The organism is Cognatishimia maritima, from assembly GCF_900129685.1.
Taxonomy (GTDB): Bacteria; Pseudomonadota; Alphaproteobacteria; order Rhodobacterales; family Rhodobacteraceae; genus Cognatishimia; species Cognatishimia maritima.
Window position 1 is genome coordinate 200,492 of the sequence record NZ_FQWM01000002.1, and the last position, 55,563, is coordinate 256,054.

Annotated in this window: 60 protein-coding genes and 1 riboswitch (2 of these 61 only partly in view); of the genes, 26 read left to right on the forward strand and 34 right to left on the reverse strand. The window is 57.5% G+C overall.

Annotated features, from left to right (window positions below):
- Nucleotides 1-1,049 carry the 3' portion of a Gfo/Idh/MocA family protein gene (locus BUA39_RS06360; RefSeq protein WP_072792047.1) on the forward strand. Its footprint begins 91 nt before the window's first position, so only the last 1,049 of its 1,140 coding nucleotides appear in the window; its start codon lies off the left edge, out of view; its stop codon occupies nt 1,047-1,049.
- A gap of 60 nt (nt 1,050-1,109) precedes the next feature.
- On the opposite strand, the gene galU is transcribed toward BUA39_RS06360, so the two are convergent.
- From galU to BUA39_RS06380, 4 genes are all read right to left on the reverse strand, one after another.
- Nucleotides 1,110-2,003, reverse strand: a complete 894-nt coding sequence (gene galU / locus BUA39_RS06365) for a UTP--glucose-1-phosphate uridylyltransferase GalU (protein WP_072792048.1) — start codon at nt 2,001-2,003, stop codon at nt 1,110-1,112.
- A gap of 155 nt (nt 2,004-2,158) precedes the next feature.
- Nucleotides 2,159-3,085 carry a glycosyltransferase family 2 protein gene (locus tag BUA39_RS06370; RefSeq protein WP_072792050.1) on the reverse strand — a complete coding sequence of 309 codons (927 nt, stop codon included), beginning with the start codon at nt 3,083-3,085 and terminating at the stop codon, nt 2,159-2,161.
- On the reverse strand, nt 3,082-3,774 hold the full coding sequence (locus BUA39_RS06375; protein WP_084604775.1) for a sugar transferase: 693 nt from the start codon (nt 3,772-3,774) through the stop codon (nt 3,082-3,084). Before BUA39_RS06375 ends, BUA39_RS06370 begins: the two co-directional genes overlap by 4 nt.
- Before the next feature lie 157 nt (nt 3,775-3,931).
- Entirely contained in the window at nt 3,932-6,070 is a 2,139-nt protein-coding gene (locus BUA39_RS06380; RefSeq protein WP_072792051.1) for a GumC family protein, read from the reverse strand.
- Nucleotides 6,071-6,223: 153 nt separating this feature from the next.
- Here BUA39_RS06380 and BUA39_RS06385 point away from each other — a divergent pair, with 153 nt between their 5' ends.
- Nucleotides 6,224-7,696 carry an oligosaccharide flippase family protein gene (locus BUA39_RS06385; RefSeq protein ID WP_165610490.1) on the forward strand — a complete coding sequence of 491 codons (1,473 nt, stop codon included), beginning with the start codon at nt 6,224-6,226 and terminating at the stop codon, nt 7,694-7,696.
- On the opposite strand, the gene BUA39_RS06390 is transcribed toward BUA39_RS06385, so the two are convergent.
- Nucleotides 7,670-8,653, reverse strand: a complete 984-nt coding sequence (locus BUA39_RS06390; RefSeq protein WP_072792054.1) for an acyltransferase family protein — start codon at nt 8,651-8,653, stop codon at nt 7,670-7,672. The two genes, BUA39_RS06385 and BUA39_RS06390, sit on opposite strands and share 27 nt — an antisense overlap.
- On the reverse strand, nt 8,650-10,122 hold the full coding sequence (locus BUA39_RS06395) for a hypothetical protein (protein ID WP_072792056.1): 1,473 nt from the start codon (nt 10,120-10,122) through the stop codon (nt 8,650-8,652). The genes BUA39_RS06390 and BUA39_RS06395 overlap by 4 nt, the downstream gene beginning before the upstream one ends.
- 154 nt (nt 10,123-10,276) lie before the next feature.
- Here BUA39_RS06395 and BUA39_RS06400 point away from each other — a divergent pair, with 154 nt between their 5' ends.
- Nucleotides 10,277-11,377 (forward strand): glycosyltransferase family 4 protein, encoded by a 1,101-nt coding sequence (locus BUA39_RS06400; protein ID WP_072792057.1) that lies wholly within the window; start codon nt 10,277-10,279, stop codon nt 11,375-11,377.
- Here the strand turns inward: BUA39_RS06400 and BUA39_RS06405 are convergent.
- The 7 genes from BUA39_RS06405 to BUA39_RS06435 form a co-directional block, all read right to left on the reverse strand.
- Nucleotides 11,310-13,889: a putative Ig domain-containing protein gene (locus BUA39_RS06405; protein WP_072792058.1), complete on the reverse strand. Its 2,580-nt coding sequence runs from the start codon at nt 13,887-13,889 to the stop codon at nt 11,310-11,312. The genes BUA39_RS06400 and BUA39_RS06405 overlap by 68 nt on opposite strands.
- A gap of 101 nt (nt 13,890-13,990) precedes the next feature.
- Entirely contained in the window at nt 13,991-15,118 is a 1,128-nt protein-coding gene (locus BUA39_RS06410) for a glycosyltransferase (RefSeq protein WP_072792060.1), read from the reverse strand.
- Nucleotides 15,115-16,371, reverse strand: coding sequence for a polysaccharide biosynthesis/export family protein (locus BUA39_RS06415; RefSeq protein WP_072792062.1), 1,257 nt, complete (start codon nt 16,369-16,371; stop codon nt 15,115-15,117). Before BUA39_RS06415 ends, BUA39_RS06410 begins: the two co-directional genes overlap by 4 nt.
- Before the next feature lie 83 nt (nt 16,372-16,454).
- Complete coding sequence (locus tag BUA39_RS06420; protein WP_072792063.1) at nt 16,455-17,222, reverse strand: sulfotransferase family protein; 768 nt, start codon at nt 17,220-17,222, stop codon at nt 16,455-16,457.
- 72 nt (nt 17,223-17,294) lie between these two features.
- Nucleotides 17,295-17,972, reverse strand: a complete 678-nt coding sequence (locus tag BUA39_RS06425; RefSeq protein ID WP_072792065.1) for a GntR family transcriptional regulator — start codon at nt 17,970-17,972, stop codon at nt 17,295-17,297.
- Entirely contained in the window at nt 17,969-19,000 is a 1,032-nt protein-coding gene (locus BUA39_RS06430) for a Gfo/Idh/MocA family protein (protein WP_072792066.1), read from the reverse strand. Before BUA39_RS06430 ends, BUA39_RS06425 begins: the two co-directional genes overlap by 4 nt.
- Nucleotides 18,997-20,088: an isocitrate/isopropylmalate dehydrogenase family protein gene (locus tag BUA39_RS06435; RefSeq protein ID WP_072792068.1), complete on the reverse strand. Its 1,092-nt coding sequence runs from the start codon at nt 20,086-20,088 to the stop codon at nt 18,997-18,999. The genes BUA39_RS06430 and BUA39_RS06435 overlap by 4 nt, the downstream gene beginning before the upstream one ends.
- A gap of 130 nt (nt 20,089-20,218) precedes the next feature.
- Between BUA39_RS06435 and BUA39_RS06440 the strand changes: the two genes are divergently transcribed.
- The 11 genes from BUA39_RS06440 (at nt 20,219) to BUA39_RS06490 (ending at nt 29,028) form a co-directional block, all read left to right on the forward strand.
- Nucleotides 20,219-21,226: a Bug family tripartite tricarboxylate transporter substrate binding protein gene (locus BUA39_RS06440; RefSeq protein ID WP_072792069.1), complete on the forward strand. Its 1,008-nt coding sequence runs from the start codon at nt 20,219-20,221 to the stop codon at nt 21,224-21,226.
- Nucleotides 21,227-21,284: 58 nt separating this feature from the next.
- Nucleotides 21,285-22,037: a hypothetical protein gene (locus tag BUA39_RS06445; RefSeq protein ID WP_072792701.1), complete on the forward strand. Its 753-nt coding sequence runs from the start codon at nt 21,285-21,287 to the stop codon at nt 22,035-22,037.
- Nucleotides 22,037-23,548, forward strand: coding sequence for a tripartite tricarboxylate transporter permease (locus tag BUA39_RS06450; RefSeq protein WP_072792071.1), 1,512 nt, complete (start codon nt 22,037-22,039; stop codon nt 23,546-23,548). The genes BUA39_RS06445 and BUA39_RS06450 overlap by 1 nt, the downstream gene beginning before the upstream one ends.
- Entirely contained in the window at nt 23,548-23,835 is a 288-nt protein-coding gene (locus tag BUA39_RS06455; protein ID WP_072792072.1) for a putative quinol monooxygenase, read from the forward strand. Before BUA39_RS06450 ends, BUA39_RS06455 begins: the two co-directional genes overlap by 1 nt.
- Entirely contained in the window at nt 23,832-24,638 is an 807-nt protein-coding gene (locus tag BUA39_RS06460) for an N-acyl homoserine lactonase family protein (RefSeq protein WP_072792074.1), read from the forward strand. Before BUA39_RS06455 ends, BUA39_RS06460 begins: the two co-directional genes overlap by 4 nt.
- A 135-nt stretch (nt 24,639-24,773) precedes the next feature.
- Nucleotides 24,774-25,067 (forward strand): hypothetical protein, encoded by a 294-nt coding sequence (locus BUA39_RS06465; protein ID WP_072792075.1) that lies wholly within the window; start codon nt 24,774-24,776, stop codon nt 25,065-25,067.
- Nucleotides 25,068-25,093: 26 nt separating this feature from the next.
- On the forward strand, nt 25,094-25,645 hold the full coding sequence (locus tag BUA39_RS06470) for a hypothetical protein (protein WP_242648547.1): 552 nt from the start codon (nt 25,094-25,096) through the stop codon (nt 25,643-25,645).
- Nucleotides 25,646-25,854: 209 nt separating this feature from the next.
- Nucleotides 25,855-27,540 (forward strand): acyl-CoA dehydrogenase family protein, encoded by a 1,686-nt coding sequence (locus BUA39_RS06475; RefSeq protein ID WP_072792077.1) that lies wholly within the window; start codon nt 25,855-25,857, stop codon nt 27,538-27,540.
- Between the two features lie 125 nt (nt 27,541-27,665).
- On the forward strand, nt 27,666-27,968 hold the full coding sequence (locus tag BUA39_RS06480) for a hypothetical protein (protein WP_072792078.1): 303 nt from the start codon (nt 27,666-27,668) through the stop codon (nt 27,966-27,968).
- 107 nt (nt 27,969-28,075) lie between these two features.
- A complete protein-coding gene (locus tag BUA39_RS06485; protein ID WP_072792080.1) occupies nt 28,076-28,636 on the forward strand; it encodes a TetR/AcrR family transcriptional regulator in 561 nt (186 codons plus the stop codon).
- Nucleotides 28,633-29,028, forward strand: coding sequence for an META domain-containing protein (locus BUA39_RS06490; protein ID WP_072792082.1), 396 nt, complete (start codon nt 28,633-28,635; stop codon nt 29,026-29,028). Before BUA39_RS06485 ends, BUA39_RS06490 begins: the two co-directional genes overlap by 4 nt.
- On the opposite strand, the gene recO is transcribed toward BUA39_RS06490, so the two are convergent.
- From recO to folK, 11 genes are all read right to left on the reverse strand, one after another.
- Nucleotides 29,006-29,734 carry a DNA repair protein RecO gene (gene recO / locus BUA39_RS06495; RefSeq protein WP_072792084.1) on the reverse strand — a complete coding sequence of 243 codons (729 nt, stop codon included), beginning with the start codon at nt 29,732-29,734 and terminating at the stop codon, nt 29,006-29,008. The genes BUA39_RS06490 and recO overlap by 23 nt on opposite strands.
- 66 nt (nt 29,735-29,800) lie before the next feature.
- Entirely contained in the window at nt 29,801-30,133 is a 333-nt protein-coding gene (locus tag BUA39_RS06500) for a DUF1491 family protein (protein WP_072792086.1), read from the reverse strand.
- Nucleotides 30,130-31,035, reverse strand: a complete 906-nt coding sequence (era, locus tag BUA39_RS06505; RefSeq protein ID WP_072792087.1) for a GTPase Era — start codon at nt 31,033-31,035, stop codon at nt 30,130-30,132. The genes BUA39_RS06500 and era overlap by 4 nt, the downstream gene beginning before the upstream one ends.
- The gene (gene rnc / locus BUA39_RS06510; RefSeq protein ID WP_072792089.1) at nt 31,032-31,715 is read right to left on the reverse strand and encodes a ribonuclease III; all 684 of its coding nucleotides are present in this window, start codon (nt 31,713-31,715) and stop codon (nt 31,032-31,034) included. Before rnc ends, era begins: the two co-directional genes overlap by 4 nt.
- Nucleotides 31,712-32,539 (reverse strand): signal peptidase I, encoded by an 828-nt coding sequence (gene lepB / locus BUA39_RS06515; protein ID WP_072792091.1) that lies wholly within the window; start codon nt 32,537-32,539, stop codon nt 31,712-31,714. The genes rnc and lepB overlap by 4 nt, the downstream gene beginning before the upstream one ends.
- A 52-nt stretch (nt 32,540-32,591) precedes the next feature.
- Entirely contained in the window at nt 32,592-33,014 is a 423-nt protein-coding gene (gene acpS / locus BUA39_RS06520) for a holo-ACP synthase (protein ID WP_072792093.1), read from the reverse strand.
- Nucleotides 33,011-33,766 (reverse strand): pyridoxine 5'-phosphate synthase, encoded by a 756-nt coding sequence (locus BUA39_RS06525; protein ID WP_072792094.1) that lies wholly within the window; start codon nt 33,764-33,766, stop codon nt 33,011-33,013. The genes acpS and BUA39_RS06525 overlap by 4 nt, the downstream gene beginning before the upstream one ends.
- Before the next feature lie 76 nt (nt 33,767-33,842).
- A complete protein-coding gene (locus tag BUA39_RS06530; protein ID WP_072792096.1) occupies nt 33,843-34,523 on the reverse strand; it encodes a DUF2062 domain-containing protein in 681 nt (226 codons plus the stop codon).
- Nucleotides 34,524-34,535: 12 nt separating this feature from the next.
- The gene (locus tag BUA39_RS06535; RefSeq protein WP_072792098.1) at nt 34,536-36,674 is read right to left on the reverse strand and encodes a RelA/SpoT family protein; all 2,139 of its coding nucleotides are present in this window, start codon (nt 36,672-36,674) and stop codon (nt 34,536-34,538) included.
- A 27-nt stretch (nt 36,675-36,701) separates the two neighbouring features.
- The gene (gene rpoZ, locus BUA39_RS06540; protein ID WP_072792100.1) at nt 36,702-37,058 is read right to left on the reverse strand and encodes a DNA-directed RNA polymerase subunit omega; all 357 of its coding nucleotides are present in this window, start codon (nt 37,056-37,058) and stop codon (nt 36,702-36,704) included.
- Between the two features lie 74 nt (nt 37,059-37,132).
- Nucleotides 37,133-37,702, reverse strand: coding sequence for a 2-amino-4-hydroxy-6-hydroxymethyldihydropteridine diphosphokinase (gene folK, locus BUA39_RS06545; protein ID WP_072792101.1), 570 nt, complete (start codon nt 37,700-37,702; stop codon nt 37,133-37,135).
- Between the two features lie 161 nt (nt 37,703-37,863).
- Here folK and BUA39_RS06550 point away from each other — a divergent pair, with 161 nt between their 5' ends.
- Nucleotides 37,864-38,436 carry a LabA-like NYN domain-containing protein gene (locus BUA39_RS06550; protein WP_072792103.1) on the forward strand — a complete coding sequence of 191 codons (573 nt, stop codon included), beginning with the start codon at nt 37,864-37,866 and terminating at the stop codon, nt 38,434-38,436.
- A 27-nt stretch (nt 38,437-38,463) separates the two neighbouring features.
- Here BUA39_RS06550 and BUA39_RS06555 read toward each other — a convergent pair whose 3' ends face one another.
- Complete coding sequence (locus BUA39_RS06555) at nt 38,464-38,886, reverse strand: c-type cytochrome (protein ID WP_072792705.1); 423 nt, start codon at nt 38,884-38,886, stop codon at nt 38,464-38,466.
- A 123-nt stretch (nt 38,887-39,009) separates the two neighbouring features.
- Between BUA39_RS06555 and ispH the strand changes: the two genes are divergently transcribed.
- Nucleotides 39,010-39,969 carry a 4-hydroxy-3-methylbut-2-enyl diphosphate reductase gene (gene ispH, locus BUA39_RS06560; RefSeq protein WP_072792105.1) on the forward strand — a complete coding sequence of 320 codons (960 nt, stop codon included), beginning with the start codon at nt 39,010-39,012 and terminating at the stop codon, nt 39,967-39,969.
- On the opposite strand, the gene BUA39_RS06565 is transcribed toward ispH, so the two are convergent.
- The gene (locus BUA39_RS06565) at nt 39,970-40,227 is read right to left on the reverse strand and encodes a hypothetical protein (RefSeq protein WP_110721825.1); all 258 of its coding nucleotides are present in this window, start codon (nt 40,225-40,227) and stop codon (nt 39,970-39,972) included.
- A gap of 100 nt (nt 40,228-40,327) precedes the next feature.
- Here BUA39_RS06565 and rnhA point away from each other — a divergent pair, with 100 nt between their 5' ends.
- On the forward strand, nt 40,328-40,804 hold the full coding sequence (gene rnhA, locus BUA39_RS06570) for a ribonuclease HI (protein ID WP_072792106.1): 477 nt from the start codon (nt 40,328-40,330) through the stop codon (nt 40,802-40,804).
- Entirely contained in the window at nt 40,801-41,424 is a 624-nt protein-coding gene (locus BUA39_RS06575; protein WP_072792108.1) for a trimeric intracellular cation channel family protein, read from the forward strand. The genes rnhA and BUA39_RS06575 overlap by 4 nt, the downstream gene beginning before the upstream one ends.
- Before the next feature lie 33 nt (nt 41,425-41,457).
- Here the strand turns inward: BUA39_RS06575 and fmt are convergent, their stop codons facing one another.
- The 3 genes from fmt to def (BUA39_RS06590) are packed head-to-tail and all read right to left on the reverse strand — an operon-like array spanning nt 41,458 to nt 43,366.
- Complete coding sequence (gene fmt, locus BUA39_RS06580; protein WP_072792110.1) at nt 41,458-42,366, reverse strand: methionyl-tRNA formyltransferase; 909 nt, start codon at nt 42,364-42,366, stop codon at nt 41,458-41,460.
- A complete protein-coding gene (gene def / locus BUA39_RS06585) occupies nt 42,363-42,857 on the reverse strand; it encodes a peptide deformylase (protein WP_072792111.1) in 495 nt (164 codons plus the stop codon). The genes fmt and def (BUA39_RS06585) overlap by 4 nt, the downstream gene beginning before the upstream one ends.
- Nucleotides 42,854-43,366 carry a peptide deformylase gene (def, locus tag BUA39_RS06590; RefSeq protein ID WP_072792113.1) on the reverse strand — a complete coding sequence of 171 codons (513 nt, stop codon included), beginning with the start codon at nt 43,364-43,366 and terminating at the stop codon, nt 42,854-42,856. The genes def (BUA39_RS06585) and def (BUA39_RS06590) overlap by 4 nt, the downstream gene beginning before the upstream one ends.
- Before the next feature lie 97 nt (nt 43,367-43,463).
- Between def (BUA39_RS06590) and BUA39_RS06595 the strand changes: the two genes are divergently transcribed.
- Nucleotides 43,464-44,636 (forward strand): MalY/PatB family protein, encoded by a 1,173-nt coding sequence (locus BUA39_RS06595; RefSeq protein WP_072792114.1) that lies wholly within the window; start codon nt 43,464-43,466, stop codon nt 44,634-44,636.
- A 10-nt stretch (nt 44,637-44,646) separates the two neighbouring features.
- Here BUA39_RS06595 and BUA39_RS06600 read toward each other — a convergent pair whose 3' ends face one another.
- The gene (locus BUA39_RS06600; protein WP_072792116.1) at nt 44,647-44,997 is read right to left on the reverse strand and encodes a hypothetical protein; all 351 of its coding nucleotides are present in this window, start codon (nt 44,995-44,997) and stop codon (nt 44,647-44,649) included.
- Between the two features lie 169 nt (nt 44,998-45,166).
- On the opposite strand from BUA39_RS06600, the gene BUA39_RS06605 reads away from it, so the two are divergent.
- The 4 genes from BUA39_RS06605 (at nt 45,167) to BUA39_RS06620 (ending at nt 49,343) form a co-directional block, all read left to right on the forward strand.
- On the forward strand, nt 45,167-46,144 hold the full coding sequence (locus BUA39_RS06605) for a glutathione S-transferase family protein (RefSeq protein ID WP_072792118.1): 978 nt from the start codon (nt 45,167-45,169) through the stop codon (nt 46,142-46,144).
- A 122-nt stretch (nt 46,145-46,266) separates the two neighbouring features.
- Entirely contained in the window at nt 46,267-47,202 is a 936-nt protein-coding gene (locus BUA39_RS06610) for a threonine-phosphate decarboxylase (RefSeq protein ID WP_072792119.1), read from the forward strand.
- A 1-nt stretch (nt 47,203) separates the two neighbouring features.
- The gene (gene cbiB, locus BUA39_RS06615) at nt 47,204-48,109 is read left to right on the forward strand and encodes an adenosylcobinamide-phosphate synthase CbiB (RefSeq protein WP_072792121.1); all 906 of its coding nucleotides are present in this window, start codon (nt 47,204-47,206) and stop codon (nt 48,107-48,109) included.
- Nucleotides 48,110-48,173: 64 nt separating this feature from the next.
- Nucleotides 48,174-49,343 (forward strand): lytic murein transglycosylase, encoded by a 1,170-nt coding sequence (locus BUA39_RS06620; protein WP_072792122.1) that lies wholly within the window; start codon nt 48,174-48,176, stop codon nt 49,341-49,343.
- A 22-nt stretch (nt 49,344-49,365) separates the two neighbouring features.
- On the opposite strand, the gene BUA39_RS06625 is transcribed toward BUA39_RS06620, so the two are convergent.
- The 3 genes from BUA39_RS06625 to smc form a co-directional block, all read right to left on the reverse strand.
- Nucleotides 49,366-49,812, reverse strand: a complete 447-nt coding sequence (locus BUA39_RS06625) for a DUF2306 domain-containing protein (protein WP_072792124.1) — start codon at nt 49,810-49,812, stop codon at nt 49,366-49,368.
- Between the two features lie 30 nt (nt 49,813-49,842).
- Nucleotides 49,843-50,148, reverse strand: coding sequence for a DUF4389 domain-containing protein (locus BUA39_RS06630; protein WP_072792125.1), 306 nt, complete (start codon nt 50,146-50,148; stop codon nt 49,843-49,845).
- Between the two features lie 119 nt (nt 50,149-50,267).
- Nucleotides 50,268-53,723, reverse strand: a complete 3,456-nt coding sequence (gene smc, locus BUA39_RS06635) for a chromosome segregation protein SMC (RefSeq protein WP_072792127.1) — start codon at nt 53,721-53,723, stop codon at nt 50,268-50,270.
- Between the two features lie 211 nt (nt 53,724-53,934).
- Nucleotides 53,935-54,132: riboswitch (cobalamin riboswitch) on the forward strand.
- A gap of 38 nt (nt 54,133-54,170) precedes the next feature.
- Between smc and BUA39_RS06640 the strand changes: the two genes are divergently transcribed.
- Together BUA39_RS06640 and BUA39_RS06645 are read left to right on the forward strand one after the other, a co-directional pair.
- Complete coding sequence (locus tag BUA39_RS06640; protein ID WP_072792129.1) at nt 54,171-54,341, forward strand: CbtB domain-containing protein; 171 nt, start codon at nt 54,171-54,173, stop codon at nt 54,339-54,341.
- Between the two features lie 18 nt (nt 54,342-54,359).
- A complete protein-coding gene (locus BUA39_RS06645; RefSeq protein WP_072792130.1) occupies nt 54,360-55,049 on the forward strand; it encodes a CbtA family protein in 690 nt (229 codons plus the stop codon).
- A 49-nt stretch (nt 55,050-55,098) separates the two neighbouring features.
- Here the strand turns inward: BUA39_RS06645 and BUA39_RS06650 are convergent, their stop codons facing one another.
- Entirely contained in the window at nt 55,099-55,446 is a 348-nt protein-coding gene (locus BUA39_RS06650; protein WP_072792708.1) for a DUF1636 family protein, read from the reverse strand.
- Nucleotides 55,447-55,527: 81 nt separating this feature from the next.
- On the opposite strand from BUA39_RS06650, the gene BUA39_RS06655 reads away from it, so the two are divergent.
- A protein-coding gene (locus BUA39_RS06655) for a GNAT family N-acetyltransferase (protein ID WP_072792132.1) crosses the window boundary here: on the forward strand, nt 55,528-55,563 show its start. 420 nt of this gene lie beyond the right edge of the window; only the first 36 of its 456 coding nucleotides appear in the window; its start codon is at nt 55,528-55,530; its stop codon lies beyond the right edge, outside the window.

Genomic DNA, 55,563 nt, shown 5'->3' on the forward strand with positions numbered 1-55,563 from the left:
AATGGGAGTTGGTGGCGGGTGCGCTTAGTTCCGATCCAGCACGCGCTATGGCCTCAGCCCGCGACCTTGGCCTAGCACCAGATCGCAGCTACGCCTCTTTTGAAGACATGGCCAAGACTGAGGCGGCGCGCCCAGACGGGATCGACGCCGTAGCCATTGTCACCCCAAACCACATGCACGCAGCACCCTGCATTGCGTTTCTACGTCAGAATATTCATGTCATCTGCGACAAGCCGCTGACCGCAACACTTGAACAAGCGGCGGAAATTGCCAAAGCCGCGCAGGCCTCAACAGCTCAGTTTTTCCTGACCCACAACTACACGGGCTATCCGCTGATCCGGCAGGCGCGCGACATGGTCAAGGCAGGCGATCTGGGAGACATTCGCCTTGTGCAGGTCGAATACGCGCAGGACTGGTTGACCGAGGAGGTCAGCAACAAACAAGCTGACTGGCGCACCGACCCGGCCCGGTCCGGCGCAGGCGGCTGTGTCGGGGACATCGGTACCCACGCCTATAACATTGCCCGTTTCGTCTCGGGCCTGACGGTCGAGAGCCTCTCTGCCGAACTGACCAGCTTTGTCCCTGGGCGGGCGCTGGATGATAACGTGCAGGCCAAGCTGCGGTTTGCTGGCAGCGCCCGCGGCAGCCTATGGGCCAGTCAAGTTGCGGTTGGCAATGAAAACGGATTGCGTTTGCGGATTTACGGCAGCAAGGCAGGGCTTGATTGGGCGCAGGAAAACCCGAATGTGATGACATTCACCCGCTTCGGAGAAGCCAAACAAATTCTGACTCGTGGTGGGGCTGTGGCAAATGACTCAAACCACGCGGCGGCGCGTGTGCCCGCCGGGCACCCGGAAGGGTATCTGGAAGGATTTGCAAACCTCTATCGCGACGCCGCTGCAGCCATCCGTGCGCAGCAAGACAATAAATCTATTCCTGTAGAAAACCTTGTCAGCCTCGAAGATGGACTAGACGGCATGCGGTTCATTCAGGCCTGCGTGCAGTCATCGGAAAACAATGGCGCGTGGACAAGGCTCGCGGACGTTTAAAACCGGCGTCCGCGATGACGCCGGTTCTATCAAAACTGACAAATGAATTCAGTGAGGCCCTTACTCTGCGGCCTGCCGGGCAGCAGCAAGATCAAACAAGAACTGCTCAAGCTCATGCCGCAGATCATCACGCGCCAGACCAAAGGCCACGGTCGCCTGCAGGAAACCTGCTTTGGATCCGCAGTCAAATCTCTGCCCGCGGAAGCGATAGCCATAGACATTGTTATTCGCCGCAATTTCTGAGGCGATGGCGTCGGTCAGTTGAATTTCTCCGCCTGCACCTGCTTGGGTTCGGTCCAGATTGTCCAGAACCTGTGGCGCAAGAATGTAACGGCCAATCACCGCCAAATTGGACGGCGCGGTGCCCGGTTTTGGCTTTTCAACCATCCCTTTGACAGATACGACACTGCCCATCTCCTCGGCAACGTCCAGAACGCCGTAGGACGAGGTTTTTTCAGCAGGCACTTCCATCGCGGCAACCATATTGCCACCGACATGCTCATAGGCTTCAACCATTTGTTTCAAGCATGGTGTGTCGGCTGCGATCACATCGTCTGGCAGCAATACGGCCACTGGCTCATCCGCAACCAAACGCCGCGCGCACCAAACCGCGTGCCCCAGTCCCATCGCCTTGTGCTGACGCACATAGGCCACGGCCCCAGACTCCATATTCGTGTCTTCCAGAATTTTCAAAAGATCGTCTTTGCCTTTGGCCTCAAGCGCGGCCTCAAGCTCTGGTGCGCAATCAAAGTAGTCCTCCAATGCGCCCTTGCCGCGAGACGTAACAAAGATAAATTCAGTGATGCCTGCCGCGCGCGCTTCGTCGATGGCGTATTGGATCAAAGGCCGGTCCACCAAAGTCATGATTTCCTTGGGAACCGATTTCGTCGCAGGCAAAAACCGCGTGCCTAGCCCGGCGACCGGAAAAATCGCTTTTGTTACTTTGGTCTTCATCTTCTGCGATGCTCCAGAACTTATTCGTCTTCAATCGTGACAACTGTAACCCAAACCAATGTAGGGCATCTATGTCTTACAATACACTCAGTTTCAAATCATGACCATGTGGCGTGTTTGTAAAGTTGAATGCAAGCAAGAATCCCCAGTAGGGTCTATTTCAGCGGTAAGTATACGGGCTTGATGTAACGCTGTACGTGCTCGGGATGACATTTTCCGCGCACCAAATCGACCATTCCACGCCAATTCCCACGTGCCCGTGCGCGTCGATCAATCCAAGGTTCTGGCCAGAATATCCGAGCATGATTTGCCAAAACGTTTCTCAAAACCTGCCCAAGTCCGGAAACCGGGTCCACCGACCCCTTGCGTATGAGGTAAGCCACATTGGCGACCTGACTGTATCCTAATGCGGTGCCTTGTGTCTCTCGCCCGGTTATGGTGCCAAGATGAACACCATCCAAGGCCCCCGCCTGCATTTTTCGTCCAGGCACGCGACGCGAGAAATCGACGTCTTCCTGCCAGCCGTAGAGCGGGAGCGTCTCATCAAATCTCAAGCCGCGTATCGCACTGGTGCGGTAAGCCATATTGCAGCCGTAAAGCGACGGAACCTCGCGATCTCTGGCCCGCAACATGCGTTGGCAGTCCGATTCGCTTTGCCTTATCAGCGCTTCAGCGCGTTCAGGGGGCACGCCGCCATCGCCAATCCCGTCCGCCAAAAGCGCGCCGGTCACACCGGTTACATCCGGATGCGACTGAAAGACATCTTCGAGCGCTGCCAGTGCCGTTGCCACCGGCCAATAGTCATCATCCATAAAAAAGACGATATCGGCGTCCTTCTCGACAGCCTCTAATCCGCGATTGCGTTGCCGGGTGAGGCCCTTTTCGCTGAGGATCACCTGAAGCTGCGGGTAACACCCGAGCACGTCAGGATTTGGTAGGTCTGCATCTGAATGCGCGACGATCACCAGACGGTTCGCTGGCCGGGTTTGGCGCGCAAGCCATTTCAGGGTTTCTGCCAAAACCGCAGGTCGCCCAATCGTGCAGATGACAACGGCGATCTTAACGTCGCTTTTTTCCGTCATTGCCCGGTGCACCTTAGGACGACGCCAGCGGTTTTCAGCAGGATTTTCAAATCCTGTTTGAAAGTCACGTCAGCGCAATAGACCTCATCCAGCGCGACGCGCGCAGAATAGCCAACGCCGTTGCGACCAGAGACCTGCCATAGCCCGGTTATACCCGGACGCACCGACAAATAGGAATGTTTCACCGCGCCATAGCGGGCCAACTCGTCTTTGGTCACGGGGCGAGGGCCAACAAGACTCATATCCCCGACCAAAACGTTCCATATCTGCGGCAACTCATCCAAACTGGTGCGTCGCAACAAGGCCCCCAGCGGCGTGACCCTTGGGTCTTGACGCAGTTTTTGATCTGCGGCCCATTCGGCGCACATAAGCGGGTCACTTCGCAACAATTCTGCCAGCACTTGATCAGCGTCAGGTACCATTGTGCGAATTTTCCAGCATCGGAACGGACGGCCATCTTTGCCAATGCGCAGATGGCCAAAAAGACCCGGTCCACCATCAAGACGCATCCAAAGCACAAGGCACAAAATCACTGGGACGATTGCGGGCAAAAGCAGCAGCGCCAGCAAAAAATCAAAGCCACGCTTCACAGTCGGTGCATATTGTAGGGGCGGCAGTGCTTTGACAGGCCGCCAACCACCCGCATCGGTTGTGACTTTGGAGTTCAATGCCGTGCTGAGATCGCCCATGTGGCCCTCCGTAAATTCGCTAGAAAAACAGCAGAAAGTCAGCCGCCACACCCACCCAAAAACAGGCGTTGCGCAGTGTTGATTCTATGGATTTATGATAAATTTTATGTAGTTAACGGCGGCCTAACCGCGCCGCAGATTTTTGGGCTGAACGCGCCTAAACCATCGCGCGGAGATCTTCGGCCCCAAAGAAGACCAGACCATCCGGGCGCGTGGCAAACCTTTGCATCAACTGCAAAGCTTGCAATACATCTGCGCGGGCGGTGGCGTGTTTCCCAACAACGTACAGCAACTGATCTGCCCCGAAGGCAGCACGTAGCGACCCACATGCCGTATCGCATGGACCTGCCTGAAGGATGACAAGATCATAGCGCGTTTTGAGCTGTTGCAGGATCGACGTCATATCCTCTGGCGAAATTCGCGACACATCCTGAGAGAGGTTCAAGACATCAAATTCCAAATCCGAGGGGGTCTCTATTTGATCAGTTATGTCAATATTGGCCGCGTCTCGCGTGCCCCGACCGTCGGGCAGCAACGTAGCCGCTGGTGAATGCGTCATATCCACAAGGATGCTGCGACGACCCCTTTGCGCTGAATATTGCGCCAATGCTGCAGTCAAAGACGAAAGTCCCTCTGCCGCAGGGTTACCGACAATCGCGACTGCGCGCGTACCTTCAAACGCCTCTATCTCTAACTGCATCAACAGCCCTGCGATATTTTGCGTCAACGCACTGCCCGAAGGCCGCGCCATTTGCGCCGCCAGATCTGCGTTATCATCAAAGACCAAATCGGGCACCTCCGCCAAAACCGGCAAACCCGTCGCCCGTTCCAGTGCCGCACGGCTGGCAAATCCTGATCCAAAGGCTTCCAGCACCAGAACTGATGCCAGCCCAATCGACAACCCAAGACTGGCCCCAAAGAACCCCATCAATTTCGGACGCGGCGCGCTTGGGCCAACGGGTGGCGTGGCCATGTTGATGATACGCGCATCGGCGGTCTGCATCTCGGCTTCGACGGCGATTTCGCTCTGTCGATTGACCAGCCGTTGATAGCTTTCCCGTGTGACCTCTGCCTCAACCTCCGCCCGCCGCAAATCGCGTGATGCGCTGGCGAGGTCCAATAGCTGCGCCTCGCGTTGAACCACATCCGCACGCAACGCATCTTCCTGTTGCTGCAACGTCCGCAACCCACTTTGGCGCGCGGCCAAGATGGTCTCCAATTCCTCCTCGATCCGCGTCTTCAGCCGCACCACGTCATCCGCCAACCGCTGCCGTTCGGGGTGTTTGACCCCAAATGTCACCGACAGTCGCGCCACGTTTTCTTCGATATCTCCGCGCCGCTCTAGCAACCGATAGAGTGCCTCTGTTCCCAGATCAGGCGGTATCAAAAGGGCGGCATCTGCACCGGTCCCACGCTGAACAGTCAAAGTCGCGATCTCTGCCTTTGCTGCGGTGATCTCCGATGCGGTCTGCGCCAACGCACTGTTCAGTTCCAGCAACTGTTGATCCAAAATGGCCTCGGTCGCGCCCGCCCGTTCCAATTGCACCTGCCGAAGCAACGCAACTTGAGATTCAGCGCGGATCAACGCCGTGCGTGTGGCGTCGATCTGGGTGTGCAGCGCCTGACGCGCCGCTGTGGCAACCGCTTTGCGATCCGAAAGCTGACGAGAAAGATAGGCCGCTGACAATGCATTTGCGATGGACGCCGAAAGCTCGGGTTGCCCTGTCGTGACCGCCACCCCGATGGCATAGGATTGATCAATCCGGCGCACCTGCGTGCGCTCCATCAAGGCCCAGGCAAGGTGGCGGGTCCGGATTTCCAAATCCCTATCTTCAGTCGCCGCGTTCGAGGTATCTGCTAAGAGTGACAACAGCACCCTACGGGTCGGCTGCGGGGCAAACGCCGCCAATTGGTCCTCGCCAAGCCGCTCTACCACCTGCGCCATCAGCCCTGCAGAACGCAAAAGCGCCAGTTCGCTTTCAATCGTTGCGCTGCTCAAACTGAGGTGCGGCACCAGCTCCTGCTGCCCCGGCAGAAGGCGATAATCCCGCGGGTCAAGCAGCACAATCGCTTCGGCCGTATAAGACGGGGCAAGACGCGCGGTGTAGGTGAAAAACGCCAACCCGATAAAGAACCCACAGGCCAAAACGTGCCAGACCCGGCGCCGCACAACGCTGAGCGCTTGCCGCAGATCAGGACGATCAAAGTCCCGCACGTCCCAATAGGGCGCAGGGGCAGCGCGCTCTGCCCGCTGCTTGGGCGCAACTTCGGTTCTGACACTGTTAAATTCGGTCACATGCTGTGCTCCGGCGATGGCCCCGAACGCATCCCGCCGCCTGCCAACACCGACTGGCAAAGGAACCGCGCAAGAACGTCCAGATTTTATTTACTTTTTACTGAAATACAGGGGCAGGCTTTAACAAAGGCTTTACGCCCCGGATATTTGCAAATGCCCCCACGCCCCACCCATAGCGGCCCATTGCGGACCGGCATTGTCGCACTGGCCAGCCAAGGCACACAGCAAATGTCTGGGCTGGTTCTGATGCTGTTGGCAATCTCGGTGATGCCGCTCGCCGATTATGGGGCCTATGCCTTGGCGATTGTCTCTGTCGAATTTGTGGTGATGTTGACCCACACCGGGTTTCACCATTTTCTAGTCACCTCTGACGCGGACGACACCCCCCTGTTTAGCACGTTGTTTTGGACGATCCTTGGGCTTGGCACGCTTGGCGGCCTGGGCCTCTGGATGATGGCGCAACCAATGTCAGAGGTCTTTGCCGCGCCGCTTCTAGAACTACTTTTGTTGGGTTTTGCGCTGCTGCAGCCCGCAGCGGCGATGGTGGCTTGGGCAACGGCATGCCACAGTCGTTTGGGGCACATGCAAACCCTGTGTCAACGGCAACTGGCGATCAACCTGATTAGCCTGACAGCGGGTTGTATCGCGTTGCTGATCTGGCCATCGGTCTTTGCGCTTTTGATCTTTCGCGCCATCAAGGTCCTGTTGGGGGTCTGGCTCTTGTTTTGGTGCGGCCCGCTGCAGCCAAAGGCGCAGTTCTCGCGCCAAATCCTCAGCAACGCCGCCTGTTACGCCCGTGGTCTCTATGGCACGCGGCTATTGGAATACCTGTCAAACTTTGGCACCGACCTGATCCTTGCATATTTGTTTTCCACCACAGAATCAGGCATTTACCGCATCGCGCACCGCTTGGCCTTTGCATGCATTGAGTTGATCACCCACCCGCTGCGGCTTTTTGCGCTGCAAACCTTGGCGCGGGCGCAGCGTCTGGGTCACCCCATTGCCCAAATCTTTGCCAACTACCTGGCTGCACTGCTTTTGCTTTCAGGCGGCATCGTCGTACTCTTTGTCCTGTCGGGCGGTGCGATTCTAACGATGGCCTCAAACTCTGATTTCCTCACCGCATTTGCCGTCAGTCAGGTGTTGATATTTCGGGCCGCCTTTCTCGGGATAAACAGCCTATTGGAACCGGCACTCGCAACGCTGAACGACAATATGGCCGCGCTCCGTCACAACCTGATTTGGACCGGGTTGTTTCTGGTTGTTACCGTCCTCGCGGCGCCGCTGGGGGTGGCCCTGTTGGCCGCACTCCAGACGGGGCTTGCAGGGCTAACCGCCCTAGCAGCCATGTTTGTTTTATCCCGTCGGATCAACCTAAACACGGCTGTTGCACAGGTCATAAGATCGTTCGCCGTGCTGGCGTTATATTGCGGCGGCGTGACCCTGATCTGGCAGGTTTTCCCGTCGACTGGCACTGTATTGGAGACTGGGCTGAAGCTCGCAGCGACTGGTGTGATCGCGGCCGTATCTCTGGCCTTTGCGCGGCGGTTGGGATGTCTATCACCAGATATTTTCGCCTCTCAGCCCATTTCCGGCGCGTCACCTTTGCCAGCCCAGCAACGGTGACGCGCCAATGGCATCCGCCCACCGGCTGATCCAAAGCGGCAGCATAACCCCAGCGACAGTGCAACTGGCAACCAAGGTCCAAAACGCATCCACCCCCACGCCCTGCAACAGAATGCGCACCCCGGCCGTGACAAAAATATGGGTCACAAATATCGCCATGGAGTGACGCCCGATTGCCGCCAAGCCGCTGGAAAGATGCACTGTAAAACGCAGCGCAGATTGCTTTGCCAGCACGTGACTTGCAGACAGCAACAGCACCGGGCCCGCAACCATGGCAGGCAGGTAAATAGCTGCCCCCGCTGGATAGCCGATTAGTTTGGTTGAAGCCTCGTGCCACGCAAGGCCCGCCGTTGCGATCATCACGAGTGCAGCACCCCCCAAAAGGGCAGCAGACGGTGGGCTCGTGAACCAGCGGAGTGGGATCAACGTCGCGATCAAAAACACCCCGACGAAGCGCGCATTACCGATAGGCAACGTCAATGCATACGCGGCCATCAGCGTGCCCAGCCCGATGAGTGCGACAACACGTTTGGGAAGCCCGACCAACAAACGACGCGCCACGAATGACAGCCCCAGAACCCACAAAAACCACATGACCGCAGGGGGTTGCCACAAGATCACCCAAGGTCGAAATCCAGTGGGCATCGTATTTGTATGCTGCCGCATCAGATAGTGCGCCGACAAAATCAGCACACTCCACAGCACATAGGGCCACAATATGCGGCGCGAAAGCTCGCTTAGAAAGGTCCACCACAGCAAGGCCATCAAGCGCCCAGAAAGCGCGCCCGAGAGCGCAAAGAACAGGGGCATGTGGCTGGTATAGACAAGGATCACAAGGAACCGCGCCAAGGCCGTCTCTCCAACAGCGGCCATCACTCCGATCAGCGCATGGCCAAAGACCACAAGGATCATTGCAATACCCCGGCTGATGTCGATGGATGGATGGCGCGGTGTCATGGCAGCACACGGCGCGGCGGCACCGCCCGCGCGCGACTGCCAGTCGCCGATGATCCCTGCTGCCCCGCCTGCCGGAGCGCAACGCAAAACCCTGCCATGACGAAAAATGGCACGCCAAGGTTCGGGAAGGGCGCGGTTAGCATTGATTGCAGAAGTATCGCAAAACAGCCCCAGCGCAGGGCGTCGATGGTAGGGGTGCAATCGTTCCACCTCCGGTCGCCACCGCTTGGGTGGCGCAGGACCGAATACAGAAATCCCCCATACAGAAGCGCGCCGGGCAAGCCGAGATTGGCCAGCACGCTTAATCCCCAGCTTGACGCACGCGCGCTTCCAATCCCAAGGCCCAGTCCAAAGCTGTCCTTCAGGTTTTCAATCGCCTGCGCGTTCCAACCAAGCCGCTCTGTCGCCGACTGTGACGTCAGCTTGCCCAGCAGCCCGGTCTCCAGCACCGCGCGCACGTCAGGAAAGAGTTGAACAATAACAATGGCGCCAGCGATCAAAACAGGGGCCAGTGAGAATAAAATCACGCCAAAGGAAATCGCATTCCGACGCTGCGAACCCCTGCCAAAACCTCTGTGCAAAAACCCACCCGGACCCAGCGCCGCAAGAATTGTTATTGCGGCAAAGCCCCCCATAGCTGCCGCAGACGTCGACCTGACCGCAAATCCCCCCAGAACCACCGCGCATAGCGCTGGCCAAAGGGATTGCCACGCTGCCAAGGCGAACCTCAGCCAAAAGGCGTATAAGCCCAAGGTAAACAGCCCAAAACTGGCCGGTTCTGTGAAACCGCCAATAAGGCGTCGTAGCCCCGGGTAGTGCTGATTGACCAAAATGGCCTGCGGCAGCGTGCGGACCGGCGACATAAGCCAAGGGACCCCAAACGCATGGCCCATCCAGTCCAGCCCGGACAAGGTGATGTGCACAATCGTTGCAACCGCCACGGCACGCAGCACCACCCTGTGCGGGTCAGCGCCAAGTCGCGGGGTTGCAATCGCGGCGAACGCACCTGCGGACAAGACCAACCGCACAAATTGTGTCGCGTTAGCCCCGCTTGGTTCCAGTAGAAAACTGTCGATCACAAAGCGCCCATCGACCTGCCGCAGCGTAACCACATCGCTTGCATGATCAAATATGCGCGGCATAAACCACGCGCCAAGCCCCGCCCAAAGGAGGAGCAGCGCCAGCCAGACGAGCGGTCCTTGCGCTGTCTTAAGCATCACCCGACGGGTCAGCAGCACCTGCACAAAGATCGCCACACAAAGCGCCATGACCAGCAGGTCCGACAACAGCACGTTCCCCAAAACGGCAAATGTGGCCAGGGGGAGGCTGAAACATAAGACAAGCACACCATGACGGGGCGGCAGGAACATCACAACCAGAATAGCCGCTATGGCGAAAGGCAGAAGCATCGCAATCCGTATGAAACACCAAAGAACGTCAGGCCCCAGCCGACCAGCATTGCCGATCATCTTTGACCAATGGACCCGACAGTCTCAGACTGCCGTGCCATCGTTAACATTTTCCCAACAGTTTTAAGCGAATTCTGTCGATAAGCGGCTGTCGCGCGCAGGCAGTTGATGGCAGGCCGCTGTCCCTAAGACGGTTTGGAGCGTCAACATCATAATGCAAACCTTGCTCATGAATGCCCGCTATAAGCACCGTGTCCCAACGGGTGTCGACCGCGTGGCGCAGCAACTCATCGCTGCGCTTGAACAAAACTTGGACTTTCGGCAACGTTATCAAATTCGCTCCGTCGCACCAAAACGACGCCTGCCTGCTGCCGCTGCGCATCTCTGGGAACAAACCCATCTGGCGCGCACATCGCCTGATGACCTGTTGCTTTCGCTTTGCAACACCGGGCCGATCCTGCGCCGAAACCAGATCGTGATGATCCATGACGCCCAAGTGCATCTGACGCCACAAAGCTACGCCCCCCTCTTTCGCAACGCTTATCGCTTGGCGCAACCGGTGCTGGCCCGCCATGCAGCGGCCGTCCTGACAGTGTCAGAGTTTTCAAAGGCCCAGTTGGTCCGCTACGGCATCGCTTCTGAGCAGTCAATTTCAGTGGTTCCCAACGGCGGCGACCATATCCTGCGTTTCCGCGCCGATACCTCCATTCTGCAGCGCCACGGGCTGACGCCCCGGCGCTTTTTCATCGCTTTCGGCAGCGCAGCACCCCATAAAAACATCGACATGCTGCGGCGCGCAGCAATGGCGCGATGCGACACGACCTATCCGCTTGTGATCATTGGAGGCGATGAGACATCAGTGGCCGAGAAATCGTGGTTGTCAGATCATGGCGTCAAAATCATCGGACGTGCCACAGACCCTGAACTGCGCGCGCTTTACGAAAACGCATGCGCCTTTGCTCTGCCTTCGCTGACCGAAGGCTTTGGCCTACCCGCAGCCGAGGCAATGTTCTGCGGCTGCCCGGTTGTGTCGACAACCGCCGGCGCGGTGCCTGAGGTCTGCGGCACGGCCACGCTTACATGTGATCCCAAAGACGAAAAAGGCTGGACTGAGGCGATGGAAACCCTCGCCCACAATCCAGCCTTGGCCAAGAACCTGTCAGACGCAGGGCGGCTACAGGTGGCGCAATTCACCTGGTCAAATGCGGCCCAGAAGGTGTTGGCCGTGATCGACAATGCCCAGCGCGTTAACCCAACGGCGCAAACCCAGCCGGTGCGCCATAGCTCTGACGATCAGCGGTTCCCTGCAAGGTGACTGACGCTGTGCTGTCGTTTTGCAGCCCGGCATAGGCAAAAATATCCCCAGTCATTCCTGAGATATCGAGCCCTCCGCCACCAGTCGCGGGATCAGCAGCGGCATCATTGTTCCAATCGCCTGCCCCATTTCTGCGCATCCAGAATTCGGACGTGCCCAGATCCACCGCCAATTGCACAACATCGCCGTCAAGCAGGCTTGCACCCATTGCCGTGTTACCCGCCGAATGAAAAACGTAACTGCCGCTCCAGAAACAACGCCCCGTGCCAAAGGCACCGCCGTTTAGGGCCGTTGTGCCCGATGTCGCTAGCCCAACACCCAGCACCTGCGGGCCAAGATCGAACTCCAGATAAACTTTGCCGGTCAGCACGGTAACGCCCCGCGTATGACGCACGCCGCTAATGTCCGCAGTTGCAGACACCTGTCGATCCGCGTCGCTGTAAGCCAACTCCAACGGAGCGCCGGTATTGATGTTGCTGTCCCATGACGCGCTACCACCCGATGCCGCAACCACCGCATTGGTCGCCGCGCTCTGGGCCGGGCTGCTGGACCCGCTCGCGTTGATGGCAATCACGCGAACAGATAACGTCTGACCGACGTCCTGCGGCTGCACCTCATAACTCACTGCCGTCGCACCAGAGATTTCAGACCCCGAAGAAAGCCACTGATACTGATAGGCCGTTGGGCTGTTGCTCCAACTCCCAGTTGTCGCTGTCAGCACGTCCCCAACGCTGGGCGAAAGGGTATCAATCACAGGCAGCAGCTGGTTCACAGGGACGTCGCCCCCGATCACATTGATCGCAAAGTACGGCAAGACGGCGGTCGCGCCTTCGGAATCCCGAACGCGGAGCGCCAAACCCTCTGCCAGCGAAGCCTCCGATGCTACGCCCGAAATCTCACCCGTCGCTGCGTTCAATGCCAAGCCCGTCGGCAAAACACCCCCAGCAAGGTCAAACACAAATGGCGCAGTCCCGCCGCTTGTCTGCGGAACAAAGCTATAAGCCGCGCCCAAAACAAGGCCTTCGCTTGGCGTTCCCGAAATCTGAAACTTATTCGCCACATTGCCCGCTATGAAGGCCGTCGCGCGGTGCAACTTCACCGTGACCGACGCGCCCGCCGCCACTTTGATGACGACCTGCACCGTTTGCTGCGCCGTATCTGCGCCATAGGCAGCATCGGGTGTGCGCAAGTTGTATCGCCCGGCTTCAGCCGCCCAATCCGTGTTCAAGGTCATCGGGCTGCTGCCTAAAGCAACCACGCCAACAGATTTCAATCCAACCGCCGCCTCAGCAATCTCGACCTCGGCGACAAAGTTGAGGATGTCGCCCGCCAAAGCATCGACCGCAAGACCCGGCAGGCTGATGGTGCAGGTGCCATCGCCCTGCGTGTCCGTGACAGAGACCTCAAAGCTGTTATCAACGCCATAGCCACAGGTCCAAACATCGCTGCCTTCGGTCCGCGCCACGGTCCAGTCTTGGGGCACGGTTCCAGCCACGCCATTCGTCGAAGCGGCGACGCCCGTGCGAAAGGTGGATGCCGCGCCCAGCAAGTTGTCGATTTCTGGCGCTGCAAAAACATCTGCGCTAACCAGCCCCGCCAACCTGTCTGCAATCTGCCCCGCAAGGTAGCGCGCGCCCACCGCGTTGGGATGGGACACATCCGATTTCATCGTGTCCCGGTCAAAGCCCCCCACATCCACTGCATGAAACCGCGCATGTGCCGCAACGCTGTGATCCACACCCAAATAGGTCACAACCCCGCCGGTTTCATAGGCGGTGACCCAAGCGGCCAGCGCAGATTTCTTGGCGTCTTGTGTTGTGATCCCCATACCGTCCAACAAGGTTGGCACCGCAATCACATGCGCCCCTGCCGCCAAGAGCGCCGTAAATGTCTGATCAAGGAAACTTGTGATTTCTTCAAAACTGTCGTCATCCAATGTCTGATTGGCCCCCACTGGCCCCATCACAACAACAGTCTGATCCGGCACAATCTGCGCCACAATCTCGGGCGTGCCAAACCAAATCTTGCGTGCGCTGTCGCCACCCGTTGCATGCACAAACCCCTCTGGAAAGCGGAATTGATGGCCCACCAATTGCTGCAAAAAGACCCGCGTGCCGGGCATGTTGTGCATCACGCTGTCGCCATCCATCAGCAGAATTGGCGCGGCTTCTGTCACCTCAAACGGCGATGCGGGCAAGTCCGGCGCAAGACTCGCGCGGCGCAAAAAGCGCCCCTCTGCAATCAAGTCCATCTCACCGCCTAAGCTGTGCCAAATATTAAACCGGCAAAGCCGCCCTTCGGGAATTGCCTCCAGATCGTCAGCTTCTACTTCAAACTGCGATTGCCCCTGCACTTCGATCAACGGTTCCAGATTGGGGTTTTCGCCAATTGTCAGCACCTTCACGCCCCCCGCCGGGGCATTTAATAGCGCCAACCGCAGCCCCTCTCCTGCTGGAAACCGAATGTCAAAATTCTCAGCGCCACCCTGAAAATCAAACGTCTGAACGTGCATGGCTTGCCCCTTTTGCGACCCGACGCAAAGGAAAGCCCAAATGTGGAAAACAACTGTGAAGTGGCCGCACGCTGCGGGCGCAACAGCGAGGATAACGCGGCTTAGCAGACCCCGATTTGCGACAAATTCCGCAAAATACCCTCCTGAAACGCGCGTTCCGAAAACTGTGCTGCCTGTTGCACGCAGGCGTCGCCGCAGCGCGCCTCAAGCCCGCTTTCTTCAAATTCTCTGACCGCCTCGACCAGAGCACTGGCACTTTGATCTTGGAAAAAGAACCCGGTCTTACCGGGCACCACGCTATCGCGCACCCCGCCCTTGCCGAAGGCTATCACAGGCCGACCAGAGGCCATGGCCTCGACCGGGACAATGCCGAAATCCTCTTCGCCTGGAAAAATCAGAGCGCGACATCGCGCAAGATGGTGCTTCAAATCTGCATCACTGACGCGGCCCAGAAAGCGGGTTTTTGGCCCCGCCCTCCGCGCCAATTCGCTTGGCACTCGGTCCGGGCCACCAATCACCAGAAGCGGCTTGTCCAGCAACCGAAACGCATCAATCGCAATGTCGGGGCGTTTGTAGGGCACCATCTCTCCCGCCCAGAGATAGTAGTCGCCAACATCGGACTTCGGGACCGGTGCAAACCTGTCAACGGCAACCGGGGGCGGCACAACCCCGGCATCGCGTCGCCAATAGGATTTGATCCGCGCCGCCACATGCGAGGAATTCGCGACGATCTGGTCCACACGCGCCGCCGAGGTTGCATCCCATTGTCTGAGCCGATGGAAAACCGGCCCCATAACCGCTCGTTTGGCTGGACCTGCAGCCGATTTGTAGCGCGCATAATGGTCCCAAATGTACCGCATCGGCGAGTGACAATAACAAAGATGCGGCACGCCCGGCGGCGGAATAATCCCCTTGGCCGGCCCCGCTTCGGAGGAAATCACAAGGTCATAGCCGGTCAGATCCAGCTCCTCCAACGCGCGCGGCATCATCGGAAGGTAATTTTGATACAGTCTGCGCGCAAAAGGCATCCGCCCAACGCGCGTTGTTCGAATGTCGTGCGCAAGAAGGGTTTCGCTCAGCCGTTTGGGGTCGACCACATGGGTAAAGATATCGGCCTGCGGAAACATCCGGCACAGCGCCTCAAGCACCTTTTCTCCGCCACGCATGCCGACCAGCCAATAATGGATCAAAGCGACCCGACGGTCCGCAAACAATCCGGGCACACTCATGGCTTTAAAGTCCCCGCAAGGCTGGCAACCTTGCCGTCACCGGCAGTGGACCAAGACACAAATAGCGTGTCTCCCGGCATGGTCTGCGCCCCAAGGTCTGGGGCGACCACATTGCCCCGCCCCGGTCGAACACTTGAAAGGGTGATCAGAAGCTCTTGCTGTGCATCGCCCAAAGCAACAGGGCTACTTTCCAAAGCACGGAGTTGCTGCTGAACACTCTGCAACCGCGCCACTGCAGTCCATTCTTGTATCAAATTGTGTCGCAAATCGCGGAGCGTCTCAGCTTCATGGTTGGTTTGAATGCCGACGCGCTGTTGCTCTGCACGCGCCAGAACGGCAACAACATTCACCAGCGCTGTTTCTGCCTCAAGCAAATCAGACTGGACATTCGCTGCCCGTGTTTCCGCCAATGAAACCGCGATCGAGGTCGACAGTCCACGGTCGTGCAACGCCTGAACACGCGCCAGTTCTTCCTGCACGCCGGAGGCCAATACCCTTTGCAGATCAATACGTTCCTCGATCAGGCCCTGCTGCGACGCCAAGGCTTCTATTTCGCGTTCTGTCACGATCAATGCGTCATGGATAGCCCGTTGGTCCGCCTGCAAAAGCGTGGCATCAATGGTCACAAGCGACGGGCTTACCTCTGCGCGATCCATGTCGCGCAGTCCCTCAAGCCCATCCAAAGCAGCCTCTGGCAAGAGCGCCAACAAACGCTGTTGTTCAGCCCGAAGTGATGTGATTTCCAGCTCTAGTGCCCGCGCCTGCCCTTTTAGATCGGCGTCCAGCCGCGCGAGGCCAATTGATGTTTCCGCAGGCAAACCCGGCCCGCCGGCCATCGCTATGGCGGCCGCGACAGTCATCCCGGGAAAGTAGTCAAAGCGTCCGGGCTGCGCCACGTCGCCAATCACGATCACCGGCGCATAACCTGTCATCGACATACGCACTTGTGGTGCCTGATACAGACCCGCACGCGTCAGATGTTCGGAAATGCGCGCCTCGGCTTGATCCAAGCTTAATCCCGCAACGGAAATAGCTCCAATTTCCACAAGCCGCAGATTGCCATCAATATCCACCGCCGCCTCAATCGGGGCATCAACACCCGCCCAATTAAGCCGCACGTGATCCCCAGAGATCAATCGATAGGGCTCTGCCCCTTGCGCTGTGGCCGCTGCAGCAAGCAGGACCTTCAAGACGATAAGCCCCACAAAGCATGGCGGCAGCCGCAGGTATCCGGGGTTGAGAATTGAGAACATCACACATCCAGTCAGAATCCGTCGCTGGGCCACTTTGCGCGAATTATCCTTTCCAAGGTATTAACCTTGTCCGGCGGCGCGGCTCACCGCAATGACATTGCTTTCAGCACCTGCTCATGCTGTGAACAACAAAGCTTTGAAACCTCGGGATCGACGCCTTCAACCGGGCCGCGCATCACTGAAGTTGGCTTTGATATGATCGCGCGGGCAGAAACACTTTGCCCCAGATCGCCGACACCTTCCTTGCCCATCTGGTCATTTGCGGCATACCGGTTCTCCAGAGGGGTTGAGAGGTTCAAAAACGCACCGACCCGCGCCAATGCCTCCTCCGGCGCGCTGAGCAACGATTCAGAGGTCAGGGCCATTCGGTGCGTGGCCGGAAATCTGTCCCAATGATCTGCCAGTCGCGCCAAGCGACCCGCATAGTAATGCGCCGCAAGCGTCGTCGTCGCGCCCTCGGCAACGCCTGTGTCCCACGCCATTTTCACAAGCGAACGGATCGTTGGTTGGGGCGAACGCAGCAAAAATATCGCGCGAGCCTGATAAAAATCTGGCATTGGCGCATCGTCCAACCTGTTGTGCAAGACCTTGTCTAGCAGGAAGTTTGCCTGCGGCTTCCGTCCCACCCGCCGCACGAGATTGACGTATAGCCGTCCTGCGCCTGTGTGATCTCTATGACCGACATGAGTCTCGCCATATCCTGAAATTTCTGGATGACTGCTTAGAACATTTGTCAGCGCGGTTGAGACCGACCGCATGTGCGACAGGATCAGCACGACCGATCCGTAATTGGCCAAAGGCACAAAGTGCTGCGCGGCACTGCCTACAACTTGTTTTGCTTGACGACGCATCTCACCCCAACTGCTGATCCCATATGTCAAAGTGACCGAGCGTGGTTAACAGATGCTTGATAAAGAAAATTTTCAGAGACGATTAAGCCGGTGTTTTTCCAGCAATTCGATCAGAATTTCCTTGGCGTGCTGCCGATGTTCGCGGTGACGGCGTCGTGCGGTTTCTGCGTCGCCTTGGCGAATGGCCTCATAGACCGCGCGGTGATCGGCATTCGATTTGGTCGGCACCGGACGGATATAAAGCGTTGTCATACGCGCGCGGCGGACCTGATCGTTCATCATGTTAAAGATGCTCGCGACGCGGTTGTTGTCACCCAAGCGAACCAGTTCGGCATGAAAGCGGTTGTCGGCCTCGGCCCATGCTTCAAGGTCCTGATCCGCCACAGCGCGGTCCATGTCTTCGATGGCGGCGGCAAGCTCAGACAGGTCCGCCTCACTATAGCCACGCTGCGCGGCTTGCTCTGCCGCTTGGCTTTCCAGCGCTGTCAGCACCTCATAGATTTCGCGCATATCGCTGGGCGAGACCGGCAGGATGCGCACCCCTTTGCGTGGGCGCAGCTCCAACAGACCTTGATTTTCCAACGTCAGCGCCGCTTCGCGAATAGGGGTCCGCGACATGCCCAGTCGGTCAGCCAGTTCGCTTTCCAAATGATCCGTGCCCCCCGCCAACTCGCCGGCGAAAATCATCCGGCGCAGCTCTTGCAGGGCGCGCTGAGAGTTGGATAGCGATTTCTGTGCTGCGTCTTTCAAGGGTCCCCCAACGAGATTTTACGACCGGTTTCCGCAGACTCGTAGATCGCCCGCTCAATTTCAATGACCTTCAAGTAGTCTGACGCGATATTTTCAAGCGGAGCCTGTCCAAGAAAGCCCAAAACCGCGTGCTGTTGCAATGCATGCACACAATCGCCGCCGAATCCGTCCCATGTGTCGGGCGCCAGCAGGTCTTGCGCGTCCAGTGCACCGAATTCGCGGAGCGTCACCCGACCGTCGCCATAAAGCTTTAGCGTGCCTTTTGTGCCTTCAAGCAGCGCTTCTCCCATGGTGCGGCGATGATTGTCGGCGGCGTGATCAAGATTGCGATTGCCGTCAAGCATGGCCTTCACACCACCGGGATGGTCAAACAGCACATAGCCTGCATCCTCGCCCGCAATCACCGGATTGACCTTGCGCAGATCGGCATAAACCGCCGTCGGGTCGCCAAGCAAATAGCGGAACGTATCGACCCAGTGCACACCGGTTTCATGGATCAGGAACTTCTCCATCTCTTGGAAATAGGGCTGACGATCCAGATAGGCCTCTGGTCCCTGCCCGTCGCCCGGGCGCAGCCGGAATGTGACCTGTTGCAGCTGACCAATTGCGCCCGCGTCCAGCGCTGATTTGATGGCACGATACCAGGGCTGAAAGCGAAAGTTTTCATGCACGACAATGGTCGCGCCCGCCGCCTCAGCTTCGGCGACAATGGTTTTCGCCTCGTTCAGATCGTTGCAAAACGGTTTCTGGCAGATCATCCATTTGACCCCATGCCGCAAGGCGGTGCGAATGGTGTCTGCATGGGCGACCGGCGGCAGGATGATGTCCAGAATATCAGTCTGTTGGTCACTCAGCATCTTGTCGAGGTCATCAAAGGCAGGCCATCCAGTGGCCCGCGCCTTTTCAATGTCGCGATTGCAGCTGCCAACCGGCGTGACCCCGTCGATCCGAGACCAGCTGCCATAGTGGAATTGGCTGAAATAGCCTGCTCCGACGCAGGCCACACGAAGGGTCTCGGTCTTAGTCATGATACAAAAAGCATATCCAAAACGGCACGCGCGGCTTCGTCGGTTCCGGCACTGCCGCCCAAATCACGGGTCAGCACGCGGCCCTCAGCCACTACATCTTCGACAGCTTCGCGCAAACGGCGCGCGTCTTCAACCATAGCTGCATTGCCCTTCTCCAGGCCCAGCCAATCCAGCATCATGGCGGCTGACAGGATCATCGCCATCGGGTTCGCAACCCCTTGCCCGGCGATATCAGGCGCAGAGCCATGGCACGGTTGGAACACCGCATGCTCAAGCCCGATATCTGCCGACGGTGCAAGGCCAAGCCCGCCCATCAAACCCGCGCCAAGGTCAGAAAGAATGTCACCAAACATGTTTTCAGTGACCAGAACGTCAAAATCCCAAGGTTTCTGCACCATCCAAAGTGCGGTCGCATCCACATAGGCATGATCCGCTTTCAGATCAGCGTGGTTGGCGGCTTCGGCATCAAACATATCCCGAAAGAAAGCAAACGCGCGGAATACATTTGCCTTGTCAACGCAGGTTACACGCCCCGTCCCGCGCCCCGCCTTTTTTCGGTTTTGCGCCAATGCGAAGGTGAACTTGAACAGCTTTTCAGAGATCTCCCGTGTGATTAGCAGGGTTTCGCGCGCTTCGTTTTCCGAAACCTCACCCCGTCCCTGCGTATAAAATAGCCCTTCTGTGCTTTCGCGAATGAGAACGAAGTCGATCTCTTTGCCTTCGGGCATATTCAAGGGCGTGGTTTGGCCCGCCTTCACGGTGACCGGACGCACGCCTGCAAATAGGGTCAAGGCCTTCCGCAGGTCAATCTGCGGCGATATTTCTGTACCGTCCGGATAACGGACATCCGGCAAACCCATCGCCGACAATAGGATCGCATCGGCGGATTTTGCGATTTCCATCGAGGTCGCCGGAAATGATTCGCCGGTTTTGGCATAGTGGGCGGCCCCTGCGGGTGCATCGACGAATCGCAGATCGTATTTGTCGGACGCATCCGCCATTTTGCGCAGGATTTCGACCGTCGGGGCCATAATTTCAGGGCCAATCCCGTCTCCTGCAAATACCGCGATATCAAAAGTGTTCGCCATTTTTCCCGCTTTCTTTCCGTTCGGATTGCTCTTTTCGTGGCTTTTTCAAACCATAAGTTGACAATGCATTCATTAATGCATACGCAAATAAATGCAATAACAAACGCATTACTCTCGGGAGGAGCAAAAAATGAAATTTGCATTGCGCAAAGCAGTGACGATCACTGCCGTGATTGCGGGGCTGGGAACAGCGGCTGCCGCGCAGGAATATCCCTATCGCGACATCACCACAGCCGTGGTCTGGGGCGCCGGTGGTGGCACCGACTCGATCAACCGCATGATCATGGCGGAAATGGAAAAGCACCTGCCGGTGTCCATCAACGTGATCAACCAAACCGGTGGCGTCGCAGGCTCCAACGGGATGGTTTACGTCTCAAACCAACCGGATGACGGCTATACGCTGGTCGGCCTGTCTGAATCCAACGTGACTGCAGCGGTGCAAGGCGGTTGGGACAAGAAATTCGACTATTGGTATCCGTTTATTGTCGGCGGTTCCCCTGATCTGATCTCTGTTCCGGCAAACAGCCCTTACAACACGATTGAAGAACTGGTTGATGCCGCCAAGGCAGCGCCAGGTACAATCCCAGCCGCTGCATCCGGCGCAGGGTCGATCCACCACCTGAACCTTCTCGCGATTGAGCAAGGCTCCGGCGCGACCTTCAAATTTGTGCCTTATAAAGGCTCTGCACCGGGTCAAGAAGCGGCCATCGCAGGCGAAGTGGCCTTGGTTGTGACCTCCCTTGCAGAACAAGCCGCTCTGATCGAAGGTGGCCAGCTAAAGCCGCTGGCAATGCTGACCGCAGACTCCGTCGAAATCGCAGGCATGACCGTGCCATCCGCATTCGACAGCTTTGACGGTTTGGACAAATATCTGCCGCTGAAACAGGCGATTGGTTTTGCTGTCCACAACTCTGCCAGCGATGAGATCAAAGCCAAGCTGGGCGAAGCGTTCGAAAAAGCAATTGCGTCTGATATCGTGGCCGAGTGGGCAACCGCGAACAACTATGACGTTGGTGGCCAGTATGGCGAAGAAGCCCAAGCGCTGTTTGCAACGCTGGAAAGCACCTTCGCTTACACCCTGAAGGATCTGGGCGCGACAACAGTCGACCCAATGTCCCTTGGGATCAACAAGCCATAAGGCGTGACAATCCGAAAGGGCGCCTGTGGGCGCCCTTTTTCCGTCTGGAGACAAGACTTTGGATCAACCTGAAGAAACCGCAATCCTCCGCGCACGAGATTTCTGGACCTCGCTTGTCCTGATCGTTCTGTCGCTTTTCTTCCTCTGGGAAACCACCTCGATCCCCCTGTTCGGCGAAAACCGCGCCGGTGTGAGCGGCGGCGACTGGTATAACTCTGCCGCGCTTGTCCCGTTTGGCCTATTTGGCGGGTTGTTCCTGCTGGCCATCGGCCTTTTGGTGATCTCGATCCGCGCTGGCGGGGCAGCCCGCGCGATGAGTTCTGTCGGTCTGGGCTGGGATGGCAGCGAAGCGCTGCGGTTTGGCACCATAGGCATGACGATCGCGGCCTATGTCATCGGCCTTGTTCCGCGTGTTGATTTCATCATCTGCAGTGGTTTGTTGATCACTGCCTTGATCTATGGCTACCGAGGCGGACATGCGCAGCGCATGATCCTGACGGCCGTCGTGGTTGGTGTCGCGGGCCTTTACGCCTTTGTCGCCAACCTGCCGCAATCAGACTGGAAGCTGCATGACGACGATTGGATCACCTTGATCCTTTGGATCGCGCTGACCGCGTTTATCTTTGTTCGACATCCGCGCGACCGGATGTCCCGCGTGATCCCGGTCATTGCCCTCGTCGCACCTGCAATCCTTGTCTGCGCCATGGCCTTTGGCTTCCGCCAGAATGTCCCTAACCGGGGCGGCCTCTTCTTCAAAACCATCGAATATCACTACTACGTGTCGCTCAAACCGCTCTGGAGCCAGAAATAATGGATTTTGTGATCTCTCAACTGGCCGGTTTCGGCGGTGCCATGGCGTCGCTGGTGGTCGATCCGCTGACCTATGTCTACCTAATCACCTCAGTCTTTCTTGGCATCACTTTCGGCGCGCTGCCCGGGCTAACTGCGACTCTGGCCGTCACCATTCTGACCGGGTTCTTCGGCAATAAGATCCCGCTGGATTACTCTCTGATTGCCCTGCTGGGGGCCTATGTTGGCGCGATCTACGGCGGGTCTTACCCATCCATTTTGCTGAACATCCCCGGGACCGCCGCCAGCGCGGCCACGGCAATGGACGGCTATCCGCTGGCCAAGGCAGGTCGCGGCGGCGAAGCGCTGGGCATGACAACAACAGCCAGCTTTATTGGCACGATCATTGGCACCTTTGCGCTGTTGATCTTTGTCTGGGTGCTGCTGCTGATATCCAAAAACATCGCCAGCCCCGAAAAGGCGCTGCTCGCGCTGTTTGGTATCCTGCTGTCGGGCACCTTGATGAGCGAAGACCTTGTGATCAAAGGCTGGATTGCTGGGATCATTGGCCTTGCCATGGCGATGGTCGGCATGGACCCGCTGCTGTCTGAACCGCGCTACACCTTTGGCTGGTCCTATATGCTGTCTGGCTTTCAGGTGGTGCCTGTTCTGATGGGCGCTTTTGCGATCCCGCAGATCATCGAAGGCATGCGCCATATCGAGGCCGGTAAGGTTCTGTCGCTTCAAGGCCGCATTGTTCCAAACTTTGCAACGGTCCGCCGATACCTACCCACGATTGGGCGTTCTGGCGTGATCGGGACTGGCGTTGGGGCCCTTCCCGGCGTGGGAGAAGACGTCGCCGGTTGGGTGTCTTATGGCGTTGGCAAAACGGTCTCTAAAGAAGGAGATCAATTTGGCAAGGGCAGCCTTGAGGGCTTGCTAAGTTCTGAGACCGCAAACAACGCCTGTATCGGCGGCGCGCTGATTCCGCTATTGGTGCTGGGTATTCCCGGCTCCCCGCCTGCTGCGGCGTTGATGGGAGCTTTTAAGATCAACAATGTCATTCCGGGACCAACGATTGACCCGGCCATCATCCTGCGTGTCGTCGCCATTCTGGTGCTGGCCAGCCTGACCATGTTTATCATGGGGCTGTTTACGGCCAAGATCTTCATAAAGATCCTGCGCATCCCGCAAACCGTCTTCCTGCCTGTGGTCATGGTGCTGACCACCATCGGCTCCTTCTCGGTCGGCGGCGGGATCAACGACCTTTACCTGATGCTGGGCGTGGGCTTCGTGGCTTACTTTATGAACCTCATGCGCTATCCGATTGCCCCGCTTGTGATCGGGGTCATTCTCGGGAGCCTGTTTGATGAGACCTTACGACGGTCCCTGTTCCTGTCCGACGGCGATCTTTCGGTCTTTGTCAGCCGCCCGGGCGCTGCGATCCTGCTGGCGCTCAATATCGCCCTCATCCTTAGCCAGCTGCCGATCACGAAACGCGGTCTGGCCAAGCTGAAAAGAAAGCGCGCCTGATGTTTGCGGTCACTGTTCTGTTCGCCATCAAGCCAGAGTGCATCGATGACTTCATGCCATTGATGCACGCAAATGCCCGCACCTCTTTGCAAGAAGAGCCAGAGTGCCATCAGTTTGACGTCTGCCGGGGAAGTGATCCCTGTCAGGTTTTTCTCTACGAGATTTACACTGACAGGGCTGCCTTTGACCTTCATTTGGCAAGCGACCGTTTCCAAGCCTTTGACAAAGCGGTGTCTGCTATGGTCGCCTCCAAGTCAGTTCAGCTGTTTGAAGAGGTCACACAATGAGCACATGGGAAGTCCTGTCCGTCAAATACGCAGAGCGCAACAGCCGCACGCGTGCCGACAGCTTTATCTTTGACGACAACCACGATGCCCCCCATGACATGGACTATTTCGTCTGGGTGCTGCGTCAGGGCGACCGGGTGATCCTTGTCGACACAGGCTATGATGAGGCCGAGGCCCAAGAGCGCGACCGCCCTATTCTGATTGATCCGAGGGCCGCGCTTGCCCCTCTAGGCATTCAACCAGAGACGGTGACAGATGTGATCGTCACCCATTTGCACTACGACCACGCCGGGGGGCTTCACATGTTCCCCAATGCCCGGCTGCATTTGCAAAGCGCCGAAATGGCCTTTGCAACCGGCCCGTGCATGTGTCACGCGACAATTCAGATGCCATTCACCGCTGCGCATGTCTGCGAAGCAGTAAAGCGGCTATACGCGGGGAAGGTGGTTTTCTACGACGGCGATGCAAAAGTTGCAGAAGGTGTCACCGTTCACCAAATCGGCGGGCACTCGCGTGGGTTGCAATGCGTGCGCGTGAAAACGGACGCGGGCTGGCTCGTTTTGGCCTCTGACGCGACGCATTATTACGAGAATTTCATCACCAGAAAGCCGTTTCCCATCGTCGTGGACCTTGAGAACATGCTGCAAGGATTTGTTCGGTTGAAGCAGCTGGCAAGCCGCCCAGAGCTGGTCATCCCCGGCCACGATCCACTTGTCCGTCAGCTATTCCCGGAATTCACGGCCAATCATATCCATAAATTGGATCAAGGTCCTTCTGGTGTCTTACCAGAATACCCTAGCTAAATGTTGATAAACGTTACCATTCTCGAAGGCGTCGTTTTTCTTGCACACGCATGCAAAAAGTTGAACGTTTGCTCAAAAAGTAGGTGATTTTCTCATTATTTGAACGTATAAGTCTCATAATGAGGTACGAGTATAATGACTGATATATCCAAAATTACTGAGTTGAGAAAACTGCTTCTGGGCATGGAACGTGCTATGGGGCTTGAAGACCTGTCAGCGGTCGAACGTGACATCTACTACGCAGCATCCGAATTGGCGTCACGCAACCATGGCGTGCGCACAACGGGCTTGCTGTCCCACGACCTGATGGAAAATGTCTCACGTCCGACGTTTTTTCGGGCACTTAAATCACTTGTGAACAAAGGATACCTGTCGCAAGCCTCGACATCCCGCCGCGGCGTTTATATGGTGAATGCACCACAGGTCTAAACGGCCGAACGCTTAGGGGAAATGTGTTGCGACTGCCTGCGCTGGTTGTCGAAATAGCAGTAGCGTCTACGGCCTATTTCGTCGCTTCCATTCTGACATTCGAGGTCCTGACACCGGTTCAAGACCTGTTTTTTGTCGATTTCTACAGCAGCGCAAGCTTGCTTTTCCTACCGCATGGCGTGCGCGTTCTGACCGCGTGGCTTCTGGGCTGGCGATCTATCATTGCATTGCTGCCGGGGGTGTTCCTCACTTACTTTTATCTCGCAGGCATGAAAGCCTTCTTGCCGAGTCGCTTGGCTGGCATTGCGATTGCCGTTCTTGTGGCCCCGATCGTGTTTGAGACCATAGCGCGGCTTTGGCGCGATATCCGTCCATCGTTAAATCGCGAACCCTGCTGGTATTGTGTGATGGGGGCGGGTGTTATCTCTGCGATTGTGATTGGCATTCTGACAAACCTAGCCTTTGGCAGCCCGCCGTTGGATTACTTTGCCTTCTTTATCGGGGATGTTTTGGGCCTGTTTGTCCTGATGCTGATTCTGATGCTGGTCTTCCGGCAGCTGCGCAAAGCGAGTTCCTAAGACTCTGCAATATCGGTCTGAAATCTCTTGCGTGCTTTGCGATTCTCCTCGGAATGCGCGCTCAAAAAGCGTTGAATGTTCGGCGTTCCTCGCAACTCCGGAATTCTGCCACGTAATTTATTAGCGATTTGAAACATGATTTTGTATTTTTGTTGCGCTGCAGTTGCAAAATGATTATGTCACAGTGCAGCAAAACAAGGATATGATTCATGGCACACGACGGACAGGACCATTCGATGACCAACTCTGCCATTCTGCCTGATCTTCTCGATCTGACCAAAGCGGCCCTGCCACCTGTGGCTGCAATCGTTGAGACTGCAACCAGCAAACTTCGCGACGCTACACTAGACGGCGACCGGGTGTCAGGTGCGAAGATTGAAGAAAACCAAGTCGCCGCGCATGCGCTGTCGTGGCTTGCGACCTACGACGAGGCGCTGCAGCAAATGCAGGGCTGGGCCGAACGGCTGAGCGCGGATGGCAAGTTCGGCGAAACCGAACAGTTGATCCACCAGATCGCCTTTGGCGAATACCTTTGGCAGATCTATGGCGGCATCCCGATGAGCCAAGGCGAAATCATCCGTCTGCAAGATATCGGCCTATCTCAGGACGAGATGCGCGGGTTGATGGAACCTGCTGTGATGACACTTTGCCAAAACGGTAACACACAGGCCGCGCGCACGCGTCTTGTGGTCCTGATGCAAGAGCAATCTGCCAATATCACCGTTGGTGCCTCGGGTCTGGACGAAGAGCTGGAGATGATCCGCGAACAGTTCCGCCGCTATGCTGTCGATAAGGTCATCCCGAACGCCCATGAATGGCACCTCAAGGACGAGTTGATCCCGCTGGAGGTCATCCAGGAACTCGCAGATATGGGGGTCTTTGGCCTGACACTGCCCGAAGAATACGGCGGGTTTGGCCTGTCGAAGGCCTCGATGGTTGTCGTGACCGAGGAACTTTCGCGCGGCTATATCGGTGTTGGGTCTTTGGGCACCCGGCCTGAAATCGCTTCAGAACTGATCCTCTGCGGCGGTACGGAAGAGCAGAAACAAAAATGGCTGCCGAAACTCGCCAGCGGTGAGGTTCTGCCCACCGCCGTCTTTACCGAACCCAACACTGGGTCCGACCTTGGTTCCCTGCGCACCCGCGCGGTGAAAACCGACGATGGCTATGAAATCACCGGCAACAAGACATGGATCACCCATGCCGCCCGCACACAGATTATGACGCTGCTGGCGCGGACCGATCCGAACACCGACAACCACAAGGGCCTGTCGATGTTCATTGCGGAAAAGACGCCGGGCACCGACGAAAACCCCTTCCCGACCGAAGGCATGAGCGGCACCGAAATCGAGGTGCTGGGCTATCGCGGCATGAAGGAATACGAGCTGAGCTTTGATGGGTTCAAAGTCAAAGCCGAGAACCTGCTGGGCGGCGAAGAAAATAAAGGTTTCAAACAGTTGATGCAGACCTTTGAAAGTGCCCGCATTCAGACGGCTGCACGCGCGGTCGGTGTTGCGCAAGCTGCGCTGGATGTGTCGATGCAATATGCGATTGACCGCAAACAGTTCGGCAAATCCTTGATCGATTTCCCACGTGTTTCAGGCAAACTGGCGATGATGGCCGTTGAAATCATGGTCGCACGACAGCTGACTTATTTCTCGGCTTGGCAGAAAGACCACGACAAACGTTGCGACCTAGAGGCTGGCATGGCCAAACTACTGGGCGCACGTGTCGCTTGGGCGGCTGCGGACAACGGGCTGCAAATCCATGGTGGCAACGGTTTTGCGCTGGAATATGAAATCAGCCGTATTTTGTGCGATGCACGCATCCTGAATATCTTTGAAGGTGCTGCTGAAATTCAGGCGCAGGTGATTGCGCGGCGCCTGCTCGGGTAGCAACCCCGCAGACAAAGAAGTGAGGGCGCGTGCAGAAATGCATGCGCCCTTCCCATGTTTTGCAACTTGTTCGGTGTTCTCTTCCACTCTATATTTAACAAATATGTTAAATAAGGAGAGCCACCATGCGTGGAATCACAATTACCTATGACTATTCTGGCGACGAAGCCCCATGGCGCGCTGCAATGCAAGCCTTTGTTGATGCGGTGAACAGCGACCCAGCCGCCGCCGGGTTTCGATATCAAATTGCTGTTGCAGACAACGGCAGCAGCCGCATTCATTGGGGTCGGTGGGATAGCAAAGAGACCTTGGCACATGTCCAAAGCCAAGACTATTTCACCACCTTCGCTGCTCAGGTTGCCGAGTTTTCGGGCGGCAAACACAAGCCCTTGCCTGCCAATATCGCGCTGAAAACTGAAAACTGGTAAGGAAGAACCCCAATTTTTTGGCACATTTTTCTGCAACGCAGCGTCAAAGCGTAGCGATCCACAAATGCTGACTTGTTCCGGTTACATGGGCGCTCTACGCCTAAGATATGGCAAAGAATCGTCTCTCTCGTGACCTATGGCTGGCAGCTGGCTTTAATGCCCTGACAGAGCAGGGCCCTGTTGCGCTGAAAGCGGAACCATTGGCCCGCCGTTTAGGCACCACGAAAGGGTCGTTCTACTGGCATTTCAAAGACGTTCCAGACTTTCAGTCAGAAATGCTGGAGCTTTGGGAGGCCCGTGCCTTCGCGGATATCGACGCGGCTCGGGCAGCAGAGGATAACCCTGTCAAACGGCTACGCGCCATCAGCGACCTTGCAGCGCGGTCCGCATCAGAGGACCTTGGCGGCGTCGGAGCCGAACCCGCAATGCGGGCTTGGGCGCGTGAAAACGAGGCTGTGGCGGCGGCCGTGGCTCGGATTGACGACAAGCGGTTGGCCTATCTGACCGATCTTCTGACTGAAGTCGGGCTGACCAATCAGGATCTGTCGCGCATGATTTATGGTGCATTGCTGGGCATGCAGGACCTTTCAGCACGCGATGGCGTTGATAATACACAGGCGCTTGGCACCTTGGTTGATCTGATCCTCGCCCTATATGAAGAAGAATGAGACCCATTCTTATTGCACTATGTGCGCTCGCCCTGAGCGCCTGCCGCGCTGATGAAAGCCTGACCGCCTATGGCGGCGCGGGCGCGTGGCAATTGGTGCGGCTGGATGGAAACCCATACGAAGCACGCGCGACCATTGCCTTTGGTCCCGAAGGCACGGTCACCGGACAAGGGGCCTGCAACGGCTACGGAGCGACACAAACCGCGCCCTATCCGTGGTTTGAGCTGACCGAAATGCTTTCTACCCAAATGGCCTGCGCAGCACTCGCTGAGGAACAACAGTTTTTCAACGCGCTGACCAAGATGACGCTGGCCGAAGTCTCTGGTGAGGTTTTGATCCTGTCCAATGACGCGGGCGAAAGTATGGAATTCACGCCGCTGCCCGGCGGCTGAGCAGATCAAGAAACCGCGCACGGGCCTCTGGCAGGGGTTTGTTGCCAAAGCTGGTCGCAAGCTTGTGTTCCAAGAAATACCCGGTGGTGCGCAATGCATCCAAGATGGCTTCATCATCATCCGGCCCTTCCCCCACCAGCAAGGGCGGCAGCGGCAGCATGCGATCCAGCCACTCCCCCGCCCCTTCGCGGGTCACAGCGCGACCTGACTTGGGAGAGATGAATTCCAACCCTTCCGTCGCGCCGGTCACCGCGCATTGCGCGAGGTCAAGGCCAAAGCCCAGATCATCTAGCAGCGCCATTTCCCACCGCAGGTAAGCGAGCGGCCAGAGGTCGTGCTGACCCAGCAAATCCAAAAGAGGTTCGGTTCGGTCATAAAGGCGACCGTGGGCCTCGCGCTCTGGCAGTGCAAAGGACAAAAGCGCGGTGACCGTATTCAGCCCCGCCAGCGCAAAGCGGTCCCCCAGCGCCAAGGCCCGGCTGCGGATAGGTTCGACCGTGAAAGATCCAATGTGTTCAGACAGCCGCGCTTTCCAACTGACTTCCACCTGACCGCCGGGCTGCAGGATAGGCGTAAGCTTTCGGCTGGTCCCACCCCGCACGACACCCGCGTGCCGCCCTTGTGAGGGTGTAAACACCTCTAGGATCACAGAGTTTTCACCGTGTTTTCGTGTTGATAAAACGATGCCTTGGTCACGCCATTCCATATCCGCACCCTAGGGGCATTGGGGCAGGTGTCGCAATTGAGTATTTGAGGAAAGATGAAAGCGGCGTCAGTCTTTCAGACCCGGCTCATCCAAGAGATGGCGACCTTGGCGGTCTTCAACCTCGACAACCCAAAGGTCCGGGTCAAAAGAACGCTGTTTGGCAATGGCCGCGTCAACCTCGGCTTCATCCCCTTCCGAAAGGACCACCCAAGTGCGTTCGCCGCTCATCAGATCAAAAGAGCGTTGATAGGCCACGGCCTGCCGATCCAGCGTGTTGAGTTTGATCAGAACGGCGCCTGCCGTGTTGTCGCCGTGTGACACAACAAAGGCCGGAATATCAGACAGGCGCAGGCGCGTCAGATAGGCCTGCACCCAGAATTCCGCCGTCAGACGTGTCATGTGTTGCCGTCTTTGAAATCAAGGCCCATTTCGGAATAACGCTCTGATTCTTCGAGCCAATTCGGGCGCACTTTGACCTGCAGGAACAGGTGCACTTTGCGGCCTAAGAACTCTTGCAACTCCTCACGCGCGGCTTTGGAGACAGCTTTGATTGTCTCGCCTTTTTTGCCCAGCACGATGCCCTTATGGCCATCGCGGGCGACATAGATCATCTGGTCAACGCGGGCAGAGCCGTCTTTGCGTTCTTCCCAGTTTTCGGTTTCCACGGTCAGCTGATAGGGCAATTCCTGATGCAGGCGCAGCGTCAGCTTTTCGCGGGTCATTTCGGCGGCGATCATGCGCATCGGCAGATCGGCGATTTGATCTTCGGGGTAAAGCCAAGGGCCCTCGGGCAATTCCTTGGCCAGCCATTTGCGCAGGTCGTCAGCACCGTGGCCTTTTTCAGCCGAGATCATAAAGGTCTCTGCAAAACTGTAGCGGCCATTCAAGTCTTGCGCGAGGCCAAGCAGTTTTTCGGATTTCACCATGTCGATCTTGTTGATCGCCAGCGCTACTTTGCGCCCCTGCCCGATATCTTCGAGTCCCTCTAGGATACGCTCGACCCCCTCGGTCACACCGCGGTGCGCCTCGACCATCAGAACGACCACATCGGCATCCGCAGCCCCGCCCCATGCGGCAGCAACCATGGCGCGGTCAAGTCTACGACGCGGACGGAACAGGCCGGGCGTATCGACAAATACGATCTGGCTGTCGCCCTCTAGGGCGACACCGCGAATGCGTGTGCGCGTCGTTTGCACCTTATGCGTCACAATCGAGACTTTGGCCCCCACCATGCGGTTGGTGAGGGTTGATTTACCGGCGTTTGGCTCTCCGATCAGAGCCACGAATCCTGCGCGTGTCATGCGCTCTCCAATCTTGATAGCAGCGCCTTGGCTGCGGCTTGTTCGGCCTGACGTTTAGAACCGGCGGTGGCTTCTTCAGACTCGCCGTTGTCCAGCACGGCCTTGATCGTGAAGATCGGCGCGTGGTCAGGGCCTGCGCGTTTCACCAGCTCGTATTTCGGTGGCGCAAGCCTGCGTGCCTGTGCCCATTCTTGCAACGAGGTCTTTGGGTCCCGCGCGTCGTCTTCGACTTGGTGGATACGTTTACCCCAAAGGCGGACAATCAGGTCCTTGGCGGTCTCAAACCCAGCGTCGAGATACACCGCTGCAATCACGGCCTCCATCGCGTCGCCCAACAGCGCCTGCTTCCGTCGACCGCCCGAAAGCATTTCAGAGCGCCCCAGTTTCAGCGCCGCACCCAAATCAATTTGCCGCGCGACATCGGCGCAGGTCTCTTTGCGCACTAACGCGTTAAAGCGGGGCGCAAGCAAGCCTTCGGCAGCGTCCTTGTCTGCGGAAAGCAGCGACTCTGCCATGACCAATCCAAGCACCCGATCGCCAAGAAATTCAAGTCGCTGGTTGTCTTGGCGGGTTGGCGAAGACATCGAGGAATGCGTCACCGCGCGCACCAAAAGTTCGGGGGCATCAAAGTGATGCCCCAGCCGGTCTTGCAATGCTTTCAGTTCGCTTGAAAGTTTCACTCAATCGCCTTGAAAAATCTGTCGCTGCGCCATGTCCAGAAAGCAAACATGGACCGCCCAGCAGAGGAGAACATCACCCGATCCGCACGCCCGATCAAGTTTTCAAACGGCACAAAGCCCACGCCACCTCGGCTTTGAGTCACACGGCTGTCGGTCGAGTTGTCGCGGTTGTCACCCACAAAGAAGAAATGGCCGGCGGGCACCGTAAAGACACCCGTGTTGTCCACAAAGGACGTCTCGATATTCAGAATGGAATGGCTGACGCCGTTTGGCAGAGTTTCGATCAAGCGAGTCTTTTCGCATTTGCCACCCTGACCCACTGCACCGTTTTCACAACGTGGCAAACCACCTTGCGGACCTTGGGGTTCCATGGTCTCCACAAAGGTACCGCCATGTTCCAGTTTCACGGCCTCATCATTCAGGTGCAATACGCCGTTTTTCATCTGAACGCGGTCACCGGGCAGGCCGACAACGCGCTTGATAAAGTCAGCACCAGAGACCGGATGACGGAAGACCACGACATCGCCGCGTTCAGGTTCGGACCCAAAAAGGCGCGTGTTGTCGCCATCGACAAAACCACAGATTTTCTTGGCGTCTATGCCAAACGCCGGGATCGACGGACAAGACGCGTAGGAATAGCCATAGGCCAATTTGTTCACGAACAGGAAATCACCAATCAACAGCGTGTCCTTCATAGACCCCGACGGAATCCAGAACGGCTGAAACAGCAACGAGCGGAACAGCCCAGCGATCAGCAGCGCGTAAACAATTGTTTTCACGGTTTCCAGCAAACCGCCTGATTTCGTGGTGGCGTCAGATGCCATTTTGCCTCTCCGGTTGGGGTCGGGGGTTACATGCGTCCCGCAGGTGCCGGAGTCAAGCAGATGCGGCGGGGTTTGCGTCGACGGGCAAAGCTTCGATCACGACGAAAGCTTGCGCCCAAGGATGATCATCGGTCAGCGTGACATGGATGATGGCCCTATGTCCTGCTGGTGTCATCTCGTCCAGCCGGTCCTTGGCCCAGCCGGTGACCTGCATCACCGGCTGCCCGCTGCGCAGGTTTGTGACATGCATGTCTTTCCACGAAATCCCCATAGCAAGTCCCGTCCCCAGCGCCTTTGAACACGCCTCTTTGGCGGCCCAGCGTTTGGCATAGGTTCCGGCAACATCCTTGCGGCGCTCGGCTTTGCGCTGTTCAACTTCGGTGAAAACGCGATTTTTGAAGCGGTCCCCGAAGCGATCCAAGGTGCCTTGGATGCGGTCAATATTCGCGAGGTCTGTGCCGATACCGAGGATCATTCCATGCCCTTTGGGTCACCCTTGCGTGCAGCATCCATCAAGCGGCGCATTTCCTTGATGGCGAGTTCCATGCCGACAAACATCGCCTCGCCCATAAGGAAGTGGCCAATGTTCAGCTCCATGATCTCGGGTAATGCCGCAATTGGACCCACTGTATCATAGGTCAGCCCATGACCGGCATGAACTTCAAGGCCCAAAGAATGGGCGTAGGTCGCCATTTCGGTCAGGCGCGCTAATTCCTTATCGCGGGCGTCAAAATCGCCCTCGGCATGGAAGTCGCAATAGGCCCCGGTGTGGAGTTCGATGACCTGCGCGCCGATGCGGTTCGCGGCCTCAATCTGTGGCCGATCTGCGGCGATAAAGATTGACACGCGGCACCCGGCATCGCGCAGGGGGGCGATGTAATGGGCCAGCCGGTTCTCCTCGCGCGCGACTTCCAGTCCGCCTTCGGTGGTCTTTTCTTCGCGCTTTTCCGGCACGATGCAGACCGCATGCGGTTTGTGGCGCAGCGCGATGGCTTGCATTTCATCGGTGGCCGCCATTTCAAAATTCAGCGGAACCCCTAAGGAGGCCATGAGGTTTTCGATATCCGCATCCATGATGTGGCGGCGATCTTCGCGCAGATGCGCTGTGATGCCATCGGCACCTGCGGCTTCTGCCAAAAGCGCGGCGCGCACCGGATCAGGATAGGCCCCGCCCCGCGCGTTCCGTACTGTTGCGACATGGTCGATATTCACGCCTAAACGCAGCATGTCTGTTCTCCGGTCTGAATAGTTGTCGTGACCCTAGGAGGTTAAAGCCCAAGAAGAAACCGGTTTTTGCGGGCCTTTAGCTTGGCTTTCCGTCACGGTCTTCTTTAATGGCCTTGGCCTGTGCGCTGGCTTTTTGCGCTTTGGCTTTCAGGGCTTCAAATTTCGCCTGAATTTGTTTGGCGCGGCGCTTTTGATAGGCGCGGATCACCGGCACGGTCAGATAGTAAGACACCGATGCCGCAACAATCCCCGGAATGACACCACCGACGAGATAGGGATAAAACACCTCATCCCAGAAGATCGACAGGCCATGCCAATCCATCGTTTCTTCGGTGAAAGCGGCCCAGAAATTGTGCCAAAGATCATAGCCAGCATCGGTGAATTTCCCGATCAGGCTTTTTTCCTCGCCCTCTTCAAATTCGGTGCCGAGCAGGAAGTGGCCAGTTTTCAGAGAAATCACCCCGATGGGCAGATAGGTCAGAGGGTTTCCAAAGAATGTACCCAATAGCGCCGCCAACATATTTCCCTGCACAAAGCGCGCGACGATGACGGCGATGAAAAAATGCATCCCGAAGAAGGGGGTAAAAGTGGCGAAGACCCCGGCCCAAATGCCGCGCGCAATGCGCTCTGGCGAACCGGGCAGCCGGTGCAACCGGTGTCTGACGTAGTAAAAAGCCCGTGTCCATCCGCCTCTGGGCCAGAGGAAATCCAGCACGATCTGCTGGAGTGGTCGTTTATCCCGGCGTTTAAAGACCACTTTGGGCTATCCTCATTCCTTAGGCGCCGGAAAGGCCGCCCGGCTAGGGTCCTGATAACGACGGATTTCCGCGACCTCGCCTTCGGCCTGCAGCGCCAGCATCAAGGAGTGCAAATGCTCAATGTCGCGCAGTTCAACGTGGACCAGAAGGCGGTAGAAATCTGGCTTCCTATCTGTGAATTCGAGGTCAGAGATATTGGCCTTATGCTCACCGATCAATGTGCAAATTCGTCCCAGAACACCCGCGTCATTGCTGATGGTCAGTTCAATTGTGCAGCCATGAACGGCCTGATGTTTGCCGACCTGCCAATGCAGATCAAGCCAGCGTTCCGGCTGATCGTCAAACTGTACAAGGTTGTCGCAATCAATCGTGTGCACGACAACGCCCTTGCCACGATAGGTGATGCCGATAATGCGCTCGCCCGGCAGCGGTTCACAGCAGGGCGCGCGGTGCGGGCTTTGATCGCTGGCCAGACCAATCACAGCACGGTCGGCGGCAACTTCGTCCTTGTCATCATGTGCAAGTTCCGGGAACACGGCCTGCACAACGTCTGTGGCATTCAGTTCCGCACTGCCAAGACGCGCCAGAACCGTTTCGCGATCTTCCAGCCGCAGTTGGGTCGCGGCCATATCAAGGATCTTATCCGTCAGCTTCTTGCCGACATGTTCAAATGCCGCCCGCGCCAATTCGTAGCCGAGTTTGACAAACCGTTCGTGATCCAACTCGCGCAGGGCGCGGCGGATGGCGGATTTGGCTTTGCCGGTAGTGGCGATTTCAAGCCATGTCGCCTGCGGCATCTGTCCCTGCGCGGTGATGATGTCGATCGATTGGCCGTTTTTGATCCGGGTCCAAAGCGGCACCCGCATATGGTCGATCTTGGCCCCGACGCAGGCATTGCCGATCCGTGTGTGAATCGCATAGGCAAAATCAATCGGCGTCGCCCCGCGCGGCAGCTTTACCACGTCGCCTTTGGGCGTGAAGCAGAACACTTGGTCCTGATACATCTCTAGTTTGACCGCTTCGAGGAAATCCTCGTGGTCTTCTTCGGTGTCAAACTGTTCGGTCAGTGAGCGAATCCACCGTGCCGGATCAACCGCAAAGGGGTTTTCTCCGCGCACACCGTCCCGATAAGACCAATGGGCGGCAACGCCGGTTTCGGCCACATCGTGCATTTGGCGGGTACGGATTTGCACCTCGACCCGGCGACCATCGCGGCCCGACACCGTTGTGTGGATCGAGCGATAGCCGTTGGATTTTGGCTGGCTGATATAGTCCTTGAACCGCCCTGGCACAGCCCGCCAACGTTGGTGGATGGCGCCCAAAACGCGGTAACAATCGTTTTCGCTGGCCGTCACGATACGGAAACCATAGATGTCAGATAGGCGCGAAAACCCTTGATCCTTGGTCTGCATCTTGCGCCAGATGGAATAGGGCTTCTTCGCACGGCCAAAGATTTCAGCGTCGATGTCGGCCTTTTCCAATTCCGCCACCATATCGTCGGTGATCCGCTGAATGACGTCGCCGGTTTCTTTTTGCAGCGTGATGAAGCGGCGCATGATCGAGGCGCGTCCGTCAGGGTTCAAAACCTTAAACGCGAGGTCTTCCAACTCTTCGCGCATCCACTGCATCCCCATGCGCCCGGCAAGCGGGGCATAGATGTCCATGGTTTCGCGCGCTTTCACGATCTGCTTTTGCGGGCGCATCGCGCGGATCGTGCGCATATTGTGCAGCCGGTCCGCCAGTTTGACCAAGATCACCCGCAGGTCTTTGGACATCGCCATAAACAGCTTGCGGAAGTTCTCGGCCTGTTTGGTTTCTGTCGAACTGAGCTGCAGGTTGGTCAGCTTGGTGACCCCATCCACCAGCATCGCGATTTCGTCGCCGAACCGCTTGGCGACCTCTTGATAAGAGGCTTTGGTGTCTTCGATTGTATCGTGCAGCAGGGCGGTGATGATGGTGGCATCATCCAACTGCTGCTCAGTCAGGATCGCGGCGACTTCGATGGGGTGGGTAAAATAGGGCTCACCCGAATGGCGAGTCTGTCCCTCGTGCATCTCGAGGCCAAATTGATAGGCCTCGCGGATAAGTTTTTCATTTGTTTTGGGGTTGTAGGCTCTTACGAGTTCGACCAGATCGTCAGCCGGAATCATGTTGTGCCTTCTCTATCCCCGGGGATGTTAGCCCTGGCCTTGAGCTTCCATCAGCGCGCGCAGCAGCTTTTCTTCGGACATGTCATCGTCAGATGGCTTGTCAGAAGATTCAGCGCCCATCAACAGCGCCATGCTGTCTTCTTCTGGCTCATCGACTTCGATCTGATGCTGGTTGCTTTCGATCAGACGCTCACGCAGTTCGTCCGCAGTCTGAGTCTCTTCTGCGATTTCACGCAGGGACACGACAGGGTTCTTGTCGTTGTCGCGGTCAACCGTGATGGCCGCGCCGGCAGAAATCTCTCGCGCACGGTGCGCAGCAAGCATCACCAGGTCAAAACGGTTCGGTACCTTGTCTACGCAATCTTCGACTGTCACGCGGGCCATTTTGGGCTCTCCATTCTCGGAAGGATCAGAAACTGAGTATTTAGGCTGCTTTCAGACCGGTTACAAGCAGATAGTCAAGCCTCTGGCAGGCGAACAACTTCGTTTCGGTCGCTTTCCGGCAGGTTCCTGAGCATTTCCGCAACCGATAGGCCCGTAACCGGGTGTTTCCAGTCCGGCAGGACCTCTGAAAGAGGCACAAGAACGAAGGCGCGGTCCTGCACGCGCGGATGCGGGAGAATCAGGTGCTCGGGCGTCAGTTTGCCTTGGTCTTCGGGGGAAAGATTGCTCCACCTATGGTATACCTGATGGTCGGGCAATACGCGTCCTGCGAAATCGATCAGGTCAATATCCAGCGTGCGCGGCCCCCAGCGCACGTCACGCCTGCGCCCGCATTCCGCTTCGACTTCGTGCAAAATCTCAAGCAATTCTGACGGCTTATATTGCGAATCAATTACGGCAACAGAATTGACAAAATCGGGGCCTGAACCTTTCGGGAAGGCCGGATTCGAATAGAAGGAACTCTCCCTTAGGATGATCACCTCGCGCGATGCCAAAGACCTTAGCGCGAAAGTCAGTGTCTCTTTGGGACTTCCGATTTTCGAAGGCTGATTTCCTCCTAAAGATAAAATGCTGATATTGCTCATCTTTTCAAAACACCTATCCAAAAGGTTAGCCAACGTTATCAAATCTTGCGTGGCGTGAGCCTTGCAGGACACGATTTTTGCTTTAGCTTAATGGGCCAAGCGCGCCCAGTATTTTCACATCAAACACATTTTGGCGCTCAATTCTGCTGGAAGGACACTGGATGTTTTACAAGGACGAACGGCTCGCGCTGTTCATTGATGGCTCTAACCTATACGCGGCCGCAAAATCGCTTGGGTTTGACATTGATTACAAACTCCTTCGCACCGAATTTATGCGCCGTGGCAAACTGCTGCGCGCCTTCTATTACACTGCGCTTCTGGAAAACGACGAGTATTCCCCGATCCGTCCGTTGGTGGATTGGCTGCACTACAACGGCTTTAGCATGGTGACAAAACCGGCGAAGGAATACACCGACAGTCAGGGGCGTCGCAAAGTCAAAGGCAACATGGACATCGAACTCGCGGTGAACGCGATGGAACTGGCGCCTCATGTTGACCACATCGTCTTGTTCTCTGGTGACGGCGATTTCCGCCCGCTGGTCGAAAGCCTTCAGCGCCAAGGTGTCCGCGTGTCTGTTGTGTCGACCATCCGCAGCCAGCCACCAATGATTTCAGATGAATTGCGCCGTCAGGCAGACAATTTCATCGAACTTGAAGGGCTGAAGGATGTGATTGGCCGCCCACCGCGTGATCCGGTTCCGGGCGAACAGGATATGGAATATTCTGGTAAGTGATTGGATCGGGGCCTTTGGCCCCGATTTTTAGTTTCGGCTGTTCTGAATCTCGATCATGCGGTTGGACCAGGTGCTTTTGATAAAGGCAAGCGTGTCCAGAATCTCCTGATCGCTCAGCACCTCTGCAAATCCAGGCATATTGCTTTGATAGCCGTCACCCACCACAGCGGCGGTGCCACGTTTGGTGATGTCAAACAGAAGCCCATCGCCGTGGTGCCACGTGTGGCCGGTCTCATCATGGGGTGGTGCAGGAAGGAACCCATCTTCATCACGCTGTTGCCAGTTTTCCTGCCCCTCAAGCGCCTCACCATGGCAGGCCGCGCAATTGTCCTGATAAAGCACCGCACCACGCGCGACACTTTCTGCATCCTGATAGGGAATGATCCCCTGCGCTGTGGCGGGCAACGCCAGACAAACTAGAATTGCTGTTACCGAAAACTTGACGACCACGCCGCGTACCCCCAATTGACTAGCCTTCAGATGCAACCTTCCTGCGCTGGAAGGTCAAGGGCTATGTCTGGACCTTCCTTCACGAACGACTTACCTATGTCGAAAATCATGATTGGGTAGGCCATGTCCAAGCCAGAACTGACAATTTACCTCGCTGCGCCACGCGGATTCTGCGCTGGAGTGGACCGCGCCATTAAGATCGTGGAAATGGCGCTGACGAAATGGGGCGCTCCGGTCTATGTGCGGCATGAGATCGTGCACAACAAATTCGTCGTCGATAGCCTGCGTGAAAAAGGCGCGGTCTTTGTCGAGGAATTGTCGGACTGCCCAGATGACCGCCCGGTGATCTTTTCAGCCCACGGCGTGGCAAAAAGCGTGCCAGCAGAGGCCGAACGGCGCGAGATGATCTATGTCGACGCCACCTGCCCGCTTGTCAGCAAGGTTCACATCGAAGCCGAGCGGCATTCAGAAGCCGGATTGCAGATCATTATGATCGGCCACGCAGGCCACCCCGAAACCATTGGCACCATGGGGCAACTGCCTGAAGGTGAAGTGCTGCTGGTTGAAACCGAAGACGATGTGGCCACAATTGACGTGCGCGATCCGTCTAAACTGGCCTTTGTCACACAGACGACGTTGTCAGTTGATGACACCATAGGCATCGTGAAAGCATTGCAAGCCCGCTTCCCAGAGATCGTTGGCCCGCATAAAGAAGACATTTGCTACGCCACCACCAACCGGCAAATGGCCGTAAAAGCCATGGCCGAACAATGTGACGCGATGCTGGTTGTGGGCGCGCCAAATTCAAGCAATTCCCGTCGACTCGTCGAAGTCGGCGCTAAAGCCGGTTGCCAGTATTCCCAACTGGTACAGCGCGGCGCAGACATCGACTGGCGTGCTCTGGAGGGCATTCGCTCTCTCGGGATCACCGCCGGGGCCTCTGCGCCGGAGGTTTTGGTGAATGAGGTGATCGACGCCTTCCGTGACCGTTATGACGTCACGGTTGACGTTGTGGAAACCGCTGTCGAGACCGTGAACTTCAAGGTGCCACGCGTGCTGCGTGACGTAGAACGCGCAGGCTGATCACTTCTTTTCGCAGGCGCGACCATCGCCATCTCGGTCCAGTCCATAAGGGTCCGGCCCCACAACCCGAATGGGGCCTTGCACATAGATCGGCCCATTGCCGCTGCCGCCTGCACAATCGACGTCTGGCCCATTGGGCGGCAGACAAGCGCCCTGATAGCTTGGGTGGCAGGATTGCGCGTGGGACGCGTTTGGGAACAGTGGCACCCAAAGGCTCAGCCCAATGGCGCAGATGATCGGTAGGATGCGGCTTGTCATTAACAAATTGTTAACCAATTCGTGCCAAGGCGCAATCCTTTGCGGCGCGCTGCGCACTGCAGGCTGGACGCGCCCCCCGAATTAACGGTATCGCCCCTCTATGGCAGACCTTTACGCATATACAGACGGCGCATGTTCCGGCAATCCAGGACCAGGGGGATGGGGCGTCTTGCTGCGCGCCATGTCCGGAGACGACGTTGTCAAAGAACGAGAGCTTTCCGGCGGCGCGGCTGAGACGACCAACAATCAGATGGAATTGATGGCCGCAATCATGGCGTTGGAAACGCTGGAGCGTGCAAGCCAGATCACCGTTGTGACGGACAGTGCCTACGTCAAAAACGGCGTCACTGGCTGGATTCACGGCTGGAAGCGCAACGGGTGGAAGACCGCGTCGAAGAAACCCGTAAAAAACGTTGACCTTTGGCAGCGCCTTGACGCCGCCCAAGCGCGCCATGAGGTGCGTTGGGAATGGGTAAAAGGCCACGCGGGACACCCCGAGAATGAAAAGGCCGACGAATTGGCGCGCGCCGGCATGGCCCCGTTCAAACCCGAAAAGCCCAAGGGGAAAACCGAATGACTGCGGTCATGCTTTTGGATTTCGCCTCGGTCATTGTCTTTGCCTTGACCGGGGCCTTGGTGGCCAGCCGCGCGCAATTGGACGTGGTTGGGTTTTGTTTTGTGGCCTGCCTGACGGCTGTGGGCGGCGGCACCTTGCGCGACCTCCTGCTTGGACGTGATCCGGTGTTTTGGGTCGGGCAGCCAAGCTATATCCTCTTGGCCTGCGCAGCCGCCGTTCTGGTGTTTTTCACTGCGCATTTGTTTGAAAGCCGCTATCGTCTTTTGCTTTGGCTCGACAGTATCGCACTGGCCGTGGCAGTGGCCGCTGGCACGGGCGTCGCGATGAACCTAGGGCATAATGCGGTGATCGTTGTGCTGATGGGCATTTCCACAGGCTGCCTTGGCGGGCTGATGCGAGACGTGGTCTGCAACGAGGTGCCGCTTTTGCTGAAACAAGGCGAAATTTACGCAACTGCCGCCTTTGCAGGGGCAGCCTCGGCAGTCTTGGCGGCCTACCTCGGGTTTGAGCGGCTCCCGGTTCTGGCAATCTGCGCGGCGATCACCTGGGTCTTACGCTCTGGTTCCCTGATCTGGGGCTGGAAACTCCCCGTCTACAAAGCACGTCCACCGCGGCAGTAGCTTACGTTTACACCACCGATACGCGACGTGACTTTAGCCAAATACCGTTCCGACAGGCACATCAACGCCGCGCAGGAACACGTCTGCCTCTTGGGGGCCTTTGCCCGCGCGCTGCAGGCGGAGTAGTTGCACCGCGCCGTCGCCGCAGGCCACAATCAATGTATCGCCCAGCACTTCACCCGGCGTACCCGTGCCCTCGGCAAGGCGGGAGGCCAGCAGTTTGATACGCTGACCGTCGAGTTCACACCAAGCACCTGGGAAAGGCGACAGGCCTCTGATCTGGCGGTCGACCTCAATCGCGGGCTTGGACCAATCAATCCGCGCCTCGGCTTTGTCAATCTTATGGGCATAGGTCACGCCCACCTCCGGTTGCGGCTCTGGCACCAGGTTGGGCAAGGTTGCAAGTGCATCGACAATCGCCTGCGCGCCGATTTTCGACAGATGGTCGTGCAATTGGGCGGTGGTTTCCTCGTCGCCAATCGAGGTTGAGACCCGCATCAGCACAGGGCCTGTGTCTAGACCTGCGTCCATCTGCATGATGCAAACGCCGGTCTCATCATCACCGGCCATGATCGCGCGATGGATCGGGGCCGCGCCCCGCCAGCGGGGCAGAAGGCTCGCATGGATATTCAGGCAGCCCTTTTGCGGAGCGTCCAAAATGGCTTGTGGCAGCAAGAGCCCATAGGCCACCACGACCGCCACATCCGCGCCCAGCGCGGCGAACTCGGCCTGTTCTTCCGCGCCCTTCAACGACACCGGGTGGCGCACCAAAAGCCCAAGCTCTTCGGCCCGCGCGTGTACGGGCGTGGGGCGCAGTTTCTTTCCACGCCCTGCGGGACGGGGCGGTTGGCAATAGACCGCAACAATGTCGTGGCCCGCCTTAACCAAGGCATCCAGAACCGGCACCGAAAACTCCGGCGTTCCCATGAAAACGATCTTCATTGCAGTTTTCTGGCCTTCTTGATCAGCATGTCGCGTTTGATGCGGCTGAGATGATCAAAGAACATCTTGCCGTTGATATGATCGATCTGATGCTGCACCGAAGTGGCCCAAAGCCCGACGAAATCCTTTTCCGCCATCTGACCCGCCTCGTCCATATAGCGCACGGTCACGGCGCGGGGGCGTTTGATCACAGCAGAGACGCCGGGCAGGTTTGGGCTGGCTTCTTCGTGTTCGCGCAGCTCGATTGATTTGTGCAGGATTTCAGGGTTGGCCATGCGCACCACTTTGCCGCGTTCAGATGACGCATCCACCACGATCAAGCGCTGCAACACCCCGATTTGATTGGCCCCCATACCGACACCGGGCATGGCTTCCATTGTGTCGATCAGATCCTGCCACGTTTGGCGGTCTTCGTCGGTCAACTGCGTGACAGGTTCAGCGGCCGTGCGCAGACGTTTGTCGGGCCAAGGCAGGCAGGGGCGAACGGTCATCCCCGCGCAAGCTCTCGTTTCAGTTTGGCCGATTTCCGGGTCATCATTTGCCGCTTCATCGGACCCAAGTAGTCGATAAAGAGTTTGCCGTTTAAGTGGTCGATCTCATGCTGGACACAGGTCGCCCACAACCCGTCGAAATCCTTTTCCTGCGGATTACCATCCATATCGATCCAACCCACACGCACCTCTTTCGGGCGCGTCACATCGGCGAACTGATCGGGGATCGACAGGCAGCCTTCTTCGTAAGTGTTTGTGTCATCCGACGACGACAGGATTTCCGGATTGAACATGATCACCGGCTCTGGATCGCCCTCTTTGATGCAATCCATGACGATCAATCGATCCAAAACCCCCACTTGCGGCGCAGCGAGGCCGATACCGGGCGCCTGATACATGGTTTCCAACATATCCTTGGCCAATGCGCGCAAGTCATCGCTGAGGTCGGCGACAGGGTCACAGACCTTTTTCAGGCGGGGATCAGGGTGGATCAGGATCGGCTTTAACATGGCGGTGACATAAGACAATGAACTGTGTTCTGCAACGCCTCTTGCGCCTGAGAGCGGATCAGGTAGCGTGCATCGCAATATCTGATAGGAGCATGAAATGAGTTTCGACGATCCCGTAAATCGCGTGGGCACAAATTCCAGCAAATGGGATTTGATGGAGCGCGGATTTGGCGTGCCGACCGATGGTGGCATTGCGATGTGGATTGCGGACATGGATTTTGCGCCGCCACCTTTCCTGCAAGACGCGGTGCGCGGGATGATCGAGAATGGGAATTACAGCTATTTTTGCGGCATGGAGGCTTTCCACGAGTCCGTCGATTGGTGGATGAGCACCCGCCACGGCTGGAATGTGAACCCAGAATGGACTTTGGTCACCTTTGGACTCGGCCATGGCATCGCGACCTGCATCAATGCGCTGACCGACAAAGGCGATCACATCGCGACCTTCACGCCGGTTTATCACGAGTTTCAGAGCAAGATCGAAAAGTCCGGGCGCGTGAACACGCAGCTGCCGCTGAGCATCGACAGCACCGGTCACTACTTTATGGACTTTGACGCCTATGATGCCGTGATGACCGGGCGCGAGAAGATCCTGCTGATCAGCTCACCCCACAACCCGGCAGGCCGCGTATGGACGCAGGACGAACTGACGGCGCTGGGGACGTTCTGCGAAAAGCATGATCTGATCCTGATTGCAGATGAAATCCACCATGACCTTGTGTTCTCGGGACATAAACATGTGATGGCCCCCTTGGCGTTGCCGCAGCTGTTGGATCGCATGGTGATTACCGCGGCGGCCTCTAAGACATTCAACATCGCGGGCGGGCGTTGCGGTTGCGTGATCATTCCCGGCAAAGACCTGCGAGAGAAAGTCCGCAGCGTGTATAGCGCCTATGATATCAACCCGAACTTGCTTGGCACTGAATTGACCAAAGCGGCCTATACGCCAGAGGGCGCGGCTTGGGTCGACGAATTGGTGCCTTACCTAGAGGGCAATTATCATTTGTTCAAAGAGGTCATCGGTCAAATTCCCGGCCTTAAGCTGATGCCGATGCAGGGGACTTATCTGTCATGGATCGATTTCGCAGCATCTGGACTTTCGATGGATGAGGTGAATGACCGCGTCTATAAAAAGGCCAAGATCGCGGCAACGCCGGGCAAGGGGCTTGGCGCAGGCGGCGCAAGCTTCCTGCGCTTTAACCTTGGCACGCGGCGCGCGTTGGTCAGCGAAGCTGCAGACCGCCTAAGCGATGTGTTTTCAGATTTGTAGGCTGTAAGTCCTATTCGCGCTGGTCAGTGACGAGCGCGACCGGGGTGTCTTCTTCGACGTAGTAATCCAGTGCAGGCTTGTCGCTGGCCGCTGTGACACGCTTGAATTCATAGAACATCTCGCCATCTTCCTCGACCGAGGCGATCACGAGGCACTGGTATAGGTGTTTGGCCCCATCATAGAGGTCAACGAAGCCACGCAAATGCGGGGCCTCTTCGACATCAAGCGTAAAACCGTCCTCTCGAAAGCGCAGCACCTTGAAAATCTCACCCCCTGCCTTCACGCGCAGGCGATTTTTCTTTTTCAACTCTGCTTTTCTGGCAGCATCCAGACCAGCTTGGACTTCTTTTGGAAGATACATGGTTCCTCTCCATTCCCCGAAAACAGTCGCCCCAAACCCTTGTTCGGTCAAGAGAAACCCAACTGAGGACCCTTGCTGTGCGCAAATGCGCAACACATCTGCGTGGGGTTTGCTTTCCCTTGACTTACGCGTGACCTACATAACAAGGGCGTAACACAGGAGATGAGTCATGGGATTGCTGGTAGACGGCGAATGGGTCGACAAATGGTACGACACCAAAAGCACCGGTGGTAAATTCGTGCGCTCTCAGGCGCAGTTCCGCAACTGGCTGACGGCGGATGGCTCTGCTGGGCCAAGCGGTCAGGAGGGGTTCAAAGCCGAAAGCGGGCGCTATCACCTTTATGTGTCGTATGCCTGCCCTTGGGCGCACCGCACCTTGATTTTCCGAGAACTCAAGGATCTGCGCGATCATATCACGGTCTCTGTGGTGCATCCTGACATGCTTTCGCACGGCTGGACCTTCCGGATGGATGACGACGGCGCAACCGGCGACACGCTGTTTGGCCACGACTTCCTTCATCAGATCTATACGCAAGCTGACCCTGACTACAGCGGCCGCGTGACGGTTCCGGTTTTGTGGGACAAAGAGCGAAAGACCATTGTGTCGAATGAAAGTTCCGAAATCATTCGCATGTTCAATTCTGCCTTTGATGAGATCACCGGGAACACGCTTGATTTCTGGCCCGAAGCACAGCGCGATGCCATCGAAACGGTCAACAAACGCGTCTATTCAAACGTGAACAACGGTGTCTACAAATCAGGCTTCGCCACTTCGCAAGAGGCCTATGACGGCGCGGTTGTGCCCCTATTTGAAACGCTGGATTGGCTCGAAGACCGTCTGTCCAAATCACGCTTCCTTATGGGGGACACGCAGACCGAAGCCGATTGGCGGTTGTTCACAACGCTCGTGCGGTTTGATTCCGTCTATCACCTGCATTTCAAATGCAACAAGAAGCGGATTGTGGATTACCCCAATCTCTGGGCCTATACCCGTGATCTGTTCCAGACGCCCGGTGTGGCAGAGACGGTAAACATGCCCCATATCGTGCGCCACTATCACTACAGCCACGAGAGCATTAACCCTCATCGCATTCTGCCAATCAACCCAGACTTGGACTTTTGGGAACCACACGGTCGGGGCGCGTAACGGCACCGACTGTGAACCCTGTCAGGCTCAAAAGGCGCACGTGATGTGCGTCCTTTACGCGCCTCCCCCTTGCCAAACGCGGCGAATTCCGCAAACAGGCCTAGGACACGGAGGGTCGCCCGATGCAGGAAAGAGATCACGGTGGCGGATTGGACGCAGCCATCACCCGTTGGGGCGGGGATCGGTCGACGTGGATTGACCTGTCGACCGGCATCAACCCGGAGCCTTACCCCCTGCCTAGCTTCACGTCAGAGGCATGGACCGCCCTGCCCGACAAAGCTGCGCAGGCGCGCTTGATCGAGGCGGCGCGTTCATTTTGGAATGTACCGGCTGAGGCCGACATCCTTGCCGCGCCGGGTGCGTCAAGCCTGATCGCCCGCATGCCACAACTGTTTGAGCGTCAGACCGTCGATATCCCGAAACCAACCTACAATGAACACGCCGCAGCCTTTGCGGCTCAGGGCTGGGTCGAAGCGCCCGATGCACCGGTGCGTGTTCTGGTGCATCCGAACAATCCCACGGGCCAGCTTTGGAGCCGGGACGACCTGACTGCACCGATCACAGTGATTGACGAAAGCTTTTGTGACGTCACGCCAGAGAATTCTTTGATTTCGGAGTCGACCAAACCCAGCCGGATTATCCTAAAGAGTTTCGGTAAGTTCTGGGGATTGGCTGGGCTGCGGCTGGGCTTTTTGATTGGCGCACCTGACACCATCCAAAAAATGCGCGATATGATTGGGCCGTGGGCGGTCTCTGGCCCGGCGCTGGAAGTCGCGACATTGGCCTTGCTGGATCAGGATTGGGCAACAGAATCACGTGCGCGTTTAGCAAAGGACACGTCGCGTCTTGATGGCCTGATGACCTCTGCGGGTGCAGTGGTTGCAGGCGGATGCGATCTCTTCCGTCTCTATGAGGTGGACGACGCCCAAACATGGCATGACCGCTTGGGCGAAAACCATATCCTGACGCGCATCTTCCCCTATTCAAAAACCTACCTGCGACTTGGCTTTCCTGCCAAAAGGGACTGGTCGCGCCTAGAAGCTGCGTTGAAGGTGTAGCATGGGAACCGCAACCATCCTCTGTCTGGCCATGTTGCTGGATGCCGCTTTCGGAGAGCCTAAGTGGCTTTGGGATCGCCTACCCCACCCCGCTGTCCTGATTGGGCGCGCGATCGGCTGGGCGGATCGCCAATTGAACACCGGCGACGCGCGCGCCAAGGGTATATTGCTTGCGATTGGATTGGTGCTTGGTGGTTGGATTTTGGGTAGCGTAATCGAAGCATTCGGCGCAATATTCACGATTGTTGCCGCCGCTATTCTGATTGCCCAGCGCTCATTGGTTGATCACGTGAAAGCAGTTGGGCAAGCGCTGCGGCAGTCAGAGGATGCAGGCCGGACTGAGGTTGCCAAAATCGTTGGCCGCGACACCCGCGACATGTCCGAAGCAGATATCGCCCGCGCTGCGATTGAAAGCGGGGCAGAGAACCTTTCGGATGGTGTGATCGCACCGATCTTTTGGTTTCTGATCGCAGGTCTGCCAGGTTTGCTGGTCTACAAAGCCGTCAATACGGCGGATTCCATGGTGGGCTACAAGAATGAGAAATACGAAGATTTCGGCTGGGCGTCGGCCCGTCTGGATGATCTGCTGAATTGGGTGCCTGCCCGGCTGACGGCGCTCTTGATCATGGCGAGCAGCGGCCAGTTCAAAGGTTGGTCGGATATCCGCGACGATGCCGCGCTGCACCGCAGCCCCAACGCAGGCTGGCCCGAAGCCGCCATGGCGCGTGTGCTGGATATCGCGCTTGCCGGACCCCGATCCTACGACGGGGAGATGCAGGTCTTCCCCTATGTCAACGAAGGCGGCAAACAGGCGCTTGGCAGCAATGACATCGACCGTGCCTGCACCGTGCTTTGGCGCAGCTGGGGGATTATGCTGGCAATAGTCTGCCTGATCGCGTTGAACTGACGGTTGAGGTTGCGCCCAAGGCTGTTAGTCTGCGCGCAACGGATGTTTTTTTGACGAGGATGCGATGCGTTTTGCCCTGACCCTTGCGGGCGTTTGCCTGTCTGCGACCACTGCTTTTGCCAATGTGCCCTGTGGCGGTTCCTTTTCCGGCTTCGTGAATGACCTCAAGGCAGAGGCGCGTTCGATGGGGCATTCGCGCAAGTCGGTCGACAGCTTCTTTGCCTCGGTCGCGCAGGACCAAGCCACGCTTAAGGCCGACCGCGCACAGGGCGTTTTTCAGCGCCCGTTTTTGGACTTTTCTCAGCGTCTGATCAGCTCGCATCGTTTTAATACGGGCAAATCCAAGGCCCAGCAGCACGCCAACACCTTTGCCCGGATCGAACGTGACTATGGCGTGTCACGTGGGGTCTTGCTGGCCTTCTGGGCGTTTGAGACTGATTTCGGCGGCTTCCAGGGCGATTTCAACACGCTGAATTCCTTGGTCACCCTGGCGCATGATTGTCGTCGGCCAGAGCTGTTCCGCCCGCAGGTCTTTGCCGCACTTAAACTTTATGAAAGCGGCGACTTTTCCCCCACCGGCACCACCGGCGCATGGGCTGGTGAAATTGGCATGGTGCAGATGCTGCCCGAGGATATCATCGTGAACGGTGTGGACGGCGACGGCGACGGCAAAGTCAGCCTCAAGACCTCTGCCACCGACGCGCTGATGTCAGGCGGCAAGATGTTGCAGCACCTCGGCTGGAACAAAGGCCAGCCTTGGCTGCAAGAGGTCACGGTGCCCGCCAATCTGGATTGGTCCCTGTCGGGGCTTGGCACCAAAATGCCCGCGCGCGATTGGGCCAAGCTGGGCGTCTCGCCGCGGCAAGGCAAGCTTGCTAACCTGCCCGCATCGCTGATTTTGCCGCAGGGGCACAAGGGCCCGGCGTTCCTCGCCTATCCGAATTTCGACGTCTATTTTGAATGGAACCAAAGCTTCGTTTACGTCACCACTGCAGCCTATTTCGCAACACGGCTGGAAGGGGCGCCCGCCTATAACGCTGGCAATCCAGACACCGGCTTGGACGGGCAACAGATGAAGCAATTGCAGCGCAAACTGCAGGCCAAAGGGTACGATGTCGGCGACGTTGACGGGATCTTGGGTGCGAAGACGCGGGACGCGGTTCAGGCAGAGCAAAAGCGTCTTGGGCTGCCTGCAGACGCTTGGCCAACCCCAGAGTTGCTGCGCAGACTCTAAGCGCCCAAACACCAGTTCGGTTTCAACCGCCTCTCACCGCTTTGCCGAAATCGAACCGGACGGCGACCAACCCAACGGCGAGGAATGTCAGTGCGATGGCGGGCCATGGCGCATAGCCCAGCGCCGTTGCCCCTTGCCCCAAACCAGCGGCCACGACACCTCCGAAGGTCCAGAGCATAACATGACCATGCATGATGCGACGCCGGGTAGACACACCCGGCCACCGCAAAAGGGCAATTGCTGCGAAAAGCGATATCAAACTGACGATGGCGAGGTAATGAAAGATGCCAAGCGTCGCTGAATCTTCGTAAATCCCAAACACAGCCAAGTTCGAAACAACCATCATGGCAACAAAGATGCGCCCCAATCTTTTATGAGACCCCGTGCCCTTCCGCGTTGCAAAAACACGCACCCCGATGACAAACACCGAGATCATCAAAGTCAGGTGCAGCACACCTAAGATCGTCATGGGTTATTCTTTTGTGTCCGGGACAACGGGCTAGTCAAGTTCCGTCCAAGGCCACGGCTTCACGTTGCTGGCCGCCGTCTGGTACCGCGCGGCTTTGGCGACCCAGATCCCAAGGTCCGTGCCAAAATCAGCAAGGCGTTCGTTGGGCTGTTTATTGATCAGCATGACGATAAATTGCAGTACAGCTGCCACCCCCAGCACGGTTTGCGCCATAGAAATCATAAAGGCGATCAGCAGCATATAAACCAGCCGCAGAAAAATGGGGTCCACGGTCTCTGGCTCAAATTGCTCACCGTGAATACGGCCGCTTACCTTGTCTTCGTCTGACTCTGCCATGTGGTTCACTGGCTCCCGGAAATATTGTTTTCTATTGGTTCTTAGCCGCATGACGCGTCTTAAGACACTAGCAATATCTGTCTTGTCAGGCTTTGGTTCAAGTCACGGAGACCTGCCAATTAGGCAACCAGTTTCTCAGCAACTTTCAGATCAACGCTGACCAGCTGACTGACGCCTTGCTCTTGCATGGTGACACCAAACAAACGGTCCATCCGCGCCATGGTCACCGCGTGGTGGGTGATGATCAGGAATCGCGTATCAGTTTGGCGGCACATCTCGTCCAAAAGGTCACAGAACCGCGTGACGTTTGCATCATCCAGCGGCGCGTCGACCTCATCCAGCACACAGATCGGCGCGGGGTTCGCAAGGAAGACCGCAAAAATCAGCGCCATCGCCGTCAGGGTCTGCTCCCCGCCAGACAAAAGCGACAGGGTCGAGAGTTTTTTGCCGGGCGGCTGGCACATGATCTCTAGCCCCGCGTCCAGCGGATCGTCGCTTTCGACCAGAACCAGATTGGCTTCCCCTCCGCCAAAGAGATGTTTGAACAGCATAGAGAAATTGCTGTTTACCTGTTCAAAGGCGGTCAAAAGCCGCTCGCGGCCTTCGGAGTTCAGGCTGGCAATGCCCGACCGCAGCGTGCGAATGGCTTCTTCAAGGTCTTGCTTTTCCGTCACCAAGGTCGCGTGCTCTTCCTGCACTTCACGGCTGTCTTCTTCGGCGCGCAGGTTCACGGCCCCAAGCGCATCGCGCTGGCGTTTCAAGCGGTTTACATCGGCCTCAATCGTATGACTGGGCGGCATGTCCTCTGGGGCCGTATCAAGGCTTTCCAAAAGGGCTGTCGGCGTCAGGTCCATTTCATCGCGAATGCGTTCAGCGGCACTGGTAACGGTTTCTTTCGCCGCATCGGTCAGCGCCTCGGCACGCGCGCGGGCTTCGCGCGCTTCGGAGGCAGCGCGCTCTGCTTCGCGTTCGGTTTGCTCTGCCGTGCGCATGGCCTGTTCGCCTTCTGCCAACGTGTCGGATGCCTTGCGGCAGCGCGCCTCGGCGGTTTCAATTGCCGTGGTCAGTTCGGCACGTTTGGCCGCGATTTCGTCGGGGGCGAGTTCTGCGTCGCTGAGTTCCTGTTCTGACGCAGCCTTGCGTTCGGCCAATTCGCCGCTGCGTTTTTCAGCGGTCTCTAGGCGGTGCCGCCAGCCCGAAATTTCTTTGGTCACCTGTTGGCTGCGCCCAAGGCGGGCCTCGCCTTCGCGGCGGACCTCATCGTGGGCCGAGCGTTTCGACATCATGGTGATCCGCGCAGCTTCGACTGTCATCTTGATGTCTTCGACCTTGGCGCGGGCAGCATCCAGATTGCCCAGACTCTGCAGGGCGCGCTCGGCCTCTTGAACACGGGCGCGGGTTTCCCGTGCCTCATCCTCGTGGCGGCGCACCGCATCACCGAGAGTTTCCAGCCGACCCGCAGCCAAATTGCGATCTGCTTCGGCGCGGCTGAGGGCACGGGCGGCATCGGCCACAGCTCGGTCAGCAATCTTGCGTGCTTCGCGCGCGCGGCGGTCTGCCTCTGACAGGTCGGCCAATCGCGTTTGCAGCGCTTCATGCGCCTGCACGGCCCCGTCTGCGCGGGCGGTGGCGCGGGCCAGTTCTTGTTTCAGTTCTTCAAGCCGGTTGAGTTGCTGTAGCCGCAAGGCCGCCGCACTTGGCGCATCCTCAGCCCAGGCGCGGTAGCCATCCCAGCGCCAAAGATCGCCTTCGAGTGACACAAGCCGCTGCCCCGGTTTCAAAAGGGGTTGCAGCGCCATCGCGTCTTCGGTCGCGACAAGCCCGATCTGGCTCATCCGGCGTTCCAGAACCTCTGGCACCGAAACGTGCTGCACCAAAGAGGTCACGCCCTCAGGCAGGGGCTGGTTATCATCATAAGGCGGCAACACGTGCCAGCCAGATGGGCCGTCTTCATCCACTTCAGGCGCGCGCAAATCATCCGCCAGCGCAGCACCAAGCGCCTTTTCAAAGCCCTGCTGGACCTGCAGCCGGTCAAGAATTTGCCCGCCCTCGGCTGTGTCGCGCTCCAGCAATTTCGCCAGTGCGGTGACCTCGGCACGCAAGGCGTTGAGCTCGCCTTCGGCCTCAGACCGTTCAGCGCGGGCGTCCGCTTCGCGCGATTGAGTTTCTGCGCGGGCCTCTTCGGCGAGTGTCAGCGCTTCTTCGACCTCTGCGGCCTGCTTGACCGCGGCGGTTTCGGCAGATTGGGCCGAGGCGAAATCTGTTTCCGCCTTGGCAAGCGCTGCTTGGCTGGTCTCAACCGCTTGCCGGGCTTTGCTAGCCTCTGTCTCGCTTTTCTCCTGCTGACGCTGTGTGTCCTGCAACAGCCGCTGCGCCGATTGGTGCCGGGCGGCAAGGCGGGCAACGTCTTCGGTCAACTCCGAAAGGTCGCTTTCCCGCTCCTGCAACATTGCCGCAGCCTCGCGTGCGGCATTCGCGGCTTCTTCAAGCCGTTCATCATGGCCGACAGAGGCCTTGATCAGCTCACGCTGTTCCCATTCCAATTGCTGGATGGTTTCACCGGCGTCGCGGTTCAGCCCGCTTTCCCGGTCGATATCCTTGGCAAGCTGCTCGATCCGGTTGGTGAGCGTCACGATGATCTGGCGGGCGTGATCCTCTTGGTCTTTCAGACTGTCGCGCTGGACTTGCAGACGCTGTAAAATTGCGGCGGCTACGGCTTCTTCTTCGCGCAGCGGGGGCAGTTTTTCATCCTGCGCCTCGCGGGCTTTGGCGGCAGCGCGCGCGGCGGTTTCACCCTGTGCGGCGGCCACAGTGCGTGCACGCAGTTCCTCATCGGCCCGCACCCGCGCTTCTTCTGCTTCGCGCCACCGGCGATAGAGCAACATGCCTTCGGATTGGCGCAGTTCCGCACCGATGGCTTTGTACCGCGCAGCTTGGCGGGCTTGGCGGGCAAGGCTTGAGAGTTGACTGGCGAGTTGTTCGATCACGTCGTCGACGCGTGTCAGATTGGCTTCGGCGTTCTTGAGTTTCAGTTCTGCTTCATGGCGCCGCTGGTAAAGTCCAGAGATCCCCGCCGCCTCTTCAAGAATACGCCGCCGCGCTTTAGGTTTTGAGTTGATCAGTTCAGCAATCTGCCCCTGCCGCACCAAAGCAGGAGAATGCGCACCAGTTGAGGCATCTGCAAACAGCATCTGCACGTCGCGCGCGCGCACGTCCTTGGTGTTGACCTTATAGGCCGACCCGACATCGCGCGTGATGCGACGCGTGATTTCCAGATTGTCGTCATCGTTGAAGCCTGCGGGCGCAAGGCGTTCGCCATTGTCGATCTGCAAGGCAACTTCGGCAAAGTTGCGCGCGGGGCGGGTTGCGGCCCCGGCAAAGATCACGTCTTCCATCCCGCCGCCGCGCATGGCGGTCGGGCGATTTTCCCCCATGACCCAGCGCAGCGCTTCCAAGAGATTCGATTTGCCACAGCCATTTGGCCCTACGACCCCTGTCAGACCATCGGCGATGATCAGATCGGTTGGGTCTACAAAGCTTTTGAACCCCGTCAGTCTCAGCTTGGAAAAGCGCAAATGGCAAAGCCCCTTGATTCCTTATCCCTTGAGAGTGCGAAGTCAGCCCCCCCTAAGTCAACGGTTTTCCCCTGAATATGGGGCAATTTCGCGACTTATCCACAATATATTGCGGCTAGCAGCCCCAGCAGGGCCGCCAAATATTTCATCGTGACGCCGCGAATGGTTCTAGAATCGTCGCGAAACGCCTTGACCAAAGGGCCTGTTCCCGTCCAAACAGGGGCATCATGGTCCGTGCCTTACCAAGCATGGATAATTGGGAATGAGGAAAGGCAATCGCCCCTGCCTCAGCCGCCCCCGCGACTGTGAGCGGAGAGCGTCCTTGCAAAAGCCACTGGGGTTTCCCCTGGGAAGGAGCAAGTCGCCGTGACCCGCGAGCCAGGAGACCAGCCGTGATGAACGAAAACAACCCACCCGTCGGGTGTGACGGGCAAAGGAGAGACAGTTATGACCACTAAAACCGCAAGCATCGCAAGCGTACGTTCCGGCTTGGCCGCGTCCATTCTGGCACTGACCATCGGTGTCGCGCTGCTGACCGTATCCGGCATGGCGCAAGCGACCGTTCTGCATGACGCAGCGCACGATCAGCGTCACGCAATGGCATTTCCTTGCCACTAAGCTGACCGCCTCGTCACAATGACCAAAAATTTGCTGTCCAGCGCCTTGTTCGCTGGCCTGATTGCAGGGGCCGTAGCGGCCCTTCTTCAGTTCGTGTTCGTCATTCCTCTGCTGCTCGAAGGAGAGCTGTTTGAGGGCGGCGAACGTCTTCATTTTGTCATCGATGGGTCTCCGCAATCTGACCGTGGGTCTCCGGGGCTGGGCACCGAATGGGGCCGTCACGCGATGACGGTTGCCTTCAATCTGGTGACCTATACCGGCTACGGCCTGATCCTTGGTGCGATCATGTCGATGGCGCGCGAGATGCGGGGCATCGCTTTGACCGCCAAGTCCGGCATCATCTGGGGCCTTGCGGGTTTTGTTGCCGTGCAGCTTGCACCAGCCGTGGGCCTGCCACCGGAACTGCCCGGCACACCAGCGGCAGAACTTGGCCCGCGTCAGGTTTGGTGGGTCGCGACCATCCTCTGCACGGCAGTCGGTCTGGCACTGATTGCTTTTGCAGACAAAGGGATTGTGCAGATTGTGGGCGGCGTTTTGATCCTGTTGCCGCATCTTTTTGGCGCACCGCATCTGGACACTTATTTCGGCGTTGCCCCGCCGGAGCTATCAGCTGAATTTGCGGCCATTTCACTGGGCATGGCGGCCATTGGCTGGGCCTTGCTGGGCTATTTCACCGCTTACTTCCTTGTACGCGGCGAAGAGGCCTAAGCGACCCCAAACTAAAAGAACTCAAAAACGCTCGCTTCGGCGGGCGTTTTTATTTTGAGGGTAGATCGCTGGGAATACGCCCCACGAGGCAATGACGCAGCCGCCCGGCCGGCCGCGCATCGGTGATCTCTCCGCCTTTGGCGTCCTTATACAGGCGCGCCAACGCAGCGGCATCTTCAATGTCATCAGGGCGGAGATCACTGAACAGATAGGCGGTCTTGCCCGGCGCACGCAGTGCCAGCGACAACGGTGCATCACACATGTTCAGGCAGTCGACCAACTGCACCGTCACGCCCGCGCTGCTGAGTTTTTGCGCCAGATCTTTTGCAAATGCCGGACCGGGCTTTGCGCCGTCAGGCATTTGGCACGTGGCACAGATAAACACGATTTCGGTCACTTCACGGCCTTTCGATGCTTCGAACTGGACTAGGCGAGAATTCCCTGCAAAACAAGTCAAACGAAGTGGAGGAGGAAGCGCATGTCCAATATCACCGTCACCCGAGGCGATCCGCGT

What these genes read in the sequence shown, in the direction of transcription:
- def (WP_072792111.1), bottom strand. Translation starts at nt 42,857, where the DNA reads ATGACCGTTCGCCCCTGCCTGCCTTGGCCCGACAAACGTCTGCGCACG.
- BUA39_RS06610 (WP_072792119.1), top strand. Translation starts at nt 46,267, where the DNA reads ATGCAGGAAAGAGATCACGGTGGCGGATTGGACGCAGCCATCACCCGT.
- BUA39_RS06565 (WP_110721825.1), bottom strand. Translation starts at nt 40,227, where the DNA reads ATGACAAGCCGCATCCTACCGATCATCTGCGCCATTGGGCTGAGCCTT.
- BUA39_RS06600 (WP_072792116.1), bottom strand. Translation starts at nt 44,997, where the DNA reads ATGTATCTTCCAAAAGAAGTCCAAGCTGGTCTGGATGCTGCCAGAAAA.
- BUA39_RS06625 (WP_072792124.1), bottom strand. Translation starts at nt 49,812, where the DNA reads ATGACGATCTTAGGTGTGCTGCACCTGACTTTGATGATCTCGGTGTTT.
- BUA39_RS06645 (WP_072792130.1), top strand. Translation starts at nt 54,360, where the DNA reads ATGACCAAAAATTTGCTGTCCAGCGCCTTGTTCGCTGGCCTGATTGCA.
- BUA39_RS06595 (WP_072792114.1), top strand. Translation starts at nt 43,464, where the DNA reads ATGAGTTTCGACGATCCCGTAAATCGCGTGGGCACAAATTCCAGCAAA.
- BUA39_RS06435 (WP_072792068.1), bottom strand. Translation starts at nt 20,088, where the DNA reads ATGGCGAACACTTTTGATATCGCGGTATTTGCAGGAGACGGGATTGGC.
- BUA39_RS06465 (WP_072792075.1), top strand. Translation starts at nt 24,774, where the DNA reads ATGACTGATATATCCAAAATTACTGAGTTGAGAAAACTGCTTCTGGGC.
- BUA39_RS06575 (WP_072792108.1), top strand. Translation starts at nt 40,801, where the DNA reads ATGACTGCGGTCATGCTTTTGGATTTCGCCTCGGTCATTGTCTTTGCC.
- BUA39_RS06475 (WP_072792077.1), top strand. Translation starts at nt 25,855, where the DNA reads ATGGCACACGACGGACAGGACCATTCGATGACCAACTCTGCCATTCTG.
- galU (WP_072792048.1), bottom strand. Translation starts at nt 2,003, where the DNA reads ATGAAGACCAAAGTAACAAAAGCGATTTTTCCGGTCGCCGGGCTAGGC.
- BUA39_RS06500 (WP_072792086.1), bottom strand. Translation starts at nt 30,133, where the DNA reads ATGACACGTCTGACGGCGGAATTCTGGGTGCAGGCCTATCTGACGCGC.
- BUA39_RS06390 (WP_072792054.1), bottom strand. Translation starts at nt 8,653, where the DNA reads ATGACACCGCGCCATCCATCCATCGACATCAGCCGGGGTATTGCAATG.
- BUA39_RS06375 (WP_084604775.1), bottom strand. Translation starts at nt 3,774, where the DNA reads ATGGGCGATCTCAGCACGGCATTGAACTCCAAAGTCACAACCGATGCG.
- folK (WP_072792101.1), bottom strand. Translation starts at nt 37,702, where the DNA reads ATGAGCAATATCAGCATTTTATCTTTAGGAGGAAATCAGCCTTCGAAA.
- BUA39_RS06630 (WP_072792125.1), bottom strand. Translation starts at nt 50,148, where the DNA reads ATGGCAGAGTCAGACGAAGACAAGGTAAGCGGCCGTATTCACGGTGAG.
- BUA39_RS06395 (WP_072792056.1), bottom strand. Translation starts at nt 10,122, where the DNA reads ATGATCGGCAATGCTGGTCGGCTGGGGCCTGACGTTCTTTGGTGTTTC.
- recO (WP_072792084.1), bottom strand. Translation starts at nt 29,734, where the DNA reads ATGGAATGGCGTGACCAAGGCATCGTTTTATCAACACGAAAACACGGT.
- def (WP_072792113.1), bottom strand. Translation starts at nt 43,366, where the DNA reads ATGTTAAAGCCGATCCTGATCCACCCTGATCCCCGCCTGAAAAAGGTC.
- BUA39_RS06485 (WP_072792080.1), top strand. Translation starts at nt 28,076, where the DNA reads ATGGCAAAGAATCGTCTCTCTCGTGACCTATGGCTGGCAGCTGGCTTT.
- BUA39_RS06640 (WP_072792129.1), top strand. Translation starts at nt 54,171, where the DNA reads ATGACCACTAAAACCGCAAGCATCGCAAGCGTACGTTCCGGCTTGGCC.
- BUA39_RS06490 (WP_072792082.1), top strand. Translation starts at nt 28,633, where the DNA reads ATGAGACCCATTCTTATTGCACTATGTGCGCTCGCCCTGAGCGCCTGC.
- BUA39_RS06550 (WP_072792103.1), top strand. Translation starts at nt 37,864, where the DNA reads ATGTTTTACAAGGACGAACGGCTCGCGCTGTTCATTGATGGCTCTAAC.
- BUA39_RS06410 (WP_072792060.1), bottom strand. Translation starts at nt 15,118, where the DNA reads ATGAGTGTGCCCGGATTGTTTGCGGACCGTCGGGTCGCTTTGATCCAT.
- BUA39_RS06430 (WP_072792066.1), bottom strand. Translation starts at nt 19,000, where the DNA reads ATGACTAAGACCGAGACCCTTCGTGTGGCCTGCGTCGGAGCAGGCTAT.
- rnhA (WP_072792106.1), top strand. Translation starts at nt 40,328, where the DNA reads ATGGCAGACCTTTACGCATATACAGACGGCGCATGTTCCGGCAATCCA.
- BUA39_RS06535 (WP_072792098.1), bottom strand. Translation starts at nt 36,674, where the DNA reads ATGATTCCGGCTGACGATCTGGTCGAACTCGTAAGAGCCTACAACCCC.
- BUA39_RS06480 (WP_072792078.1), top strand. Translation starts at nt 27,666, where the DNA reads ATGCGTGGAATCACAATTACCTATGACTATTCTGGCGACGAAGCCCCA.
- lepB (WP_072792091.1), bottom strand. Translation starts at nt 32,539, where the DNA reads ATGGCATCTGACGCCACCACGAAATCAGGCGGTTTGCTGGAAACCGTG.
- BUA39_RS06400 (WP_072792057.1), top strand. Translation starts at nt 10,277, where the DNA reads ATGCAAACCTTGCTCATGAATGCCCGCTATAAGCACCGTGTCCCAACG.
- BUA39_RS06460 (WP_072792074.1), top strand. Translation starts at nt 23,832, where the DNA reads ATGAGCACATGGGAAGTCCTGTCCGTCAAATACGCAGAGCGCAACAGC.
- BUA39_RS06440 (WP_072792069.1), top strand. Translation starts at nt 20,219, where the DNA reads ATGAAATTTGCATTGCGCAAAGCAGTGACGATCACTGCCGTGATTGCG.
- era (WP_072792087.1), bottom strand. Translation starts at nt 31,035, where the DNA reads ATGACACGCGCAGGATTCGTGGCTCTGATCGGAGAGCCAAACGCCGGT.
- BUA39_RS06525 (WP_072792094.1), bottom strand. Translation starts at nt 33,766, where the DNA reads ATGCTGCGTTTAGGCGTGAATATCGACCATGTCGCAACAGTACGGAAC.
- BUA39_RS06420 (WP_072792063.1), bottom strand. Translation starts at nt 17,222, where the DNA reads ATGCGTCGTCAAGCAAAACAAGTTGTAGGCAGTGCCGCGCAGCACTTT.
- ispH (WP_072792105.1), top strand. Translation starts at nt 39,010, where the DNA reads ATGTCCAAGCCAGAACTGACAATTTACCTCGCTGCGCCACGCGGATTC.
- BUA39_RS06415 (WP_072792062.1), bottom strand. Translation starts at nt 16,371, where the DNA reads ATGTTCTCAATTCTCAACCCCGGATACCTGCGGCTGCCGCCATGCTTT.
- acpS (WP_072792093.1), bottom strand. Translation starts at nt 33,014, where the DNA reads ATGATCCTCGGTATCGGCACAGACCTCGCGAATATTGACCGCATCCAA.
- BUA39_RS06370 (WP_072792050.1), bottom strand. Translation starts at nt 3,085, where the DNA reads ATGACGGAAAAAAGCGACGTTAAGATCGCCGTTGTCATCTGCACGATT.
- BUA39_RS06620 (WP_072792122.1), top strand. Translation starts at nt 48,174, where the DNA reads ATGCGTTTTGCCCTGACCCTTGCGGGCGTTTGCCTGTCTGCGACCACT.
- cbiB (WP_072792121.1), top strand. Translation starts at nt 47,204, where the DNA reads ATGGGAACCGCAACCATCCTCTGTCTGGCCATGTTGCTGGATGCCGCT.
- fmt (WP_072792110.1), bottom strand. Translation starts at nt 42,366, where the DNA reads ATGAAGATCGTTTTCATGGGAACGCCGGAGTTTTCGGTGCCGGTTCTG.
- BUA39_RS06405 (WP_072792058.1), bottom strand. Translation starts at nt 13,889, where the DNA reads ATGCACGTTCAGACGTTTGATTTTCAGGGTGGCGCTGAGAATTTTGAC.
- BUA39_RS06455 (WP_072792072.1), top strand. Translation starts at nt 23,548, where the DNA reads ATGTTTGCGGTCACTGTTCTGTTCGCCATCAAGCCAGAGTGCATCGAT.
- BUA39_RS06385 (WP_165610490.1), top strand. Translation starts at nt 6,224, where the DNA reads ATGCCCCCACGCCCCACCCATAGCGGCCCATTGCGGACCGGCATTGTC.
- BUA39_RS06605 (WP_072792118.1), top strand. Translation starts at nt 45,167, where the DNA reads ATGGGATTGCTGGTAGACGGCGAATGGGTCGACAAATGGTACGACACC.
- rpoZ (WP_072792100.1), bottom strand. Translation starts at nt 37,058, where the DNA reads ATGGCCCGCGTGACAGTCGAAGATTGCGTAGACAAGGTACCGAACCGT.
- BUA39_RS06450 (WP_072792071.1), top strand. Translation starts at nt 22,037, where the DNA reads ATGGATTTTGTGATCTCTCAACTGGCCGGTTTCGGCGGTGCCATGGCG.